The following is a 57,671-nucleotide window of genomic DNA, read 5'->3' as shown; positions in this document are numbered from 1 at the left end:
TTTGTTGATCAAATGGAATCGTGTTTTTGTTAACCGTGATGCCAACCTCATCAAGGACCTTTTCAGCAACCTTGCCAGTTAATCCAAGCGTCGTTACATCCACTAACAAGAGGTGGTTGTCCGTTCCGCCGGATACTAACTTCAAGCCTTCCTTTTGAAGACTTTCAGCTAAGCGCTGGGCATTCGTGATAATCTGACCTGCATATTCTTTGAAACTGTCCTGTAATGCTTCGCCAAACGCAACAGCTTTCGCAGCAATGACATGCATAAGTGGACCGCCCTGAATTCCAGGGAAGATCGATTTATCAATTTTCTTGCCGAATTCCTCTTTGCAAAGGATCATCCCGCCGCGTGGACCGCGTAATGTTTTATGCGTAGTTGTGGTAACAAAATCAGCGTACGGTACTGGGTTTTGATGCAATCCTGTCGCAACGAGTCCAGCGATGTGCGCCATATCCACCATGAGGTATGCACCGACTTCATCGGCAATCTCACGGAACTTTGCAAAGTCAATCGCGCGAGGGTACGCACTAGCACCAGCTACAATCATTTTCGGCTTGTGCTCGAGTGCCTTTGCACGCACATCATCATAATTGATGCGGTGCGTTTCTTGGTCCACACCATATTCAACAAAGTTATATTGAACACCACTGAAGTTAACTGGGCTGCCGTGTGTTAAGTGGCCGCCGTGGGATAAATTCATGCCAAGCACGGTGTCACCTTGCTCTAGAACTGTGAAGTAAACCGCCATATTAGCTTGTGCACCTGAGTGAGGCTGCACGTTCACGTATTCCGCTCCGAAGATTTCCTTTGCGCGGTTGCGGGCTAAATCTTCGACGATATCAACATATTCACAGCCGCCATAATAGCGTCGGCCAGGATAGCCTTCTGCATATTTGTTTGTTAAAACGGAACCTTGGGCTTCCATAACTGCTTCACTTACAAAGTTTTCTGAGGCAATTAATTCGATTTTTGAACGTTGACGACCTAATTCTTTTTGAATCGCTTGAAAAACCTGTTCATCGGCTTGTGGCAAATGCTTCATGACAAAAATCCCCCTTAATATGTAAGTCACTATAGATAATTTCGAAAATTCTTATTCATTTTAGCATGAAACACCCTCAAAATAAAAGGGAAACATTTTTCGGTTTTTAATTATTTTTTTACCTAATGTGGAATATTTTTATATATTAGAACTTCGATTTCCGAACGAAATTAATTTTTATCACAATAACATTCGTGTTTTAATGTGATACATCAAAATTTTCCAGCTAATAAAAAACTTTAATGATGGTGCCTGACACCAAAGTTTATTAAGAGCAGCTCGAGTTTTCCTGATTCCGTTCGTATACGGCTCTTGCGCCGCCGATCAGTTTCGGGCGTACTTTGGCGAGTGTTACATGGGCCTGTCCGATGCTTTTTTGCTTCACGCGGACTGGAACGGCGACATGTTTTAAGTGCATCCCGATGAGTGTGTTGCCGATGTCAATCCCGGCATCCGCTTTCACAAACTCCACTACAACCGCGTCTTCCATTGCTCCAAACGCGTAAGTGGCCATCGCCCCGCCTGCTTTACGGACAGGGACAACCGACACTTCATCGAACCGCCTTTCCTCGGCAACCACACGTTCGACGACCAAGGCCCGGTTTAAATGCTCACAGCATTGGAAGGCAAGCGTGATCCCCGTCTCCGCTTGAAGGTTTTTCAAACAGCGGTAAATCATTTCCGCCACTTCAACCGTACCAGAGGTGCCAATTCTCTCCCCAATCACCTCACTCGTACTACAGCCGACCACTAACAGCTGCCCTTGTCTTAACGCACCCTGCTCTTTGAATTCCGTTAAAATCGCTTCCAGTTCTTGTTCACACGTTTGAATCATACGCCTTGACCTCCACTAAAAAAGATTTCCAGTCCAGCCCGAGCTAAATTAGAGGTGCTTATCCTCGTATTCACCAATTTTTCCTATCCGGTTCGCATGACGGCCGCCTTCAAATTCACCCGTCAGCCAGATTTCAGCTATATCTCTGGCCAGGCCAGGGCCAATGACGCGTTCACCCATCGTTATGATGTTTGAATCATTATGAGCCCGCGTTGCTTTGGCACTAAACGTATCATGGACCAATGCACAGCGAATCCCTTTCACCTTGTTAGCAGCAATACTCATGCCAATTCCCGTTCCGCAAATCAGAATCCCGCGGTCAAACTCGCCGCTCGCTACCTTCTCAGCAACTGGCAGTGCGTAATCTGGATAATCAACCGATGTTTCACAGTCACAGCCAAAATCTTCAAATTCGATTCCCAGTTCGTTAAGTAATTGCGCGATTTCTTTGCGAAGATTCACTCCGCCATGGTCTGATGCTAATGCCACTTTCATGTTAAAAACCTCCTCAATTCTATTTATCTTTTACAGACAAACCCCAGCTCCTCGCCACTAGTGTCCGTCACGAAAAGGATCTTTGCTTTCCTGATTAATTTTGACATACCGCCACAAAAATATAAAGTTTCAATCAAAAAATAAAAGCCCTCTTCGAAAAGAGAGCATCGTTTACTTTAGTTTTCCAATCGCTTTATCAATTAATCCATTTAGTTCACGAAAGGTCTCTTCGTATATGGCGAGCGGTCCGCCGTACGGGTCGACGACATCATGATTGAAGCCTTCCCCGCTGTATTCCTTTAAGGTATATACCTTTTGACTCACATGAGGGTATTGCTGCAGAATGGCCAACTTATGTGAGGATGTCATCGTTAGGATGAGGTCGGCCCATTTGACCTCAACACTCGTTAACAAACTGGAACGGTGATTGTGCACGATCCCATTGTCCTCTAACACCCTTTTTGCATGTGTCGATGCCTCGCCGCCGTTCGCAGCATAAATGCCTGCCGACCTCACTTCGATCGCGTCGACCGCTTTATTTTTCAAAATTGCTTCTGCCATTGGACTCCTGCACGTATTTCCTGTACATACAAACAAAATGCGCTGCAATGTGTTTGCCTCCTTACAAGATCTTATGTAATTTATTTTATCATATTTAAGTTAGAGATTCGAAATGGTTGGCCGATCCGCCCGTTAAAAGAAGGGAACGAGCAGCTTTAAGCCAAAGGCAAGTAAAATAGCTCCACCTAGTGCCTCACTATATGACCCGACCCAGCCCTGCATCTTGCGGCCAAGCAGCAGTCCCGCCCATGTTTGGATGGTTGCCATAATTCCAAAACACAAAATAACCATAATCGTCTTCGCACCATAAATGCCTAAGGTAAGCCCTACGGAAAAACTATCAAGACTCACACTCAAGGCAAAGAGCAGCAAGCCGAACCCAACTGGGGAAATAACCTTTTCATCGCTCTTTTTGAGGGTGGACCACACCATTTGCACACCGAGTAAAATCAGCAGAAAACCGCCGATAAAGGTCGCAAAGGTACCAAACTTATCTGATAAAAATTTCCCAGCAATTAAGCCAAGCAGCGGCATCCATACATGGAACAAACCGATCGTGATGCCAATATTAATAATTTTCTTGAGCCGAAGTTTGTACATCCCCATGCCAAGTCCAACTGAAAATGCATCCATCCCTAGCGCAAACGCCATTAACATAAGAGTTACTATTTCGCCAACCATTTCAGACATTCGGACCCCGCCTCCTTGGACTAACTACCCTAGCATATGCACGTCCAAACTAATTTAGAAGTCTCGTTCGGGAACTGGAATATTGGCCGCTTACGTCTATTATACCGCTTCTTCCACGTTTCTAATTCCAAAATTTGTTACATAATGGTGTTTGCGACCGCAAATAATTGGTGCCTGACACCAAAAAAATTGGTGCCTGACACCGAAAAAAAAACACCAGGTCCCCTTCGCGGAGAACCTAGTGTTTATTCAGCGATCAGTTTATTTCCAGCGGCTTTCTGAAGGCGGTTCATGATTGCATTTCCGACACCTTCGTTCGGAAATACCTCACTGTAAATGACATCGACCTTTTCTAAATTAAATCTTCGTAATGTATCATAAAGCTCCGCGGCAACCGTCGTAAGTTCCGCCCGCTTCCCGCAAGCTAGCACCACATCCGCTTCATACACATCAGCCTGCTCTTCCGTAGTCAGCACCCCGACCCGCAACCCCTCAAACCGCTTTTCTTCTACTAGACTCTGGAGAAACTTCGTGGTGCCTGACACCATAAATAGAGGTGCATTCGGGGCGTAATGTTGGTATTTCATGCCCGGGGCTTTCGGCCGGGCCGCCTCGTCTGTTAATGCGGCATCAATACGTACTTCACCGAGCACGGCCTCAAGTTGCTCCTTTGTTACCCCGCCCGGTCTTAAGATAACCGGAATCGCTTCCGTGCAATCGATGACCGTTGATTCCACGCCAATTCCTGTTGCGCCGCCGTCGATTACACCAGCAATTTTCCCGTTTAAATCGTCCATGACATGTTGGGCCTTCGTTGGACTTGGTTTGCCCGAACTGTTGGCGCTCGGGGCAGCAATTGGCAGTCCACAACTTTTCAACAACGCCAGTGCGACAGGGTGGTCCGGCATCCTCACTGCAACCGTCGACAATCCCGCCGTGGCCGTTTCCGCTAGGACGCCTTCTTTCTTTTTAAAAATAATCGTCAGTGGTCCCGGCCAAAACGCATCCATCAACACTTCAGCCTTGTCGGGAACCTCAGTTACAAACGTGCTCAGCTGCTTTTTTTCAGCGATGTGGATAATTAGTGGATTATCACTCGGCCTTCCTTTAGCTGCAAAAATCTTCCCAACCGCCACATCACTTTCCGCGTTCCCTCCAAGACCATAAACCGTCTCCGTTGGCAGGGCAACCACTTCGTTATCCCGTAAAAAATTCGCTGCATCCACAACCTGTGGATTATTTTCAAGATTATCCACATACTTATCCACTTTCCAAACCTTTGTGTTCATAATTATCCACCTTTATCACGAATGAGTCTTCTAGCGAAATTTGGCGAATTTAGTCACCTAGACTCATATTTTAAGCTCAATACGTTTGAAAGTATAAAAGAAGGTGGGCATAAATACAAGTGTTATCCACAAATTGTGCACAACTTCCTTGAAATAGTGGATAACTTTGTGGATATATCCACAATTATAGTGAAAATTTCAAAAATATAGAGTTATCCACATTTAAAACGTGTCGAATATGTTCAGATTGATAAAATTCGCTGGGTATTTCTGCCCGGTCAATCCTCTGGAAGCCCAATATTTCGAAAAATGGTAAGGCTACGCTCTTATTTGTTGCCAAAAACAAACCTTTCATCCCTTTTTCTTTCGCTAATTGCACCATTTGATCAAAAAGAACGAAGATTTCCTTTTCAGCTTGTCCAGGTGTAACAACGAGGGAGCGCAAGAGCCCGAACTCCGTGAAGGCCTCCATGCCAAGCGAACCCTTTAAGATGCCATCCTCATTCTCTAGCAGCAAAAAATAGTCAATCGTATCCTCGGTTAATCCATCCGTTCCCAGATTGGCTCTGGTTAAAAACTGTCGTAAACTGCCCAAGTCTTGTTTATTTGCTCTGCGAATCAATGTCTGCATCGCTTCCACCTCTTTTTTTAAGATTCTACTCTATGAATATGGATGAGCTAGAACAAATAGAACCGCTAGAATCGGGAATCTAGTAAAATTTTATTAAAGAAACGACTACAGCCTTACCGCATTTTTCCACACAAAAAACCAGCCCCATTGCTGGAACTGGTCTAATTAAACATCTTCTCCCACATCTCTACGACGAAAAACTTCACTTCCACCGGCTTTTCATCTTCAGCAGTATACACAGGCGCATCCTTTTTAGCCAACTTTACCGGCTCATCTTCAACCTCAACCATTATCTCATTGAACACCGGCGCATCTTTTTCGATCAACCTCTCCGGCTTCTTCATTTCTTCTTCGTCCACAGTTGTGGCTTTTTCCTCTTTTTCAGGCTTGACCTCAACCTCTTTTTCTCCCTTAACCTCAACCGCTTTCGTATCCTCAACTGAGCTTGCTTCTTCCTTTACTTCTTCTTTTACCTTTTCAACCGTTGCCACCGTTTTGGCCTTTTCAACCTTTTCCTCGGACTTAGCAGTAGCAGGTCTCACTGTTTTTGCCTTCGCCTTTTTCTCTCCCTCAAAGCCATCACTCACAGCCACCCCATTTGAAAAATCAAGAAAGCATAATGGCGGGTAAAGCACGCACCACCAGTTCGCGCCTTCCCCCGAACCTAACGTAATCAAAATCGCTTGATATTCACCAGCTGGATATAAAAATTGACCATATAATTTCGTCGGAAACTGAACCTTGCCAAACTCCACTTTCACTGATTGATCGGACCCTTGATCGCGGACCACTTGTTCCGAAATCGCTTGAATCTCAGGAAGCTTCGACTTGATGACCGTTCTTGCTTTTTCCATCGACGTTAAATCCTGAACCCACAGGGTAATCTGTGCATTCACCGCGTCGCGGACTTTCCGTTTAATGGCTTGATCCTCTTCAAAATCACTATTCGCAAGAATCCTGAGCCGAATCGCTTCACCAGGAATCACAATCGATTCTTTCGCTGCGGCTTCCGTCTTCGGCATATATAAACTCAACATCGTCCCTAAAGACAAAACGATAAGATATCCCCAAACAATCACTTTACTTTTCAATTCTAGCACCGTCCCTTCGATACCTTCATTTTGGACAAAATGCCAGAATCTTAAACTATTAAATTTTGATATTTTCCAAAGAAACGATTGGATGTCTTCCACTCAAAAGGATAAAATCTAATATATGATAAAATATGTAGAAGGTCTTTCTGTAGAAAATAAATCTAAGGAAAATGGAGTGTAAAAAAATGGATCATTCAAAATCGGAATACGTGGACTTAAAAGTAATTTGCCCCGACGATTGCGGCAACGCACCCAAAAAAGCATACCTCAAAGAATTTAGCATCGCTTTTGCACACAACGACCTCGCTTTTCTATCAGAGAATATCACCGACGATTTTCACTGGAATATCATCGGCCAACATCCGTTCCAAGGAAAAGAAAAAGTGATCGAAATCCTCAAACAAAACCAAAATAATAAAGTAACCGAACTGCAGATTAACACCATTATCACCCACGGATATCACGGCTCAGTTAACGGTACCCAAATCGTAGAAAACAAAAAGAAATTTGCATTCTGTAACGTATACCAATTTGCCAGTTCCCGTAATAACTCCAAAATAAAAGAAATGACATCCTATCTAATTGAACTATAAAAAAGCTCAGAGCCATCATACTCTGAGCTTTTTTATGATTTTCATTATAGTAAATTCTCCACATGACCGGAACCTAAGCCCCGAAGCCGATCTCCGCAAACACCATCCGGTCCTTGCCATTTAAATCATTCACAATCTCTACCTTTACACTTTCAAAAGCTTTTTGAAAAAGCTCCGCTACCGCTTCGCCCTGACCGGCCCCAATTTCAAATCCAACCAGCGCGCGCTTCTCTAGTACTCGCGGTAGCTCAACCATAAAGCGGCGGTAAAAATCCAAGCCATCCGTCCCCGCAAACAAAGCCCGGTGCGGCTCATGCTCCGTCACAACCTCCGACATCGCCGTCATGTCACCGAGCGGAATATACGGTGGATTCGAGAGGATCACATCAAACCGAGCCCCGCTCTCCATAAACGGGCCAAGCAAATCCCCCTGAACAAACTCCACCTCCGCCCCAAGCCGGGCCGCATTCTCCCGCGCCACAGCCAGCGACGCCTCCGCAATATCAGTGCCTGACACTCGAAGTTCCGCTTCTTCCAGCTTCATCGTAATCGCGATGGCGCCGCTCCCGGTCCCGATATCCGCTAACCTGATAACCTGCTCTCCACTGAACAGCCGCTTGATCCGTTGAAGTGCACCGTGGACGAGTTCTTCCGTTTCTGGCCTCGGGATCAGCACCTCTTCATTGACGATAAACGGGCGCCCGTAAAACTCCTCCGTGCCGATGATATATTGGACCGGCACACCCTTCACGTGTTCACCAACCGCTTTTTCAAAGACTTCCCACACGCCCGGAGCTAGGTCATCGCGGACATTCGCAAACAACTGCGCCCGCGACATTCCGGTGAAATGGCGAAGTAACAGCTCCCCTGCATTCTCATCACGACGCGCTGAAACTAAAAAAGAAGAAGCCCATTGAAGAGCTTCATAGACTTTTTTACTCATTAGAGGCACTTTCCAGCCTGCGCGCTTGATCATCCATAATCAGCGCATCGATGACATCATCGAGCTTGCCTTCTAAAATTTGATCAAGCTTTTGAATCGTCAAGCCAATACGGTGGTCCGTCACCCGGTTTTGCGGGAAGTTATACGTACGAATCCGCTCCGAACGGTCACCCGTACCAACCGCAGATTTACGGACAGAATCATACTCCGCCTGCGCTTCCTGTTGATACTTATCATAAATCCGTGCGCGTAAAACCTTCATCGCCTTATCTTTGTTCTTGTGCTGCGATTTCTCATCCTGAATCGAAACCACAATCCCAGTTGGAATATGCGTTAACCGAACTGCTGACATCGTCGTGTTAACGGACTGTCCGCCGGCGCCACTTGACGCAAACGCATCAAAACGGATATCTTTATCATTAATTTCCACTTCTAATTCTTCCGCTTCCGGCAAACAAACAACTGTCGCCGTCGACGTATGAATCCGGCCGCTTGACTCCGTCTCCGGAACACGCTGCACACGGTGTGCGCCGTTCTCATACTTCAACTTCGAATAGGCACCCTGGCCGTTGATCATAAAACTAATTTCCTTATAACCGCCAAGACCAGTCGGGTTCGCATCAATCAATTCCGTCTTCCAGCCCTGCGCTTCCGCATAACGGCTGTACATGCGATATAAATTCCCAGCAAACAAGGCCGCTTCGTCACCTCCCGCTGCTCCGCGGATTTCAAAGATAACGTTCTTGTCATCATTCGGATCCTTTGGAATCAGCAATAGTTTCATCTTAGCTTCCAACTCAACGATTTGCGCTTCCAGCTCATTAACTTCTTCCTTCACCATTTCACGCATATCCGCATCCAGCTTCTCATCAAGCATCGCCTTAGCATCCTGAAGTTGTTCGCGCGCATCTTTATATTCACGGTAAGTTAGTACAGTTTCTTGTATATCAGATTGTTCTTTTGAATATTCACGAAGTTTCTTTGAATCATTAATAATTTGTGGGTCGCTCAAAAGTTCATTCAACTTATCATAACGATCTTCCACCGATTGAAGACGATCAAACACGGTCTATTCACCTCAATTTTTTGTCCATAACATTCTAATTATAGTATAGGTGAAAACAACCGTCAAAACCAAATTAAGGGGAAATTTTTTCGCGGGGTGATTTTTCAAGTTAAAATCCTTTTTTTAAAAAGGAACTCAAGCTACAGCCGTAGAAAAAACATGCCCTGATAATCAGAGCATGCTACCTTCGATCTTCTTTGACACGTACTTCAATTTTATACCGCGGCAAGGCCTGGATTAGTTTCCGATGGAGTCGTGCTTCGGCATTAATTTTTCCCCGCTCAGACTGCATTCCTTTTTTATAAACAGATACCCACATCCGGTCGCCGTTGATCCAGATGGAATCGGCCGTAAACTCATTGGAATCCGCGATGACTTGCTTAGCCTTTTCGATATCGTTGCCTTGATTATTCGCACCAGCTTCGCTGCCGCTTCCTGTCCTCTTCAGGTCAAGGAAGTTCGGATTTTGATTGGTGATATCATCTTCGACCATATGCTGCTTATTCTTGCCCCGATCCGACATATTCGTCGGCGTGTTGCGGTCATTGCCACGATTGGACATATAATTGGGTGCGGATTGGTCACTCCGTAGGTCATAAGCTTCTTCATTCCCATGATTCCCACCCTGATTCCCGTTACAGCCGCTTACTAAAAACAACATACTTAATGAGAGAAACAACATAAATTTTTGCATCTTACACCTCCCATTACTATCATGCCCGGTCACGGCAGCAACAGGTCGAGTGAATTCTTTCCAAGTCCGGGAGGAGGAATTTGGCGGTCCCACAAGGGAATCCGCCAAAACTGGGTAGGATTCCGCCAACTTCCAAAGTTATTCCGCCAAACTACCCAGAATTCCGCCGAACTCGAAGTTTATTCCGCCAAACTACCCAAATATTCCGCCAAACTGCAAATTCCCCCCTAATAAACAAAAAAAACTGCCTGAGAATCCCTTCTCAGACAGTTTTTCCAATGGTGTCAGGCACTAATTATGTAAACTCAACCAACCCTGACATTCATTTGTAACTTCTTGCTCTATGCATGAACGGTATAGGACGCCGTTTTTGGGACTTCGTGATGATGACGGCAGCGGGGCTCGTACGCTTCGGAGGCACCCACTAATATGACTGGGTCATGGTAAGAGGCTGGACGTCCATCAATTAGACGCTGCGTCCGGCTTGAAGGCGAACCACAAACAGAACAGACCGCCTGCAGCTTCGTCACCGATTCAGCAATCGCCATCAACGCAGGCATCTGCCCAAACGGCTCACCGCGGAAATCCATATCAAGACCCGCACAAACCACCCGATGACCGCTATCAGCCAGCTGTTGCACAACCCTGAGAATCCCCTCATCAAAAAACTGAACCTCATCAATGGCGATAATATCCATATCCGCTTCCACATGGTGAAGAATCTCAATCGAATGAGTAATTGGCTTCGCGTCAAAAGAAGATCCATTATGAGAAACGACAGATTGATCGTGATAGCGATTATCAATTTTCGGCTTAAAAACAGCTATCTTTTGTTTGGCGAACTGAGCACGTCTAACGCGGCGAATCAATTCCTCCGATTTCCCAGAAAACATACTGCCACAGATAACCTCAACCCATCCGCTTTGCTTCATTAAATACATAAAACGGCGTCTCCTTCCAAGCAAATCCTTAAATATCTATCAATTATTTGAATTTTATTTAAATAAAAAACAGGCAAGTAAATTGCTGCTTGCCTGTACTTTTTACAATTATTGTTGCTGTTGGCTCTTGATGCCGTATTTCTTGTTGAAACGGTCAACACGTCCGCCAGCTTCAGCGAATTTTTGACGACCAGTATAGAATGGATGACATTCTGAACAAGTTTCAACGCGAATTTCTTTCTTCACTGAACCAGTTTCAAAAGTGTTTCCGCATGCACAAGTCACCGTTACTGTTTTATAATTTGGATGAATTCCTGCTTTCATTCTTTTCATCTCCTTCCGCCCTGAATCTTTCGAAACAGAGTTATATAAAGCACCTGTAAAAACAAGCACTGAAATACTAAAAACACACTGCACCCATTATAACAAGCAAAGCCATCTTTGGCAAGTTGGGATTTATTGGTTTCTTTTTTTAAAAGGAACCCATCATGCCCCCTTTACCAGGGTTGTCCGATACCTAATGGACAAGGACCGCCTTAATTTGACCACTTCACCGCATCGACTACGAACGTCTAGATTTCAGCTCTTCCCCTAGTTGTGCGAAGAACTCTTCATTCGACTTAGTTTGTCTCAATTTTTTCAAGAAGCGTTCCGCAAAATCTGGTGAATCTGACATCGATTTTCTGATCGCCCATAATTTATCCAAATGATCCTTCGGAATCAAGAGCTCTTCCTTACGCGTTCCCGAACGACGGATATCAAGCGCAGGGAAAATACGACGTTCAGCCAACTGACGGTCAAGATGCAGTTCCATATTACCTGTCCCTTTAAATTCCTCATAAATCACGTCATCCATCCGTGAGCCTGTATCGACCAAAGCCGTCGCAAGAATCGTCAAACTGCCGCCCTCTTCGATATTACGGGCTGCCCCGAAGAAACGCTTCGGACGGTGGAAGGCTGCTGGGTCAATACCACCAGAAAGCGTCCTTCCGCTTGGAGGAATTACAAGGTTGTATGCACGAGCAAGACGCGTAATACTATCCATCAGGATTACAACATCGCGTTTGTGCTCGACTAAACGCATCGCGCGGTCAAGCACCAGCTCCGCTACTTTAATATGATTTTCAGGTACTTCGTCAAACGTCGAACTGACGACGTCACCGGCAACCGAACGCTCGATGTCGGTCACTTCTTCCGGACGTTCATCGATTAACAGCATGATTAATTCCACTTCCGGATGGTTCGTTGTAATGCTGTTCGCAATTTCTTTTAACAGCATTGTTTTACCCGCTTTTGGCGGAGCGACGATTAAGCCACGCTGCCCAAAACCAACCGGTGCGACAACATCCATAATTCTTGTCGATAGATGTTTTTGAGTCGTTTCTAATTTCATCTGTCTGTTTGGATATAATGGTGTGAGGCCTGGGAAGTACACCCGTTCTTTCGCTGATTCCGGATCTTCCCCGTTGACAGCCTCTACGTGCAATAGTCCATAATAACGCTCATTTTCCTTTGGAGGTCGTACCTTACCGGAAACTTTATCCCCATTACGAAGGTCGAAGCGGCGGATTTGCGAAGCAGAAATATAGATATCTTCTGAGCTTGGCGAGTAGTTAATTGGTCGTAAGAATCCAAATCCTTCTGATTGGATGATTTCCAAGACGCCTTCCATAAAAAAGTACCCCTGCTGCTCCGCACGAGATTTCAGGATGGCAAAAATTAATTCTTTTTTTGTTAATTTGCTGTAATAAGTCACTTTATATTCGCGAGCAAGCTCATAAAGCTCCTTCAGCTTCATATTTTCTAAACTTGAAATTGTTAAGTCCATTTGTGCACCACACTTTTATTTTTTTGGCTCTTTAAACTTGGTCGTTGATTTCCGCTCCAGGTGCGCAGCGCCGCGCGGGCGGTTTGGGAAGCCTCCTCGGCGCAAAGCGCCTGTGGGGTCTCCTCTGACCCGTCCTCGCGCAGGAGTCTTCGCACCTTCCGCTCCAATCAACGTAGGCTATAAATCAACAATGACCTCTAACACAGCCATTTCTTTCAATCAGATAATAATTAAGAGAGTTGAGGAATTGAAATAGAAGTAGTAAGAAATGAATAGAATTGCAGAAAAATGCATAAAACAATTACTATTTTACCCTCTATGCAAAAAATTAATCAACTAAATTTTCTATTTTCATTCATTGGGAATTTTTTCTTTGAAGGAGTTCGTTGAAAATTCCTAATCGAGTGTAATAGGAGTTTTTTAATTTAGGAGAGGTGATGCCATGAAGGGTGCCTGACACGCACTGGTGTCAGGCACCCTCCTTGCGGCATCGCCTATTTAATCACTAAATTAGGTTTTTTCTTTAAACTATGACGACCTTCGACAAAGCGGACGGTGCCTGATTTGGCACGCATAACGATTGAGTGGGTCGAACCGTAGGATCCTTTGAATTGAACACCGCGCAGCAATTCTCCGTCGGTAATCCCTGTCGCAGCAAAAATGGCGTCATCGCCTTTGACAAGGTCCTCCATCCGCAGGACGCGATTGACATCAAGTCCCATTTTGATGCAGCGCTCAAGCTCCGCATCATTTTGCGGCAATAGTTTACCGATGATTTCGCCGCCAAGACATTTTAAGGCAACAGCAGACAGAACGCCTTCAGGAGCACCGCCAGAACCAAAGAGAATATCCACACCGGTATTGTCGAATGCCGTATTAATGGCACCTGCCACGTCACCATCATTAATTAACTTGATTCTTGCCCCTGCTTCACGAAGCTGAGCAATGATATGTTCATGTCGCTCACGATTTAAGACAGTCGCCACGACATCCTCGATATCTTTATTTTTCGCTTTGGCAACGGCCTTTAAGTTGTCCAGAACAGACGCATTAATATCAATATGTCCGACTGCTTCGGGCCCAACCGCGATTTTTTCCATGTACATATCAGGAGCATGAAGAAGGTTGCCATGGTCGGCAATCGCAAGAACCGCTAAAGCATTCCAGCCGCCTGATGCTAAAATATTGGTCCCTTCGAGCGGGTCAACGGCAACATCGACGCGTGGTCCGTAGCCTGTCCCAAGTTTTTCACCAATATAAAGCATTGGTGCTTCATCCATTTCCCCTTCACCAATGACAACTGTACCCTTCATTGGCACGGTGTCAAACACATCGCGCATGGCAGAAGTAGCTGCACCATCGGCCTCATCTTTTTTCCCACGGCCCATCCAACGGGCTGAAGCTATTGCTGCTGCTTCTGTGACACGGACAAGCTCCATCGTTAAACTTCTTTCCATCGGTCTCCATCTCCCTATGTCTTATGTTTATCTCCTGAACTTTGCTTTCTGTCTAGGCTACAGCGCTCAGCGGCTAAACCGGGCGCTTCCGCTTTTCTATTGTCTAGCTCCAGCGCCCAGCGGCTAGTGTCCTTCGCGCTTTTCCCTACGATAAGTCAACATCGGAACGCTTGCGCTCTCCGTGTTTCCTTTATCTCAGTCAAAGCGCTCCAGGCCATACGCCGCTAAACCGGTCGCTTCCGCTTTTCTATGTGTTCTTCATCTGTTCTACTTCTTCTTTTGTCAACGCTTCCCGCCAAATGGTTGCACCGAGTCCGTTTAATTTTCCGACAAGGTCACTATAGCCGCGGTCGATATGTTCAAGACCGGTTACTTCAGTAATTCCTTCGGCAATCAATCCGGCAATGACAAGTGCGGCTCCTGCCCTGAGGTCGCTTGCCTTCACTTTGGCACCTTGAAGGTGAATCGGGCCATTAATAATGGCTGAGCGTCCTTCCACCTTGATATTGGCGTTCATTCTTCTTAGTTCATCGATATGCTTAAAGCGGGCACCATAAATCGTGTCTGTCACAACACTTGAGCCGGCAGCCTTTGTCAGAAGCGTTGTAAACGGTTGCTGTAAATCGGTCGGAAACCCAGGATAAACAAGCGTTTTAATGTCGACAGCCTTTAATTTTGTTGACCCGTCAACAAACACTTGATCATCGCCGGATTCGACACGAACACCCATTTCGCGCAGTTTAGCAATTAATGATTCTAAATGCTGCGGGATGACGTTATCGATTAACACTCCTTCGCCCACCGCTGCGCCTAAAATCATATACGTGCCTGCTTCAATTCGGTCAGGAATAATGGTGTGGCGGCAGCCATGGAGTGATTCCACACCATCGATACGGATCACGTCCGTTCCTGCGCCTTTAATTTTCGCACCCATACTTGTTAGCAGCGTCGCCACATCAATGATTTCCGGTTCTTTCGCCGCATTCTCAATCACCGTTCGGCCTTTGGCCCGAACAGCCGCCAACATGATATTAATCGTTGCTCCCACACTGACGACGTCAAGATAAATCCGTGCGCCGCGAAGCTCGTCCGCCCGTAAATAAATCGCCCCTTGTTCATTGGTGATTTGGGCCCCAAGTGCTTCGAAACCTTTAATATGCTGATCAATCGGTCTTGGTCCTAAATGGCAGCCGCCAGGTAAGCCAATTACCGCTTTTTTAAATCGGCCGAGCATCGCACCCATTAAGTAATAAGAAGCACGGAGCTTTTTTACTTTCCCGTTTGGCAGGGGCATGGAAATCATGGTAGATGGGTCGACCGTCATATCGTTATCAGAAAGCTGAACGTTTCCGCCGATTTCTTCAAGGAGGTCCTTCAAGATTTCAACATCTGAAATGTCCGGCAATCCCTCAATTGTCACTGGTGATTCCGCTAAAATTGTTGCAGGAATTAACGCGACGGCACTGTTTTTTGCCCCGCTGATCCGTACAGTTCCCTTTAACGGATATCCGCCCGCAATTTTAAGTTTTTCCATTTTCGACTCCCTTCTAAGCCCTTGTAAGTCAATCGGTACGCATCCGCTTATTACTGAATGAGGCTCTAGGTATATTTTTCCATCACGAAAAGTCAAAATCCGACAGTTTGTCTATCTTTTAGTTTACACCAAAATTCTATTTTCATGTATGGTAATGAAAAATTTTTTCATAAAACTGGAAATTTATGCCTCTGTACGAGCTTTCCAGTCTGTTAGGAAGCCTTCAATGCCCTTATCTGTTAATGGATGATGGAATAATCCCATTAATACTTTGTATGGAATGGTTGCAATATGAGCGCCTCTTAATGCGGCTTTTGTCACGTGAACTGGATTACGAATGGAGGCTGCTATGATTTCTGATTCAATTTTCAGTTTTCTTTCACAAACTGAAACCGCCCTTTGGTAAGGACGGTTTTCATTTTATCATATTTGGAACAAATATAAAAACGACATTGTTCCCGTTTTTCAGAATTGTCTTACGCTCTGCCTGAAGAACCGAATTCGCGAATTTTGCCAATAACAGTTGCTTTGATGGCATCACGAGCTGGTCCTAAATATTTACGTGGATCGTATTCTTCTGTTTTTACTGCTAATGTTTCACGAACAGCTTTTGCAGATGCGATTTGATTTTCTGTATTCACATTGATTTTTGCTGTTCCAAGTGAAACAGATTTTTGGATATCCTTTAATGGGATACCAGTTCCGCCGTGAAGGACTAATGGAAGACCAGTAATCTTGCCGATTTCTTCCATTTCAGCAAAACCAAGGTTTGGTTCGCCTTTGTAAGGACCGTGAACAGAACCTAATGCAGGTGCAAGGCAGTCGATACCTGTGCGTTTTACAAGTTCTTCACATTCTTTTGGATCTGCGTAAATGACGCCTTCAGCGATAACATCGTCTTCTTGGCCGCCAACAGTTCCTAATTCCGCTTCAACAGAAACACCTTTTGAATGAGCATAGTCAACTACTTTAGAAGTAATTTCGATATTTTCTTCAAATGGGTGGTGAGAAGCATCGATCATAACAGATGTGAAGCCTGCATCAATCGCTTCTTTACATTTTTCAAAGCTTGAACCGTGGTCAAGGTGAATGGCCACTGGTACTGTCACTTTCAAGTCTTCCATTAAGCCTTCAACCATTTTTACAACGGTTTTGAAGCCAGACATATAACGGGCAGCACCTTCAGATACCCCAAGGATAACTGGTGAATTTTCAGCTTGTGCAGCTTGAAGAATGGCTTGTGTAAATTCTAGGTTATTTAAGTTAAATTGCCCAACCGCATAGCCTTCTGCTTTTGCTTTGATGAGCATTTCTTTCATTGAAACTAATGGCATTTCTCTTCCTCCTTAGTTTAGGTCACTATCTTTTTCAAAAATGGGCCTTCCGTATTAAGGTTTTCCCTCAATTTTACGGATTATGTATTACTTGAAAAAGATAACCAACCAGTAAAAAGTTCATATGTATCATATCAAACCAAGGTTCGAAATGCCATTAAAAAGTCAGAGTTTTATAAACTGTCATAATGAAAGCGCGTCCATTTAACTATTCCCACAGTTCTTATGTTTTTTATAAAAAAATGACGTTAATTCATCTTTTGAGGGATGTGTTTTCGAACGGCTGCACGAATATCATCAATGTCAAACGGCTTGGCAAAATGTGTGATCGCTCCAAGGTCCTTCGCTTCTTGAATCATATCCAGCTCGCCATAAGCTGTCATGATAATGACGCGGATTTCCGGATCGATTACTTTCATTCTTTTTAAAATCTCGATACCGTCCATTCCAGGAATTTTCATATCCAATAGGACAAGGTCGGGGTCATGCTTTGTTACAATTTCAAGAGCCTGAATGCCATTGGCAGCCTGAAAGGTCTGATACCCTTCTTTTTGAAACACTTCGTTTAGTAAGATTCGAATGCCAAACTGATCATCAACGATTAAAATTTTGTCTTTCATAACTCCACCTCTTCCTTATTTTTAAATTGCTTTTTTATTATCCCTCTATCTCTCACTTGTTATATTTCTCGCTGAAAGATAAATTCTCCTGCAGAAATTTTGATATTTTTCTTTTATTTTTGCAGTGGCGAAAAAATGCTTATAATAAGAGGGTGAATAGGAGGGTTTTTATGTTAAAAATGTTTACTACTCAATTAACCGGTCTATTGAAGCGGATTGAGGAAAAAGAGGAATATTCCTTTGAAGATGGCGCCCGCTTGCTTGCGCAAGGGCCGATATATATTTTTGCCACGAAGGAAATGAAGGCGGTTGAGTTTGAAGCTTTAGAGGGTGCCGAACCATTAAAGGACGCAAATGTGTTGTCACTCGAGAGTTTTGGGGAGCTAACTGACTCTGATCGGGTGCTGCTTTTCTCGCGGTATGCAAGTGATGAAGACGCCATGGAGGTGGCCGCTCAACTTCAGGAAAAGGCGATTCCTTTTGTGGCTGTTTCCACGGCTGTTCCGGAGGGTGGAAAATTGCAAGAGTTGGCCGATCTCCATATCGATTTGCGGCTGACGAAAGGCCTCCTCCCCGATGACTTTGGAAATCGCTATGGATATCCGTCATCAATGGCAGCATTATTCGTTTATTTCGGCTTGAAATTCACCATTGAGGAGATTTTAGCGGAATATGAGGAGTAAAACGGGGTGAATAACCCTGTTTTTTTATTGCCCTTGATTATTTCCCGGGGGGTTAAGAGGTCAAAAATATAGACTTTTGGCTTTTGTGCCATTTTGGGGTGATTTTGTGCCAATTCCAGGTGGTTTTGTGCATTTTCGGCATGCTTTTGTGCTATTTTCAAAGGGTTTTGTGCCATTTTGAAGTAGTTTTGTATAATTAGACAATAAATGGAAATTACCCTAATAATGCTAATACCATTTTACAAAAATTCCCTATATATAAGTTTCCATTTTATAAAAATCGCCTTTGTATAATCTGACACAAATACCCTTTTTATAAAAACCCAAAGATAAAAAAACAGGACCAGCAACTAAACTGGTCCTGACCACAAAACTTATTTTTGAATCGTTGCTTTAATAAAGTCACGGAACAAGGGCTGCGGACGTGTTGGTCTAGAGACGAATTCCGGATGGAATTGCGACGCTACAAACCAAGGATGGTCCTTCAGTTCAACAATCTCTACTAAACGGCCGTCCGGGCTAGTCCCAGAGAACACAAAGCCGCGAGCTTCCATGTCTTGACGATAATGATTGTTAAACTCATAACGATGGCGGTGGCGCTCATAAATAACCTCTTCTTCATACGCTTCAAACGCCTTCGATCCCTCAACAATACGCGCAGGATAAAGACCTAAACGCAGCGTGCCGCCTAAATCCTCAACATCCTTCTGCTCTGGAAGCAAATCAATAATCGGATGAGCTGTATCCGCATCAAATTCTGCAGAATGCGCACCTTGAAGTCCAAGCACATTGCGGGCAAATTCAATCGTTGCCAGCTGCATCCCTAAACAAATACCAAGGAATGGCTTCTTCACTTCACGAGCATAGCGCGTCGCTTCAATTTTCCCTTCAATCCCGCGGTCACCAAAGCCGCCCGGAACAAGGACACCGTCGACATCATTCAATAACTCAGCTACATTTTCACGTGTAACCTCTTCGGCATTAATCCATTTAATTTCAACTTCGGTATCAAACGCATAACCGGCATGTTTCATCGCTTCCACGACAGAAATATAGGCATCCTGAAGCTCCACATATTTTCCGACAAGACCAATGCGCGTCTTATTCGAAAGGTTGATGACGCGGTTAACGAGTGCTTTCCACTCCGTCATATCCGCTTCGTTCGTAACTAATTTCAAATGATCGCAGACGATTTGGTCCATATTTTGATCTTGAAGCGCTAGTGGAATCGAATAAAGCGTATCGGCATCGCGACATTCGATTACAGCTTTCGCATCAATATCACAGAACAACGCAATTTTATCCTTCATATCCTGTGAAACCGGCATTTCCGTCCGCACGACAATAATGTTTGGCTGAATTCCGAGGCTGCGCAGCTCTTTCACGCTGTGCTGGGTCGGCTTGGTTTTCATTTCACCCGCTGCTTTAATATACGGAATCAGCGTACAGTGAATGTACATCACATTTTCCGAGCCAATATCGCTCTTGATTTGGCGAATCGCCTCAAGGAATGGGAGTGATTCAATATCGCCTACCGTTCCGCCAATCTCAGTAATTACTACATCCGCATTCGTTTCTTTACCGGCGCGGAAGCAGCGTTCCTTAATTTCATTGGTGATATGCGGAATAACCTGTACAGTTGCACCCAAATAATCACCGCGGCGCTCTTTCCGTAAAACCGTCGAATAAATTTTTCCGGTTGTTACGTTGCTGTACTTGTTTAAGTTGATGTCGATAAAACGCTCATAGTGACCTAAGTCCAAATCTGTTTCAGCGCCATCACCGGTAACGAATACTTCACCGTGCTGGTACGGACTCATTGTTCCAGGGTCAACGTTAATGTATGGGTCGAATTTTTGAATGGTCACATTCACGCCCCGATTTTTCAATAAGCGCCCTAAAGATGCTGCTGTAATTCCTTTTCCTAGTGATGAAACCACACCACCAGTTACAAAAATATATTTTGTCATAAATATTTCCCCCTCTTATACAGTTTGTACATTATTCAGTTTGTTTAAGGGTTTTTGTAAAAAAATATTTTCCTTACGCCCGAAAAAATTTGGAACAATAAAAAACGCTCTCCTACTCTTAGTAGGGAGCGTATTATAAGTAAATAACGTATCGTCCTTTTTTAAGGAGCCCAAAAGTGATTCTACAAGGGCACGAATAAAATGTCAAGTCGATTAGTCTTCTTCTACTTCCTCTTCTTCAAACACTTCTTCTTCCTCAAGATCATCATCGAGGTCATCTTCTTCATCGAGGTCAATCTCAAGCTCGTCCTCGATCACATCATCATCATCGTCTTCGTCAAACTCATCTACTTCGTCGATATCAAGATCATCTTCATCATCAAGTAGATCATCTTCATCATCAAAGTCATCAAAATCATCTTCAATTTCATCCACTTCATCGATTTCATCGAAATCTTCTTCGTCGACAACCTTCTTCGCCTTTTTCTTCTTAGGTTTCACAACAGTGACAACTTCTTCCTCAGCAGTATCGACTGGATACCAAACGCGAAGTCCCCAGCGGTTACTTCCTAATGAAAGGAAACGTCCATCTACATTTATGTCGGTGTAAAATTGTGCTAGTCTTGTTTGAATTTCTTGCTCAGTAATCCCAGATGCCTTCTTAATTTCTTTTAATAGATCATTAAAGGCAATCGGTTCCTTACTATTTTTCAAAAATTCAAAAGCCATTTCCATAAGGGAAAACTCTTTTAATTCCTCTTTTGAGTATTGTGCTAAACTCAATATGGGCACTTCCTTTCTCTATTTAACACTCTTAAATGAGTGATTAACGGACATAACAATAAGGTTAATTAATATAAACTTGAGAATTGTCCAGCTCCAGCTCCCAGCGACTAGTGTACTTCGCTAAATGGGCGCTTCCGCTTTTCTCTTAAAAATACATATTCTTCATTATAAACAAATTCTTCCGGTTTATGCTAGTGCTAGTCGTTGTTTCATTTGAATTTTTGCGGATGGGCCTTTTCACTATCAATTTTCTTAGTTTTCTTGGCTTGCTTCTGCTTTTTCATCTCCTTAATAGATATCACTAGAAAGAAGATTGCTAGCAGCAAGAACGAAACCGCGCCCAACTGACGTTGATAGAGATAATTTAATGGCCAGGCACAAACAATTAAAACCACCAATATATGACTTACCTTCATTTGCTCACCTGCCCAAAACCCTCGGAGTATGTACGCTAAATCGATTATATAAGATTAACGCAGATATTAATATCTCATAAAATAAGTTTTATTACAAAAATTGGTGTCAGGCACCATGTGAAATATTCACATGGTGCCTGACACCGTACTCTACATATTTCGTCGATATTGTCCGCCCACTTCGTACAGGGCTCTCGTGATTTGCCCGAGGCTGGCTACTTTAACGGTTTCCATTAATTCGGCAAAAATATTGCCATTGTTGACGGCGGCCTCTTTTAAGCGCTTCAATGCTGCCACTGAAGCATCTGCATGACTTTCCTGGAAGGCCCGTAAATTGACGATCTGCAATTCCTTCTCTTCGTAAGATGCACGCGCTAATTCCATATTGTTGACATCTTCCGCTGACGGAGGATTCGGATTCAAATACGTATTAACGCCGATAATCGGTAATTCGCCGGTATGCTTTTTCATTTCATAATACATTGATTCATCTTGAATTTTACCGCGCTGATACTGTGTTTCCATTGAACCAAGCACACCTCCGCGGTCATTCAAACGCTCAAACTCTTGTAATACCGCTTCCTCGACCAGATCGGTAAGCTCCTCAACAATAAACGAACCTTGCAACGGATTTTCATTTTTCGCTAAACCATGTTCTTTGGTAATAATCATCTGAATCGCCATCGCCCGGCGTACTGATTCTTCCGTTGGCGTCGTAATGGCCTCATCATATGCATTTGTATGGAGCGAATTACAGTTATCCTGCAGGGCCATTAACGCCTGCAGTGTCGTCCGGATATCATTAAAATCAATTTCTTGGGCATGAAGCGAACGGCCAGACGTCTGGACATGATACTTTAATTTTTGACTGCGCTCGTTGGCGCCGTATTTATTGCGCATCACAGTTGCCCAAATTCGTCGTGCGACACGGCCAATCACCGTATATTCTGGATCCAAGCCATTCGAGAAAAAGAACGACAAGTTCGGGGCAAAATCATCAATATTCATGCCGCGGCTTAAATAGTATTCCACATACGTAAACCCATTTGACAATGTAAAAGCCAGCTGCGAAATCGGATTTGCACCGGCTTCCGCAATATGATAGCCCGAAATCGACACTGAATAATAATTGCGGACTAGATGTTCGATGAAATATTGCTGAATATCACCCATCATCCTTAGAGCAAACTCGGTTGAGAAAATACATGTATTTTGACCTTGGTCTTCTTTTAAAATATCGGCCTGCACCGTACCGCGCACCGTCCGTAACGTATAGGCCCGTACCTCCGCAAACTCTTCAACCGTTAACACACGGCCAAGTTCCGCTTCCTTCCTCTGCACCTGCTGATCGATCGCTGTATTCATAAACATCGCTAAAATGATCGGTGCTGGTCCATTAATCGTCATCGAAACCGATGTCGACGGATGGCACAGGTCAAAGCCTTCATATAGCTTTTTCATATCATCTAGCGTACATACATTGACGCCGCTTTCCCCGATTTTCCCGAAAATATCCGGGCGGTAATCCGGGTCTTCACCGTAAAGCGTCACGGAGTCAAACGCGGTACTTAACCGTTTCGCCTCATCATCCTTCGATAAATAATGGAAGCGGCGATTCGTCCGCTCCGGTGTCCCTTCGCCCGCAAACTGCCGTTTCGGATCTTCCCCCTCACGCTTGAACGGGAATACACCCGCCGTATACGGGAACGAACCCGGCACATTTTCCTGGTAGACCCAGCGGAGAATTTCACCATAATCCTTATACCTCGGCAGCACCACTTTCGGAATGTCAAGCCCTGAAAGGCTTTTCGTTTTTAACACCGTGATAATCTCTTTATCACGAATCCTCGTCACAAACTTATCGCCAGAATAGGCCGCCTTTGTCTGTGCCCACGAATCAAGAATTTTACGTGATTCTGGTGTCAGACGCGCCTCGGTTTCTTGCTTCACCACTTCTAAAGCAGCAATCACCGCCGCATCGCTTACCGCTTCGATCGCCCCTTCTAACTGAAATAACTTCCGGGCAATATTCGCCTGTTCTTCAGCTTTCTTATGATAACCGCGCACCGTTTCGGATATTTCACGTAAATAATAACGACGGTCGGTTGGTATAATCACATTTTGCTTCTCCACAAGGGCATTTTTACTAAAAGAAGTCATCCAGCCGGTGCCCATTTTGTCATTAATTTTTTCAATCAAGGCCGCGAACAATGCATTCGTGCCCAGATCATTGAACTGGCTCGCAATCGTTCCATAAACCGGCATATCATCGATGTCTTTTTCAAACAGCATATGGCTCCGCTGATACTGCTTTTGAACCTGGCGCCTTGCATCCTCCGATCCCTTGCGCTCAAACTTATTAATGACAATCAGGTCAGCAAAATCAATCATATCAATCTTTTCAAGCTGGGACGGCGCTCCAAATTCACTCGTCATCACGTACAAGGAAACATCGCAAATCTCCGTGATTTCCGCATCCCCCTGGCCAATCCCGCTCGTTTCGACAATCACAAGGTCAAAGCCAGCAGCCTTCGTGACGGCAACCGCATCGCTGATCGCCAGTGATAATTCACTTTTCGAATGCCTTGTCGCCAGACTGCGCATATATACATTCGGCGAAAAAATTGCATTCATGCGGATCCGGTCCCCTAACAGCGCACCGCCTGTCTTTTGCTTGGTTGGATCCACCGATAGAATCGCCACCTTTTTATCCGGCAATTCATTAATAAAGCGGCGGATCAATTCATCGGTCAACGAACTTTTTCCGGCTCCGCCCGTACCCGTGATTCCGACGACCGGAATCCGCTTCTCCAGTGACTTTACTTGGTCAAGCACCTGCTCAACCGTTGCTGCCGCCTCGTTCCGTTTATCAACATGAAGTTCTGCCAAGGTAATCAACTTCGCCACCGCATTCACATCACCCGTCGGAAGCTTCTCCATTTGTTCAGCCACATCCAGCGGAACCGTCGCAAAATCGCACTCCTCCAGCATCCGGTCAATCATACCTTGAAGCCCTAACTTCCGGCCATCTTCCGGTGAAAAAATCCACGCAATCCCGTACTCATGAAGCTCATTTATTTCCCGCGGGATAATCACACCGCCGCCGCCGCCATAAATGCGGATGTTCGGCGCCCCTTTTTCCTTCAGTAAATCGTACATATATTTAAAGTATTCAACATGCCCGCCTTGATACGAAGAAATCGCAATCCCCTGCACATCCTCCTGAATCGCCGCGTTCACAACCTCCTCAACCGAGCGATTATGGCCAAGATGAATGACCTCGGCCCCACTTGCCTGAAGAATACGCCTCATAATATTGATGGAAGCATCATGCCCGTCAAACAAACTAGAAGCCGTGACAAAGCGAATATGATGCTTCGGCTGATAAATTCCCATCGTAGTCCTCCTTTTAGACCATCTTTATTAAAAATAAACGCATCTACTTTTAGCCCATTCAGACCATTTTATAAAAATGAACTCCATTCACTGTTCGCAACTTAATCAGCATTACGACCTTGCTTGTGTGGACGAATGAATGCCGTGAAACAATTGATCGGTTTGCAGGTCAATGTATTCATCGAGTGTATATAATTTTTGCAGCGCCCAGCGGCGGAACGCCCACATTTGGCCCTCGACAATAATGTTATGGGAAATCAATTCGATCTGCTTTTCTGATAGCTGCAGCTCGCCATTGTCGACGCACCTTGTGATCAAGCTCTCAAACATCGCCGCCATTTCCATTTCTTTTTTCAGCACATAGGGAAGGGCATCCTTCGTCAGCGATTTGGCTTCTTGATACATGACAAGAACCTCATCCTGCATCTCATCAATCACTCGGAAATAATGACGGACACCCATCTTCAGGCTCAAAAGCGTGCCTTTTTTCTGCTCGAGATCCTGCTCGAGGCGCTCGCGAACATGATCATAGATACTGTCGCAAACGAGATAAAGGACGTCTTCCTTGGAGCGGATGTACTCATAAAGTGTCCCGATGCTAAAACCGGCCGCTTTCGCGATTTCCCTTGTCGTTGTCCGATGAAATCCCTTTTCCTTAAAAAGGCTGACGGCCCCTTTGATCATTTGATCACGCCTTTTCTGAACCAGACGTTCATCCTTTACAGAAGCCAGTACTTCCCGCTTTTCCATCATGCTCTAACCGCCTTATTTCGTGATCATCCGTGAGATAACGAGGCGTTGAATTTCTTGTGTTCCCTCGTAAATTTGCGTGATTTTTGCATCGCGCATAAATCGCTCAACTGGATAATCCTTTGTATAGCCATACCCGCCAAAAACTTGTACGGCCTCGGTTGTTACCTTCATCGCTGTATCGCCAGCAAATAACTTGGACATCGCTGACTCCTTGCCGTACGGCAGACCTTGTGACTCCAGCCATGCCGCTTGATAGGTTAATAATCTCGATGCCTCAATCCCGGTTGCCATATCCGCCAGCTTAAAGCCGATTCCTTGATTGGCGACGATTGGTTTCCCAAATTGATGGCGTTCCTTTGCATAATCCACTGCAGCATCGAGCGCCCCTTGAGCAATTCCGACGGCTTGCGCAGCGATGCCATTGCGGCCGCCATCAAGCGTCTGCATGGCAATTTTAAAGCCTTCGCCTTCTGCGCCGAGTCGATTGGCAACAGGAACCTTGCAATCTTCAAAAATAATTTCCGTTGTGGGCGAGGAACGAATGCCGAGTTTCTTTTCTTTTTTCCCAACCGAGAAGCCTGGGAAGTCGCTCTCGATAATAAACGCGGTTGTTCCTCTTTGTTTACTTGTTGGATCGGTTAATGCAAATACGACATAAATGTCGGCCACACCACCGTTTGTAATAAAGATTTTCGAACCATTAAGGACATAGTGATCTCCTTCTAGGCGTGCAGTTGTTCTCATCCCGCCTGCATCCGAACCGCTGCCAGGCTCTGTTAAGCCGTACGCGCCAATTTTGGTTCCTTCTGCCATTGGGCGCAGATAGGTTTGCTTTTGCTCCTCACTGCCAAATTTGTAAATCGGCCAGCCGGCTAGAGACGTATGGGCGGAGAGCATCACGCCTGTCGATGCATCAACACGAGACAGTTCTTCGACGGCAATACAGTAAGCAAGATAATCGCTGCCAATCCCGCCGTATTCTTCCGGCCACGGAATTCCGGTTAAGCCAAGCTCCGCCATTTTGTCAAAAATCTCGCGGTCAAAGCGCTCTTCCTCATCCCGCTCTGCGGCTGTCGGTGCTACTTCATTGCGCGCAAAATCCCGTACCATTTTCCGGATCATTTCATGTTCTTCAGAAAGTTTAAAGTTCATTTCAAGTCCTCCTATTTGGATGAATATATATTAAAAGATTAAGATTTGAACTCAGATTACTGTCTAGTTTCAGCGCCTAGGGGCTCGGGGTCATAAGCTTATCTAGTTTCGGCTCCTTGGGACTCGAGTCATAAACCACCCCCTGAAGAAGGCAAAAAGCGCCTTCTTGCAGGGTGCGTCTTATGCCTTCGTCCCAGGACAGTCGCCTCCACATTTAATTCAATCTGTCCTGAAGGTTAAAAAGCAACCTCCAAGCCAGCTCGTCTTATGCCTGTCGCCCCTGGACAAGGCGCTTCCGCTTTTCTTTAGAGATGCTTACTAATCACAATCCGTTGAATTTCGCTCGTGCCTTCATAAATTTCGGTTATTTTCGCGTCACGGAAATAGCGTTCAACTGGATAATCTTCGGTATAGCCGTAGCCGCCAAATACTTGGATCGCTTCGGTTGTTACCTCGACTGCTGTTTTGGTCGCGAACAGTTTCGCTATCGACGCCTCCAAGGTACATTTCAACCCTTGATTTCTCAGGTAGGCTGCCCGATAGACTAATAGTTTTGCCGCTTCGACACTGGTCGCCATGTCGGCTAGTTTGAAACCAATCCCTTGTTGGCGGGCGATCGGCTTGCCAAATTGCTGGCGGTCTTGGGCATAGGTGGTTGCGGCTGACAGTGCGGCCTCCGCAATCCCTAGTGCTTGGGTAGCAATCCCAATACGGCCGACATCAAGGTTCGCCATCGCGATTTTAAAGCCCTCGCCTTCTGCGCCGAGTAGGTTCTCTGCTGGAACTTGCATGTCCTCGAACGTAAGCTGGACAGTTCTCGAACCATGCAAGCCCATTTTCTTCTCATCCTTACCGACGATAAAGCCCGGGGTATTTTTTTCAACGATAAACGCAGAAATTCCCTTGCTGCCCTGTTCCGGATTCGTTTTGGCAAAAACAATATAGACATCGGCCTCGCCGCCGTTCGTAATGAACACCTTTGAGCCGTTAATGACGTAATGATCACCCTTCTTCACGGCACGGGACTTTAAGCTGGCAGCATCGGAACCTGAACTTGGCTCGGTTAAGCAAAACGCGCCAAGGTACTCCCCTGAAGCAAGCTTCGGCACATACTTATTTTTCTGTTCTTCTGAGCCAAAATAGACGATCGGGTTGGTGCAGACCGAGGTATGGACTGAAAGAATCACTCCCACCGTCGCACTGACTTTGGACAGCTCATGAATCGCTAGGATATAGGAGGTGAAGTCCATCGCGGCCCCGCCGTATTTTTCAGGTACAGGAATCCCCATCAGGCCAAGTTCGCCCATTTTGCGAAGGATTTCGCGCGGGAATTCGCCTCTTTCCATATTTTCAATAAACGGTGCAATTTCGCTGTTGGCAAAATCGCGAACCATTTTACGCATCATTTCTTGTTCTTCGGTGAATGAAAGATTCATGGTGGTCTCCCCTTTGGAAGAATGTAAAATCGTGGTACTCATCATCATCACGACCCCTTTTTCGAAGAAATGCTGTGTTTATTCGTACGTATAAAAACCGCGTCCTGTTTTCTTACCGAGCCAGCCTGCTTTCACATATTTACGGAGGAGCGGGCAGGGACGGTATTTGTCGTCGCCAAAACCTTGGTGAAGCGTTTCCATAATATACAGGCATGTATCTAGGCCGATAAAATCGGCCAAGGTTAACGGCCCCATTGGGTGGTTCATGCCGAGCTTCATGACTTCGTCGATCGCTTCCTTCGTAGCCACGCCCTCGTAAAGCGTATAAATCGCTTCGTTGATCATTGGCATCAGAATGCGGTTTGAGACAAAACCAGGGAAATCATTGACTTCAACCGGTACCTTGCTTAAGGTTTTTGTCATATCTTCAATGACTTGGTACACTTCATCAGCAGTCGCGAGGCCGCGAATGATTTCGACGAGCTTCATGACCGGAACCGGGTTCATGAAGTGCATGCCGATGACTTTTTCCGGACGCTTCGTTGCTGCCGCAATTTCGGTGATTGGCAGTGATGAGGTATTGCTCGCTAGTATTGTATGTGCTGGGGTAATTTCATCGAGTTGGGCAAAGATTTTTGTTTTGATGTCCATATTTTCAACGGCAGCCTCGATGACAAGGTCGACGTCACTGGCATCATTTAGGTCGGTTGAAGTGGTGATGTTGCTGAGAACTTCCTGTTTTTGCTCTTCGGTCAGGCGCCCTTTATCAACGTTCCGTGTAAGTATTTTATTGATCCCTGCTAAGCCACGTTCCACAAATTCCGGTTTTAGATCATTTAAGATGACCGAGTATCCCGCCTGGGCACAAACTTGGGCAATCCCTGAGCCCATTTGTCCTGCACCGATCACCATTAGCTTTGAAATTTTCATTTTTTCCCCTCCGAAGCAAGGCCGGAACGAGTCCGACCTAGATTTTTTATGTTTTTTTGTCTATTTTTACATCGGTTTTGTGTTAATTTAAGAGTACTTTTGAGTCATCTCAGTGTTTTGTGTTTTTTCAAACAAGCTTTTGTACCATCTCAGGTGTTTTGTACGAGTTTCTGGGTGTTTTGTGTCATTCCGGCAAGGTTTTGTGCCATTTTCCAAGTGTTTTGTGCCATTTTTGAATGGTTTTGTGCCAAAATTCAACTGTTTTGTTCAATTAGACATTATTTGAAAAAAACCAACTCTAAAAGTTAGCTTTTAGGAACCCTCCGTTGAACACGACTCCGATTAATCAAATTAATATCTCACCCTAGAGATTAGCCCTTCGGAACCTCGATCATCACGGCATCGCCTTGGCCGCCGCCGCTGCAAATTGCAGCAATCCCAATTCCGCCGCCGCGGCGCTTTAATTCGTGCATTAACGTAAGGATAATGCGCGCCCCGCTGGCACCAATCGGATGACCTAAGGCAACCGCACCGCCATTGACATTGACCTTTTCTGGGTCAAGACCGGCAATTTTCCCGCTCACTAAGGCAACTGCAGCGAAGGCTTCATTGATTTCAAATAAATCTACTTCCTCCAACGTTTTCCCTGTTTTTCGTAACAGCTCATTAATAACAAGTCCCGGTGTTTTCGGGAAATCCTTTGCTTCCACAGCGACCGCCGTATGGCCGATAATCACCGCTTCCGCCTGCCTGCCTTCACGAAGTGCTCGCTCTTCACTCATTAACACGAGGGCCGCGGCACCGTCATTGACCCCAGGGGCATTTCCTGCTGTAATCGTACCGGTTGAATTAAATACCGGCGCTAATTTAGCCAGCCGTTCAATCGATGTGTCTTTACGAGGTGATTCATCATTCTCGACAACAAGTGGTGCACCCTTCTGTTGTGGAACCTCAACCGATACGATTTCTTCCGCAAATTTCCCGCTCTCGATTGCGGCAATCGCGCGCTTGTGGCTTCGCAATGCCCACTCGTCCTGTGCTTCCCGGCTAATTTCCATATCGGCAGCCGCTACGTTGCCGTATGTGCCCATGTGAGCGCCGGTAAAGCTGCAGGTTAACCCGTCATGAATCATTAAATCTTTGACCTGCGCGTCACCCATTCGGAAGCCCCAGCGTGCTTTTGGTAAAACATATGGTGCATTGCTCATCGATTCCATTCCGCCTGCAACAATCACTTCTTCATCGCCAGCACGAATGATTTGGTCTGCCAAGGTGACACTGCGCATCCCTGACGCACAAACCTTATTGATTGTTTCGGTTTTCACTTCCCACGGCAATCCGGCGTGATGCACCGCTTGACGCGATGGAATCTGCCCTTGTCCCCCTTGTAAAACAGTTCCAAGAATGACTTCCTGTACGTCTTCAGGCTTCACTTCGGCACGAACTAATGCCTCTTTTACGGCAATTCCCCCGAGTTGGGAGGCAGTAAAGCTGCTTAGTGTTCCCCCTAATTTTCCAAAAGGCGTTCTAACCCCGCTTAAAATGACTGTTCTTCCCATTCAAAACACTCTCCCTTTTCCTAATATTCAGTCAAACTTTTTTTTAAAAAATTGCGGCGACTGAACGCTCGCTCAGGTAGGAACCAAAAAAGAAGCGCAGGCTCCTGCTTTTTTTAATAATGTTAATGTAAGCGTTTTAATCTACATACTATATTCTACATAAAAACGAGCAGAAGTTGAAATGTTTTACACAAAATTTTTAAAATTTTATGAATATGTTAACAAATCGAACCTCTGCTCCCCCTTAAAAACTATGCGATATCCCCGCAAACCGCTTTTTCAAGCAGCTCGGCCACATCGTAAGTCGAAACCTTTTCTTCCACTTCTTTTGCCTTCGTACCATCTGACAGCATCGTTAAGCAATACGGACAGCCTGAACTGATCACCGACGGATTAACTGCCAGGGCCTGCTCGGTTCTAGCCACGTTAATGCGGTGTCCGGTTTCTTCCTCCATCCACATCAAACCGCCGCCAGCACCACAGCACATCGCCTTCTCTCTGTTCCGCTCCATTTCAATCAACTTCACGCCCGGAATAGATTTAAGAATCTCACGTGGTGCATCATAGACATCATTGTAACGGCCTAAGTAACAAGAATCATGGAAAGTGATCGTTTCATCAACCGAATGTTTCGGCACGAGCTTGCCATCGCGAACTAACTCATAAAGAACCTCAGTATGATGGAACACTTCGACATCCTTTAAGCCAAAATCAGGGTATTCATTTTTGAAAATATTATAAGCATGCGGGTCGATCGTGACGATTTTCTTGACTTCTGCTTTTTCAAATTCCTCAATATTTTTCGTTGCCAGGTCTTGGAACAAGAATTCATTGCCGAGACGGCGCGGTGTGTCACCAGAATTTTTCTCTTTGTTGCCAAGAATCGCAAACTTCACGCCTGCTTCGTTCAGCAGCTTCGCAAACGACAAAGCAATCTTTTGGCTGCGATTATCGTAAGAGCCCATGGCGCCTACCCAGAAAAGGTATTCAAATTCTTCGCCGGCTTTATTCATCTCTTTCACAGTTGGCACATGAACATCTTCGCGGGCCTCGCGCCAAGTTTCACGTTCTTTTCTGTTCAAGCCCCATGGATTGCCTTGGCGTTCAATATTCGTCATCGCACGCTGAGCATCCGCATCCAATTTCCCTTCGGTTAAAACTAAATAACGGCGCAGGTCAATTATTTTATCGACATGCTCATTCATGACTGGACATTGGTCTTCACAATTCCGGCACGTTGTACATGCCCAAATTTCTTCTTCGGTAATGACATCGCCAATTAAGCTCGGGCTATAAGCTAATGCGGCAGCGGATTCCTGTGCGCCTTGACCTGCAGACGCAAGCGCCAGTTGATTTCCCTTCGTATTCGCAAATGCAATCGTTGGCACCCACGGCTGTTTCGAGGTAACCACAGCCCCATGATTCGTTAAGTGGTCACGAAGTTTGACGATTAAGTCCATCGGTGACAGCATTTTACCTGTTCCCGTTGCTGGACACATATTCGTACAGCGGCCACATTCAACACAAGCATAAAAATCGATCATTTGGTGCTGCGTAAAGTCTTCAATTTTTCCAACCCCAAACGTTTCTTGGGATTCATCTTCAAAATCAACTTTTTTCAATTTTCCTGGTTTATCTAACCGGTTAAAATATACATTCGCTGGACCCGCAATTAAGTGGGCATGTTTGGACTGCGGTACATACACTAAGAAAGTTAACAAGAATAATAAGTGCGCCCACCAAGCGATGTAAAAAATCACAATGGAGGCGGTTTCACCAATCCCTGAAAAGATGAGCGAAATCAGCGAGGCTACCGGTTCTGTCCATGAAGCCTCTTCCCCGTGCCAGATCAGACTCATTCCGTTGCCAAGTAAAACAGAAAGCATTAAACCACCAATAAATATAAGGACAAGACCCGATTTAAAGTTCCGCTTTAGGCGGACTAATTTTTCCACATAGCGGCGATAAAAAGCCCAAATGACAGCCACTAAGATCATCAGTGTGACAAGCTCTTGGAAAAAAGTGAACCCTGCATAAAGAGGTCCAAGCGGCAAATGTGCCCCAGGTTTAATCCCTTTGATAATAAAATCAATCGCGCCAAATTGGACCAGAATAAAACCGTAGAAGAACATGACGTGCATAATCCCGCTTTTTTTATCCTTCAGCAATTTCTTTTGGCCAAACACATTGACCCAAATTTTTTGAAGCCGCTCTTTCACATTGTTATCAAACTCAACCTTTTTCCCGAGTTTAATAAATTCAATACGGGTTTTCACTACATACACAAACAGACTGACTGCGTAAGCGGTTACAACAAGAAATGCAATCAGGTTGACCCATAGTAAACCATTCATATAAATGCCCCTTTCAGATAACTTCTAGAATATAAATAATTTTCAGAATCTACGTTTATCTTTATTATATTATGAATGAGCATTCAGTCAAATGATTTTTGAAAAGTTTGATTAACTTATATAAAAGGTAGCTTTCGGAAAAACTAACTAAACTGATTGGAGGAAAGAATTCTAATGATTTTTGCACTTTTTTCGAGCTTACTCCTATTTCTCATCATTCTATGGCTTGTATTAGATTTTAATTTAGGTAAAAAGAAGCATCTTTCCATTGTCAGTCGAAGAGAAACAGCCATCATTCATGGGAATTTTGATATTTTCACCCACGGAAAGAAGTTATTCGCCGACTATTTCCATGAACTGCGAAACGCGAAAAAGCATATTCATGTGCTATTTTATATTGTTAAAGACGATGCGATTAGTCGGGAGTTTTTCTCTATTTTAAAAGAAAAGGCACGGGCCGGGGTCGAAGTTCGGCTTCTTATTGACCGGCTTGGCAGCTGGAAGGTGAGGAAGGCGGCCGTTAAGTCTTTGCAGGAGGCGGGTGTTCGATTTGCTTTTAGCAATACAATCAAGCTCCCCTTCCTTTTTTATTCTTCTCAGATTCGGAATCACCGCAAGATTACAATTATTGACGGGGAAATTGGGTATCTTGGCGGTTTTAACGTAGGGAAGGAATATATTGACGAAGAGCCTTCCTTGGGGATCTGGCGCGATTACCATTTAAAAATTACCGGCCGGAGTGTAAATTTTTTGCAAAGTGAGTTTTTGATTGATTGGCACGAGTATGCGGGAGAAGATATTATGGGGAATCCGGCCTATTTTCCGACCCTAGCTGATGGTCCTGTCCGCCATCAGTATGTTCCAACGGAAGCCAACCAATTAGAGCAAAATTATCTTCGTCTGATTCAAAAAGCAACCCATTCGATGATCATCGGCACTCCCTACTTTATACCATGTCATAAGATTCTGGCCGAGTTACTTGCAGCCATCAAACGCGGGGTTCAGCTTTCCGTCATCGTCCCGTATACCGCTGACCATCTGCTTGTCCAAGAGGCCTCGTTCCGTTATTTACGGAAGCTAATTCGGGCGGGGGCGGCCGTTTATCAATATAAAAAAGGCTTTTATCATGCCAAGACACTCGTCATTGATGACAAACTCTGCGATATCGGCACCGCCAATTTTGATAAACGAAGCATGTATTTAAACAAGGAAATCAATTGCTATATTTATGACCCAGCCTTTATCCAGCGCTTGATGGATATCCTCAAAAAGGACATCGATGACTCAAAACCCCTGACATTAGCTGAACTTAACAAACCGAACCCTGTCCGCACCATTAAAGAGGGCATCGCTGCGGCCATTTCCTATTTTTTATAAGAAAGGAGTTTGTCTATGAAGATTCGGTTTGGGTATGTGTCACATGCGATTAGCTTATGGGATGCTTCACCCGCGAAGACGCTGACATTTACTCGTTATCAGGATTTAAGCCCCGCGGAACGGGAGGAAAAATTGCTTCATGTGACGAAGCAAAATCTGGACCACACCCTCAGGATGCTGTACTACAATATTGCTCATCAACTTGAATTGTATCGCTTATCTAGTTCGATTGTCCCGCTAGCGACCCATCCCGAAGTGAACTGGGACTTTGTAACCCCCTTTCGCTTGGTGTGGCAGGAAATTGGTGACCTTGTTAAAAGGAAAGGGCTGCGAGTGAGTTTTCATCCGAATCAATTTACCTTGTTTACCTCACTGCAAACGAAAATCACCGAAAATGCCGTGGTCGATATGAGCTACCATTATCGAATGTTTGAAGCGATGGGACTTGAGCAGGAGGGACTTATTAATATCCATATTGGTGGTGCCTATGGTGATAAACAGCAAACCTTACCTCGATTCCATCAAAACCTAACCAAGCTCCCAGCACCGATTAAACAAGTAATGACGCTGGAAAATGATGATAAAACCTATAATGCCGAAGAAACCTTAGCCGCCTGTGAAAAAGAAACGATCCCGTTTGTATTCGATTATCATCACCATATCGCCAATCTGTGTGAAACTGCACTTGAGGATTTGCTCCCGCGGATTTTTCAGACGTGGAAGCATGCACGCCACATCCCGAAGGTGCATATTTCCTCCCCCAAAAACGAGAAGGAATTCCGCTCCCACGCTGATTTTGTCGACCCGGAATTTATCATGCCTTTTTTGAAAATGCTGCGCGAAATCGGTGCGGATATTGATTTCATGATCGAGGCCAAAGCAAAGGATCAAGCCGCACTGAAATTAATCGAAGATCTCAGCCAGATCCGCGGCTTTAAACGGATCAGCGGCGGTGCAATTGAGGTAAAATAGATTAGCCGCTGGGCTCTCGAGGCTAGGCACAATAGAAAAAAGTCTTCGAACGACTTCGAAGACTTTTTTCTATTCCTCAATTAAGTTTAAAACAGGAACCTCCCGCTCATTGTCCGGGTCCGTTCTTGAGTATATTCGTGCCACTTGTGTGGCTTCATCGACATGTTGAATAATCACAGGCGTCCCCTCATAGGTCACATTAAACATGTCGGCAGATTCGACGATTTCCTTCGCTCTTCCCACATTCATCCGCTTCATCCACTCCTCGCTCAAAGTTCCCTACTAGTATTTGCCTTTTATTAGGTAATATTCATAAATAGGGACAAGTTTACCTAGATAAAGTCTGTATGCTTTTCAGGTTACTGTCGGGTTTTGATCCTTTACTGTCCGCCTTACTTAGTTTACTGTCCAGGTCTCCGATTTACTGTCGACTTTAATCAACTTACTGTCCACTTTTTCCAGTTTACTGTCCACTCCATGTAATTCTGAATATTCACATAACAATTACAACAACCACAATAAAAAAAGCCCCCTTAACCAAGTAAGGGAGCTGAGAAATTACATTTTTTCAGGAGCTGAAACCCCAATTAACGCCAGCGCATTGCGGAGTGTAATCTGCACCGCTCGCACCAACGCGAGGCGTGCCTTAGTGCGCTCTACATTATCAAGGTCGAGCACTTTTTCCGCATTATAAAAACTGTGGAACGTCGACGCTAAATCAAAGATATAGTTCGTAATCCGGTGCGGGACGCGCTTCTGTGCGGCCTCGCCAACAGCCAACGGGAACTCACCAAGCTTCTTCAATAAATCCATTTCCTTTTCCGATGCCACTAATGAAAAATCCGCATCTGCATCAACGCGAACACCCTGCTCTTCACCCGAACGGAGAATACTAGAAATCCGTGCATGGGCATAATGCGCATAATAAACTGGATTTTCATTCGACTCCGACACCGCTAAATCCAAATCAAAGTCCATATGCGTATCCGAGCTGCGCATCGCAAAGAAATAACGCGTCGCATCAAGGCCGACCTCATCGACCAAATCACGCATCGTGACCGCTTTCCCGGTCCGCTTACTCATCTTCATCTTCTCGCCATTTTTATAAAGGTGAACCAGTTGAATGATCTCCACCTCAAGCGCCTCGCGGCTAAACCCGAGCGCCTGAATCGCCGCCTTCATCCGTGGGATATAGCCATGGTGATCCGCGCCCCAAATATTAATCAACTTCTCAAAGCCGCGGCCCAGTTTGTCCTTATGATAAGCAATATCCGGCGTCAAATACGTATACGATCCATCCTGCTTAATTAACACACGGTCCTTGTCATCGCCAAAATCCGTCGAGCGCAGCCAAGTCGCACCGTCTTCCTCATACACATAACCGCTCGCCCGCAATGCGGCCAACGCCTCATCAATTTTTCCATTTTTATAAAGAGACGTTTCCGAGTACCAGACATCAAAGCCAACGCGGAAATCCTCAAGGTCCTGCTTCAACTTCGCCATTTCATATTTCAGACCGTACTCACGGAAAAATTCCTGGCGCACTTCAACGGAAACATGCACATACTTGTCGCCAAATTCTTCAGCCAAAGTTTTCCCAATGCCAATAATATCGGCACCATGGTAACCGCCCTCCGGCATATCTTTTTCCAAACCAAGTGCCTGGAAATACCGTGCTTCCACCGACAATGCCAAATTATTAATCTGGTTCCCAGCGTCATTAATATAGTACTCACGCGAAACATCATATCCCGCTTTGTCCAAAATATTACACAACGAATCGCCGACCGCTGCTCCGCGGGCATGACCAAGGTGCAGATCACCCGTTGGATTGGCCGACACAAACTCCACCATAATTTTCTCGTTGCCGCCAACCGTGGTCTCACCGTACCGCTCGCCTGCATTTAGCACCGTCGGAATCAGCTCCGTTAAATAACTATTATTCATATAAAAATTGATAAACCCCGGCCCCGCCAGTTCAATTTTTTCAATCGAAGCCTTCGAGCGGTCCATATTCTCAATCAATGCCTCCGCAATCACTCTTGGCGCCTTCTTCGCAACACGAGTCAGCTGCATCGCCATATTGGTCGAATAATCACCGTGCGCCTTCTCCTTCGGCGTTTCAAGAACCACAGCAGGAATCTGCTCCTCCGTTGCCAGACCCGCCTTCAGCACCGCCGCGCGAATCTCTTCTTTTAACTTGCTTTGTACTTGTTCAACTATGTTCATGTTTATCCTCCTGAAAGGTAATTTCCAAATGGTATGTACCGGCATGCGAGCCCTGCATCGTAAAATCATAAAGGATATCAATCAAGCCATCCGAATGCTCAATCCGCTTTGCCAGCGTCATCGTCTCAAAGGTACCAAACGGCATTTCATAACTGCCGCGCAGCTTCTTGTGCAAGCGAAACGGCAAACGCATCTTCACCGCACCACCGCGCAATATCAGAGCCTCATCCCCAGCCACCTTCACAATCGTCCGCACATTGCCCTCATCCTGCACCTCTTCATACTTAAGAAACGAGGCCCCATCTTTTTGCAGATACTGGCCAAACACCGCCAGCTCATAGACTTCCTTGCCCCCATGCTGATGAATCGTCGTTTTTACATTAATTTTCATAGGAATTTCCGTACTAGACAAACGAAATCGCACTTCCTTTTTTCTTTTTTAAAAAGGAACTCAGTAACACTCTTTGGAATGGTTCTAGTCCTAGTAATTGACTTAACTGCGCTATTGCATACTTTTTCTATTATAAACATTGATGGGGAACAAATCAAAAAATGCCCGCCCCCATAAAGGGCCGGGCAACTTAAATTTGAAAACTGTCTAGCTCCAGCGCCTAGGCGCTTCCGCTTTTCTGTTTATTTCACCCAGCCAAGCAGCATTTCACGAATTAATTTGCTCGCTGTATTGGCCGTTTGCTCGGAAGGATCATAGATTGGCGCAACCTCAACCAGGTCCCCGCCGACAACATTCACTTCAGAACGGGCAATCGCATGAATCGAGGCAAGCAGCTCTTTTGAGGTGATCCCGCCGCAATCAACCGTACCTGTGCCAGGTGCATGCGCCGGATCAAGGACATCGATATCAATCGTGACATAAACCGGACGTCCGGCAAGTGTCGGCAGGATTTCTTTTAATGGCTCAAGCACTTCAAACTTCGAAATATGCATCCCGTTTTGCTTCGCCCACTCAAATTCTTCCTTCATCCCTGAACGGATCCCGAAGGAATAAACGTTGTTCGGCCCGATATGTTCCGCAATCTTGCGGATCGGGGTCGAGTGCGATAACGGTTCGCCTTCATATTGCTCACGTAAATCGGTGTGGGCATCAAAATGGATAATTGCTAAATCTGGATACTTTTTATACATAGCTTTCATGACCGGCCAAGAGACCAGATGCTCGCCGCCCATACCAAGCGGAAACTTGCCGGCAGCAAGGACTTGGTCGACAAAATCTTCAATGATATCAATGCTCTTTTGTGGATTTCCGAATGGAAGCGGAATATCGCCAGCATCGTAATATTTTACATCCTCAAGTTCACGGTCAAGATAGGCGCTGTACTCTTCTAAACCGATCGACACCTCGCGGATGCGGGCAGGACCAAAACGTGACCCCGGACGATAACTTACCGTCCAATCCATCGGCATCCCGTAAAGAACAACCTGACTCTCCTCAAAATTCGGATGACTCTTAATAAACACATTCCCTGAATACGCCTCATCAAAACGCATCTATGTATCCCTCGCTCTCTATTCTATAAGGGTGTCAGGCACCATCGGTGGACAAAATACTCACTTTGTCCGTACGGAGTGGATACTTATGATTTTGTACCACTTTCTTTGTGGTGCCTGACACCACTTCATTATATCTATTTGAATTACTTCAATAAATCCCCAACAAACTTAGGCAATACGAATGCTGCTTTGTGAAGCTCTTTTGTGTAGTATTTTGTTTCGATTTCGTGGAAGCGGTCTTCGCTTACTTCTAATGGATCGTATTTCTTTGAACCGATTGTGAATGCCCATAAGCCGCTTGGGTACGTAGGGATATTCGCTACATACAAACGGGTAATTGGGAAGATTTCACGAACATCGCGTTGTACGTTACGGATTAAATCCGCTTTAAACCACGGATTGTCAGATTGAGCCACAAAGATTCCGTCTTCTTTCAATGCCTTCGAGATTCCTGCATAGAAACCTTTTGTAAATAGGTTAACCGCTGGTCCGACTGGCTCAGTTGAATCAACCATAATGACGTCATACTCATTTTCGCTGTTGGCAATGTGCATGAATCCGTCGTCGACTTGGACATCCACCCGTGGGTCATCAAGCATCCCTGCAATCTCCGGAAGGAATTTCTTCGAGTACTCAATTACTTTGCCATCAATATCAACAAGCGTTGCTTTCTTCACACTTGGGTGCTTTAACACTTCACGAATCACACCGCCATCGCCGCCGCCGACAACAAGAACATTCTCAGGGTTTGGGTGTGTAAATAAAGGAACGTGTGCCACCATTTCATGGTAAACAAACTCATCGCGGACAGAAGTCATCACCATGTCGTCTAATAACAGCATGTTGCCCCACTCTTCTGTTTCAATCATATCGAGCTTTTGAAATTCCGTTTGTTCTGTATGTAAGGTTTTATTTACTTTCATGGTGATTCCAAAGTTTTCGGTTTGTTTTTCTGTAAACCAAATTGACATGTTCATCTTCCCTTCACTTCATTCTATTTATACCTCTAGTTAATTACAAAGTAATCACTTCAATTTTATAGTACCCAAACTATTGAATTACAATCACACCAAAAAGTCTAGCAAAATTTAAATAAATCCTACATTAAATGTTTAAAATGACTCTATTTTTTCAATACTATTACTATCTAATTTTTTAAAATCTGGAAATACGGTGGTGAGATATAGTGGAAATCATGACTGATCAAGGGTTTCGGAAGACGATTAAATATTTGCGGGCAGCTATTATCATCAGTTTGATAGGCATGATTTGTATGCTTATTCTCTTCCTTGGGATTCTAGCCTATGCAAAAATCCTCGGCGCGCCGCCGCTCGCCGTGCCGCAATCGACCCTTTTCTTTGCCGATGACGGGACGTTGATTGGCGAAAGTAATAGTGGCCAAAAACGGTATTGGGCCCGGTTAGAGGATATTTCACCGGATATTGTCGCGGCAACGATCTCGATTGAGGATAAAAATTTTTACGAGCACCATGGCTTCGATTTTAAGCGAATTGGGGGTGCCGTCCTAGCTGATATTCAAGCTTTCGCAAAGGTACAGGGGGCAAGCACAATAACCCAGCAATATGCTCGAAATCTATTTCTCGAACACGATAAAACGTGGACACGGAAGCTGCACGAGGCTTTTTATACGATCCGCATCGAGATGAATTATTCAAAAAAGGAAATTCTCGAAGGCTATTTAAATACGATTTACTATGGCAACGGGGCCTATGGTGTACAGGCGGCCAGCCAATATTATTTTGGAAAAGATGCAGCTGACTTAAACCTTGCGGAAGCGAGCATGCTCGCCGGAATTCCAAAGGGGCCGGGAATCTACTCTCCGCTTGCCTCGATGGAACATGCGAAAAAGCGTCAGACGATTATTTTAAAAAGCATGGTGACGAATCATTACATTAAGAAAAAAGAAGCAATAGATGCTGCCATGCAGCCGCTGACTATCGTCGGCGCTCATAACACACAAAAAGTGAAGGTAGCTCCTTATTTTCAGGATGCTGTCAGAAATGCCTTAAAAAATCAATTACATTTAGATGACCGCACGATTGCCCTCGGCGGATTAAAAGTCTATACCACGCTTAATCGTAAACAGCAGGAGGCAGCTGAAAGCCAGGTTCATAAATATGTCGCGAATCTATCGGAAATTCAAGTGGGTTTAGTGGCAATGGATCCAAAAAATGGCTATGTGAAAGCGATGGTCGGCGGCAGGGATTATGAAAAGAGCCCGTTTAACCGCGCCGTTCAGGCGATCAGGCAGCCAGGCTCCACGATCAAGCCGCTGCTGTATTACGCAGCCCTTGAGCAGGGGTTCACGCCATCCTCGACGATGCGCAGTGAGTTTACGACCTTCCATTTTGACGATGGCCAGGCTGATTATACCCCGCATAACTTTAACAATAAGTATGCCGACGGAGAAATCACACTTGCCCAAGCGCTCGCTGTTTCTGATAATATTTTTGCCGTCAAAACGCATTTATTTTTAGGAGAAGAGACATTAATTGAAACGGCTAGGAAATTTGGCCTTTCTTCTAAAATGGCTCGTGTTCCGTCACTCGCGTTGGGGACTTCAGGCGTACGAGTCATTGAAATGGCAAATGCATATAGTCTGTTTGCAAACGGTGGGAAAAAGGTGAATCCAACCTTAATTACCAGAGTGGAAGACTACAATGGCAATGTTATTTTTGAAAAGGAAAATGAGACGAAAAAAGTGTTGGACCCAGCAAAGGCCTTTGTAATGACGCAAATGTTGACGGGGATTTTTGATCCGAAGTTAAATGGCTATGCCAAGGTAACTGGCAGCACGGTCATTAAGGATATTTCGCGCCCTTATGCAGGTAAATCAGGCTCTACGGAAACGGATAGCTGGATGATTGGCTACTCGCCGCAGCTGGTTACCGCCGTTTGGGCTGGCTACGATATGGGAAAACCGATTGAGCTGGTCGCGGAAAAAACATACGCCAAGAATATCTGGGCTAATTTTATGGAAGAAGCCTTAAAAGGAAAGCCCGTGAAGGCGTTTAAAGCACCGAAAGAAGGTGTCAAAGGGGTGTATGTCAATCCTGAGAATGGTAAACTGGCGACAAAGGATTGTCCAGTGCGCCGCTTTACCTATTTTGTCGCTGGAACGGAGCCAACCGAATACTGCACAGAGCATCTCAACCGTCATCAATCCGTGCCTGCAAATCATAAAGATACCAACAAGAAAGTGCCGTGGTACAAAAAGATTATGCCATGGTAAGAAAAGCGGAGGCGCCCGTTTAGCGAGTGCTTGACTTATCGTAGGGAAAAGAGCGAAGTCCACTAGCCGTTGGACGCTGCAGCTAGACAGTTTTCTATGTTAAATTGTTTTATTGAAATAGAAAAGCTCCGGAAAAATTTCCGGAGCTTTTCTTGTCCTAGTTTTAAAGCGTTTTTACACTGCTTATAATACTATATCTTTTGAAAAAACTACAAGCATTTATTTTTTATTCAGCCAATAAACCACGTTTTAGCTCATCCGTCGAGTTGTTCCACAAGACCTCATTATGATTGCGCAAGAAATCGGCTAACACCTTTTTCGAATTCGCATCCATATCGTCCACAATGATATGGCGCTTCAAAGACTTATCCATGCGGTTCACGTGTTCAGGCAAGGATTTGTAGCCGCGTCGAATTTCGCGGTCAACCGTCATAAAGCAAGCCGTAACACCGGCGTAATAAGGACCTTCTTGCTTGCGGTCAATCGTTACCCACACAAGCCAATACGGTTTCCCGTTCGGAACCTCTTCTTGTGTTTTCAAAAATTTAATTCCCTTTTCCACGACGCTGCGGGCATGCATCGCACCGACATCAATCTCAGCTTCGCCTGCATCGACATCAATGATGACCGGCGACACATTATCAAGGCTCAATGCCCCTTTTCCGTAGCCTTTGTGACCATCCGTCGGGTCACTTTTTATAATATTAAAACCAAGCTTCTTCTTATTTTCATCCATTAAAATGCAAACCTCCTAAAAAAACAACATACTAAAGAAATTACTTAACCCATCCCACACCCAAGGAATGACCACCCCAAATATAGGCTCAATCGTAAATTTATCAAGTGGTGTAAAAACTAAGATTAAGAAGATCAACGCACCATACTGTTCATACTGGGTCATTTTTGCCCGCACATGGGCGGGGGCTAAATCCTCAACAATCCGGTAACCATCGAGCGGTGGAAAGGGTAACAGGTTAAAAATAAATAGAACAATATTAAGCCTGATAAATATTTCGAGAAAATCATAGAAACTATCTGGTGCGATGACGCCGGAACGGTTTAATCCAAACGCGACAATGAAGCCTAACGAAGCTAAAATAAGATTGCTGAGCGGCCCTGCAATGGAAACGAGAATTCCTGCCAGGCGAGGCTTTTTAAAGAAAAAGCGATTAACCGGAACCGGTCGGGCCCAGCCAAAGCCGGCAATGAAAATTAAAATCGTTCCAATCGGATCCAGATGCTTGAGTGGATTCAGCGTCAAGCGTCCTTGGTTCTTTGCCGTCATGTCCCCGAATTTATAGGCAACAAACGCGTGAGCAAATTCGTGAAACGTAAAGGCAATCATCAGGGTTATTGCCAAATAGGGAATCATGCTAAGTGGATAGGCAAGAAAATTTTCCAACGCATATCTCCTTCCATCTCTAACGGATGGCACGCTTTGTATGGTGCACAAGCTCCGTTTTTCTATCTATACTATATTCCTTTAAGTATACATGAAACCGTTTATAAAAAGAAAATCAAAAGTGTCTTCTGTTATTGCACTTTTCGTCGATTTGTGGAAAACTTAAAATGAAAAGTGGAAGAGTTATAAAGGAGGAAAAAAAACATGCCATATGTTACCGTAAAAATGCTTGAAGGACGTACCGATGAACAGAAACGTGAACTTGTTTCAAGAGTAACCGAAGCAGTCAGCGAAACAACAGGAGCTCCCAAAGAAGCGATCCACGTAATGATCGATGAAATGAGCAAAAGCAATCTTGGAATTGCCGGCGTCAGAAAAAGCGACCAATAATTAGAAAAGCGGAAGCGCCTGCTTAGCGGCGTATGGACTGGAGCTCTTTGACTAAGATAAAGGAAACACGGAGAGCGTTAGCGCATTCGTGCTTGACTTATCGTAGGGAAAAGGGCGAAGTACACTAGCCGCTTGGCCGCTTGCGCTAGACAGTAATCTAAGTAGAGGTGTCAGGCACCATTGTGAAATTTTCACATGGTGCCTGACACCTTTTTTGTGCACTTTTTGATGTTACAAAAACTTCATCTCGTCTTTTGGACTTCCAATTTTCATTTTTTCCAGCTCAAGCTTCATTTTTTCGGTTTCAGCGAGATAATTTATATGTTTTAGTTTTTCGAGTTCGAGCTCATCCTTCAGCATATCGGCCTTTATCTTCGACTGCTTCTGAAAATGACTGGTAATGATGGCAGTGATCGGAATCCCAAATACCATAATGACCGCAATTGTCCCTGTCATAGCGCAAAGTCCCCCCCAAAATATCATTTTTTCCCTCTTTATACAAATCATAACAAATCCACAACTAAAAAAGTATTGATTTAACTGAAAATTGCGTGCGATTGTACGGATTCCGATAGACAGAATTCCACAAGGGAACAGGAGAAATGTCTTCAGTACCAGTTCCGATGGACAAAAACTCACTAGGAACAAGTGAAATGTCTTTCGGACGGGCTCCGATGGTCTCAAAAAACACCACCCAGACTCCGCAGCAGTCCAAATGGTGTTCATAAACTTATTGAATTTTACCTTTTAAGGATTCGATATATTGATATGCCTCATCGATTTCCGCTTCCGTATAGCGCTGGCTGGCTTTTAATGAAAACACCTTGTTCATGACCTCTTCTTTTGGAAGATTATCAAAATATAAAACCGTGGAAACCAACTCCAAGAATCTAGCATTCTGCTCATTCATATCCACCAGGCAATCCTGCAAAAATGGCATCTCAACCTCATTCACACTTAAAAATTCTTTTCCCGGCTCCGTCAATGTGTAGCGATACTGAAAATAACCGCCCTTTTTCTCCTTCACCTCATTGAGAAATCCCATATTACAAAGCTCTTCGACTCGTAACGTCAATTCCTCTGAGTAGGGGCCATAAAAGTGAAACTGGAACCGCTCATGAAAAGGGAAAGCCACCTTTTTGGCAATATATATCATCTTTTGCAGCTTTTTTCGTCCGATAATTTCACCGGAAACCATAACCGCCTGCATCAGCTTCGCGTGATCATTTAACAACGTTCGTCATCTCCTACTCCATCTCAACAGATCAATATTGGGTGTCAGGCACCAATCGTTCTATAGCTCTAAAAGGGCACGGATTTGCTTTTTGACATTCTTTTTGGAGGAGTCATCCTCTAGGAAATCAGCCGGGTAATAGAGCTTGTGATCCGTTCTTCTTTTCCCCGAGATCGCATCAACGATCTCTGACTCTCTAGAAAGCTCCTTCAATTCCCCATTATGCATCAACAAATGAATCGGCAGCCGTTCCTCTTCCTCTCCAGGACGGTAGAAATCATACGGCAAATCCGACGAGGAATCGACAACTAAATAGTATTCAGGATCAATCCCTGCCTTTTTGAATAAGGAACCTAATTCGGCGAGCTTTTTGTATTCTTTCGCAGGATCAAATTCGGCATACTTAAATAGATTGCGATTCACAAACCGCCGGCAGAGGTCGCTTATAATCGGGTCAGTTTCCTCCTGCCAAATTTGAAAATAATATAAAATCACGGATTCATCTAATTTTAAATAGTCTTCTAAGGTTACTTTTTCATTGAAGATCGAAGTAAAGTGGATCGGTTCATATTTAAAAGAATAGTTTTCCTCAAATAATTGCTTGGCGCGGTGGAGAATTTTTGTCAAAATGACCTCCGCACTGCGCGACACCGGATGAAAATAGACCTGCCAATACATCTGGTAGCGGCTCATTATATAATCTTCCACCGCATGCATCCCGCTTTTTTTGATCACCACTTGATCCTCGCGCGGCCTCATCACCCGCAGGATCCGTTCCATATCAAACTGGCCATAGCTAACACCCGTAAAATAGGCATCTCGCTGCAAATAATCCATCCGGTCGGCATCAATTTGACTGGAAATAAGACTGACAACTAGCTTTTTCTCTGAAGTTTTCGCGATCACTTCGGCTACCTTTTCAGGAAAATTTTTACCAACCTTCAACAGGACCTTATTCACTTCGGTGTTCCCTAAAATAATCTTCCGTGTAAACTCCTCATGGTCAAAATCGAATACTTTTTCAAAGGAATGAGAAAACGGTCCGTGGCCGAGGTCATGGAGCAGGGCCGCGCATAGGGTCAACAGGCGTTCGTCATCGTTCCATTCCGGCCTTCCCGCAAACACATCATCAATGATGCGGCGGACAATTTCATAGACACCTAGTGAATGGTTGAAACGGCTGTGTTCTGCGCCGTGAAAGGTTAAAAAAGTAGTTCCGAGCTGTTTGATGCGCCGCAAGCGCTGAAACTCTTTTGTGCCAATTAAATCCCAGATGGCCAGGTCACGTACGTGGACGTAGCGGTGGACGGGGTCTTTAAATACTTTTTCTTCACTAAGCTTTTCCGCCGAATATGCCATAGACTTCCCTCTTCCTCGTATACTAGTTCCTGGCGCGTAGGGCTTCCAGAGCCCTACGCTTATATATTTCCTATTATATCCCAAAAACCGCCCAGTTTTCAGCAAATTTCTACAGGATTTTTCGACATTGATGGGAAAAAAAATCACCTAAGTTTATTGGACCGAGGCGACTATTTTATCTTTTTATTCACTTTTTCCATTAATTCCTCTTCCGTTAATGCGGCAACCGGGCGATTATTAACGAAGGCAAAGGTCTTTTTCCGGCCTGGTCCGCAATAGGATTGGCAGCCAATTTTTACTTCTGCATCCGGATCCAGTTCTTTCAACCGAGGGATTAATGTCTTCAAATTCACGGCCTGACAATCATCACAAACGCGAAATTCATTGGACATTTGTTACAACCCTTTCTTTTGTCACTCTCTATCTATATTTATCCAGTTTGGATTACTTAAAACAACCGATTAACTCCTATGGTATTTTACATTTTCTTGTTTTCGATTGCAAGTTGCAATCTTTACTAAACTCGTGAAAAAAATCTACTATCCTTGCAACCATTTTGGTATAAAGGCTCATAAACTTGTCCATCCTAAGACTAGAACTTTTAAAAACTCGTCAAGATACATTGGCGGGTTCATCAAAAAAATTATAATAGGGAGTTGAAAATATGAAAGTTCGTCAAGATGCATGGACAGATGAGAATGATTTGCTTTTAGCCGAGACGGTCCTTAGGCATGTAAGAGAAGGAAGTACCCAGCTGAACGCTTTTGAAGAAGTAGGCGACAAGCTTAATCGTACTTCTGCCGCGTGTGGGTTCAGATGGAATGCCGTCGTTCGCCACCGCTATGAAAAGGCACTACAGCTAGCTAAAAAGCAACGGAAACAAAGACAAAGAGTTTTAGGAAAAGAGCAGGGCGGCAAGAAGAAGCTGCTGTATAGTCCACCGCTCACGGGATCACCGGAGTTTGAAGCGATGCCAATGGAAGTTGAAATGCCGCTCGAAACTTCGTTTGAACTGCCAGATATGACGGCAGAAATGGCAGAAGAAAATTATGTAAAGCCTGCTGCTTCCGTCCAAACACAAGCGCCAGTTCAAGTACAGGCACCCGTTCAACCATCCGTCCAAACGTACCGCCAGGCAAATACCGCAGGGCTTTCGCTTGATTCGGTCATTACTTATTTGCAAAACTTCCATCATGCCAATCTGCAAAATGAAGCATTAAAAAGTGAGAATGAAAGATTGAAAAGAGAGCTGGCTGAGGTAAGGCGTCACAATGAAGAAATGTCAGCAAAAATCGCGGGGCTTGAGCAGAATACCGAAACCATTCAGGAAGATTACGAGACCTTAATGAAGATTATGAACCGCGCCCGCAAGCTTGTTTTATTTGAAGAAGAAGAAAGACCAGCGACTAAATTCAAAATGGACCGTAACGGGAATCTTGAAAAAGTAGCAGAATAAAGAAAAGCGGAAGAGCCCGTTTAGCGCACGACAGGACTGGAGCACTCCAACTGAGATAAAAGGAAAATAGAAAAGCGGAAGCGCCTTGTCCAGGGACGACAGGCATAAGACGAGCCGGCTTGAAGGTTGCTTTTTAACCTTCAGGACGGATTGGCTTATGACCCCGAGCCCCTAGGCGCTGAAGCTAGACAACACGGAGAGCGTTAGCGCATTCGTGCTTGACTTATCGTAGGGCGGAGGGCGAAGTACACTAGCCGTTGGGCTCTATAGCTAGACAGAAAACAGAGTTAATAGAATAGGGAGAAGAGCAAACGCACAACATCTCTTTGAATAAAAGCCGCAATTCCACTCGGGTGGGATTTGCGGCTTTTTACATGGCGGCGATTTTTTCATTACGATCAATGACCCTTTGATAATAACCGGGAAATAACCCCAGCTCATAGTCATTCAATGGCCCAGCATATAAAAATTCACTATTTTCCTTTAACTGGTTTAATAGACGGAGCATTACATCGCCGATAGTCAAATCGGTCCCAAGCAATTCCGCAAGTGATGCCATGACAGCAGGGACAATTTCCGGATAGGCAAATTTTGTTTCTTCCTCTTGTTTTGCTAGTTTGTAAAATTGCCTGACCAACTCGGCCCGTTTTTGACCGCTGCCATTCACACAAAGATAAATTTGGACAGCAACCCCTTTTTTAAGACGGCGCTGAGAGATACCGGCAAACTTTTTCCCATCGATACTCAGGTCGTAACTTCCTGGGCAATAAGAGCCGATAATTTCCCTGGCCTCAATCTGGTGCGGGAAGTCCGCAAACATGTTTTGAATGAGCTGCCACATCGTTTCATAGCCGCGATTAATATCAATTCCTTTTTCCGCTTCTGGAAAAATTAACGAAACGTTCAGGACGCCTTCATCCAGGACGACAGCGAGGCCGCCGGAATTTCTAACAATCGACTGATAGCCTTGCTCCTGAAGAAATTGAATGCCTGCTTGTAAAAATGGCAATTTGGTATCCTGGATGCCGAGGACGATGGTATTGTGGTGGACCCATGTCCGTGCGGTTGCCGGTGCCTGCCCCGATCCGACCGATGCACACAGGGTATCATCCGTTCCAAATGATTGTAATGCTTGAAAATGAATGCCAACAGCTGATTGATCGATGATTCGCCATTGCGGTTGATGTAGTAACCCTTCCATTTGAGTAACTCCTTACTGATTTGATAGGCTTATTTTAACAAAAAGAAGGAAAATAAAACAGATTGGACCTCGTTCGGTCACTGAAGCGGCTTTTCATTTACCGTTGGAGCCACTTTTCTTGACTGCATTCGGTAAATGTAACCCTCTTTCATTTACCGCTGACGCTCATTTTTCCTCTCTTCGGTAAATGTAACCCTCTTTCATTTACCGCCGATGCTCTTTTTTTCTCTCTTCGGTAAATGTAACCCTCTTTCATTTACCGCCGATGCTCTTTTTTCTCTCTTCGGTAAATGTAACCCTTTTTCATTTACCGCCGCGGCTCTTTTTTTCTCTCTTCGGTAAATGTAACCCTTTTTCATTTACCGCCGCGGCTCTTTTCGGTAAATACAGCGCTCTTCTTTTATCAATAAAATATTTACAATCACTAAAAAAGCCAGCCCACCACCCGTGGACCAGCCATTCTCAAACCTCTTATAATCCTTGCGCCGCCGTAATTAACGCCAGTTTGTAGACGTCTTCTTCATTACAACCGCGTGATAGATCGTTTACTGGTGCATTTAAGCCCTGTAAAATCGGTCCGACCGCTTCAAAGCCGCCTAAGCGCTGTGCAATTTTATAGCCGATATTTCCTGCTTCAAGGCTAGGAAAGATGAACACATTTGCATCCCCTTGCAGCGGTGAATTCGGTGCCTTACTTTTTGCAACAGACGGAACAAACGCTGCATCAAACTGAAACTCTCCGTCCAAGACAAGTGATGGGTCACGACGCTTGGCTTCTTCGACTGCCGCAGCCACTCGTTCCGTTTCCGGTGATTTTGCTGAACCCTTCGTCGAAAAACTGAGCATCGCAATGCGCGGTTCGATATCAAACATATTGGCTGTCTTCGCGCTTTCAATCGCAATTTCAGCTAAATCATTGCTGTCTGGTGAAATATTAATCGCACAATCGGCGAACACATACTTTTCATCCTCACGAACCATGATGAACACACCCGACGTTTTCTTGACGCCTTCTTTTGTCTTGATAATCTGTAACGCAGGGCGCACCGTATCCGCTGTGGAGTGGGCCGCACCGCTGACAAGGCCGTGTGCTTTATTTAAATAAACAAGCATCGTGCCGAAATAGTTTCCATCGAGCAAAATTTTCCGGGCATTCTCTTCGGTTACTTTCCCTTTGCGGCGGTCCACAAACGCAGCCACAAGTTCGTCCATGCCTGCAAAGCTCGCAGGGTCATAAATTTCCGCATCGTCGAGCGATACGCCAACCTCTGCCGCTTTGGCTTGAACCTGTTCGATGTTGCCAATCAAGATCGGTGTCATTAATTTTTCTGAAGCCAAACGACCTGCAGCTCTGACAATCCGTTCGTCTAATCCTTCTGGAAAAACGATTCTCAAATCACGTCCAGAAACTTTTTGCTTTAATCCCTCAAATAAATCACTCACGACTAAAATCCTCCCTTAATAAACCTACCTAATTAGCATACTTTACCTTTTTTAAATTTCAAGGTTATCACTCACACCAGCTAAAAGTTTATCTTTTCAAAAAATTACACTCTAGGTTTTAGAATTTACTTTTTCCCATAAAAATATCCATTTGCCTATTTAGAAAGGTTTATTCGCGCGCCACTGGGTCAAACTATGATATAGTAAGAATGTAAATAAGAAGAATGATTATTTAGGAGTGATTATAATGAGTGAAGCAGCAGTAACGCTTGATGGCTGGTATTGCCTCCATGATTTCCGTACCGTTGATTGGACAACTTGGAAAATGCTCCCTAGTGACGAGAGACAAGCAGCGATCCACGAGTTTTTAAGTCTAGTTGAGAAGTGGAATGCTACACAGGAACGTAAAGAAGGCAGCCATGCTTTATATACAATCGTTGGTCAAAAGGCAGATTTTATGATGATGATTCTGCGTCCAACAATGGAAGAACTAAACCAAATTGAAACCGAATTCAATAAAACAAGATTGGCTGAATTTACGATGCCTGCCCATTCGTATGTTTCAGTGGTCGAGTTAAGTAACTATTTACCTGCAGGTGAGGATCCATACCAAAATCCGCAAATTTTAGCCCGTCTGTACCCGACGCTGCCTAAAACCAAATATGTCTGCTTCTATCCAATGGATAAGAAACGCGAGGGCAACGATAACTGGTACATGCTGCCGATGGACGAGCGCAAAAGCTTGATGCGCAGTCACGGAATGATTGGTCGTACATACGCTGGTAAAGTAAAGCAAATTATCACGGGCTCCGTTGGTTTTGATGATTATGAATGGGGCGTTACTTTGTTTGCGGAGGATGTCCTTCAATTTAAAAAGCTTGTCTATGAAATGCGTTTTGATGAAGTAAGTGCTCGATACGGAGAATTCGGCTCATTCTTTGTTGGTAACCTGCTAGAAGAAGAACGCGTGGCTAATTTCTTACATGTTTAATTTATAAAAAGTTCTCAGCTTCGGCTGGGGACTTTTTTGCTGTTTCTCCCCCATTAGCTAGTCATATTCCGCTCCATGTGCTCATACTATTTAAACAGCGAGTCTAAGAAAGAACGCCACTAATCTCAAGTGGGAAAAGTTTATTTTTCTCCGTTGGAACATATTTGGGATTGAGGGAGTATTAATAGGATGTTGGGCCACTCGTTTAATTCACTTTTTAGGAGGGAAAAAGATGAATCAATACTACAATCCACAGGGATTTCAGCCTTATACTGGAGCGGCAGAGCAACAACAGAGAGTTCAAGGGATGCCGGGGGGCGGGCAAAGCTTTTATCCCGCACCTGGTGCACAAGGATTCCCACAATTTCCACCAGCCGGGGCAGGACCAGGGGCACCTTCAGGGCAAACACCAGGCCAGCTGCCAATTGAGCAGTCATACATCGAAAATATTTTACGCTTAAATAAAGGAAAATTGTGCACTGTGTTTGCCACCTTTGAGGGCAATAATAAATGGAATGCGAAAGAATTTACAGGGATTATTGAAGCGGCAGGAAGAGACCATGTGATCTTAAGCGACCCACAATCCGGGACACGTTGGCTTATCCCAATGGTTGCTGTCGATTATATTCAATTTCCAGAAGAAATCGAGTATGAATATCCATATGGCAGTTCCCCGCCAGCTACTTACCCGCCAAGATAAACGATTTTCTTGCGAACACCAATTGACCATCAATTGGTGTTTTATTTTTTCGAGGTAAAAAAAGGCATTGGGAGCGCCGCCACCCAATGCCTTACTTTCAATTACAGATGTTTAACCGCTCCAACCACCATAAGGATCCAGGCTGCTAAGAAGCATACCCCGCCGATTGGTGTAATCGCCCCTAAGATGCCAATCTTCGTCAAGCTCAATACATACAAACTGCCGCTAAAAAAGATAATACCGGCCAGCATTAACCATCCTGACCAGGTGAATTGCGGGCTGGCGGCGGCTACTTTACCAATCAGCAGCCCGATCATTAATATACCTATCGCGTGGAACATTTGATAGGTGACCCCTGTTTTCCAAATATCTAAATAATGTGCATCCAGTTTGTCTTTTAACCCATGTGCACCAAAGGCACCAAGTGCGACTGCTATAAAGGCATTGATGGCCCCTACAATAATAAATGCTTTCATCTATAAATCTCCCCCTCTGTTAAAAATCAAATAATGAATCCCCATTTGCTTCGTCTTCCATGTCGAGTTTCTTAGGCTGCTGTAATGTTGGTGCTTGTTGAACGATTGGTTGGTTCATTACAGGCTGTTGGTAAGCCTGGAACGAGATGGCAGGTTGAACTGCAGGCATTGGGGCCGCTGGAACCTCGCTTGTCAGTGACGGTTTTTCGTCTAGCAGCAACTCGCATAATATTTTAATAGAGTAAACTTTTTCCCGCAAGCTTTCTTCCTTCGTGCTGGTTTTAGCAAGCTTCAATTCTGCTTCTATTTTCGTTAATAGTTTTTGGACGGATATATTCACTTATCAAGCACCTCAAATTTCAGTCTCGTTTCTATTCTACATGAGTATGACCTTTTTTTCGAAAAATTAGCCCGAGAGATTGGCAGACACTTCGACATAATCTCCATTGTTTCACGTGAAACACCTCGAATGTTGACAAAGAAAAACCCGTACCACTAAAGGTACAGGTCATAGCTTACCCTAAGATCCGCTGGTAAATCGATTTGGCATGGGTCAAATCCTTTGTCCCGTGAATAAGGGCACGGCCATCTTGAAAAATAACGATCCGTTCTTCGCCCATTTCAACCGACACTAAATACGGGTTGCCCTTCACCACATATCCAAGTGTACTAAGTTGTCCAGCAAGACGTTCCAACGATATCTCCCCTTGGGTTGAAGGGCGGATTTGGACCGTGTCGCGGCCGCACAGGACCGTTGTTTTCGTCATATTTTCATGATCAAGATATGGATACGTCCGTTCCTCGCCGCACGACAAGCAGCCGGCAAACTTTGCCTTCGACATCTTTAAGCTTGTATATTGATTTCTCCATAAATCAAAGCTGACAAACGAAGTCCGCACCGCGTCCCAATCCTCGACTAACATCTTCATCGCTTCCGCTGTCTGATGGGCGATTACCATTTGCACGGCAGGAGAGATAATTCCGCCCGTATCACAGGTCATGCCCTGAAGCGGAATCGAGCGCAACAGGCAATTTAAACAGGGAGTTTTCCCTGGAATCATCGAAAACGTCATTCCAAAGCTGCCAACGCAGGCCCCATAGATCCACGGGACCTGGTATTTTTGTGAGACATCATTCATCGCCATCCGTGTTTCGAAATTATCCGTCGCATCTATCATCACATCGACACCAAGGATAAGTTCCTCGAGCAATTCAGGGGTGGCATCACCGATAATTGAAATCACTTCCACATCGGAGTTAATCGCACGCAAGCGTTTTTCTGCCGCCGCAGCCTTTGGAAGTTTCTCGGCGACATCTTCTTCGGTATAGAGCTGCTGGCGCTGCAGATTGCTGGCCTCAACATAATCTCGGTCAATTATCGTAATCTTGCCAACGCCGGCCCGGGTCAACACCTCCGCACTGCCTGACCCTAACGCCCCCGCGCCGATAATCAGTACATGCTTAGTGCTAATCTTAGCTTGTCCCTCCTTGCCAATCCCAGGAAAGAGGACCTGCCGTGAATACCGTTCGTTCATGATGATCAGCCCCCGCTTACAGGCGGAATAAAGGCAATTTCATCACCATCTCGAATGATTTCGTCGTTCGAGGCAAATTCTTCATTGACTGCAGTCATCACGGTGTCCATTTTCGGCAGGTTATATTTTGCCGATAACTCCGCTTTTAATTCTGCCACCGTTTTTCCACTGGCATCGACGGAAAGAAACTCTTCGCCGACCGCGTCACGTAAATGGGCAAAAAATAGCACCTTATTCATTTAAGTCACTCTCCTCGGGCTTGCCGCTTGGGTAGGCGACGGTTTCCAGCTGATTGCCCATCCATGCTTCGCCTTCCTCCCAATGCTCTTTCTTCCAGATCGGGACGATTTCTTTGATCCGTTCAATCGCATAGCGGTTGGCTTCATAGGCATCGGCACGGTGCGGCGTCGAGACAGCAATGACCACCGCTACATCCGTTATATCTAAACGGCCGACTCGGTGGGTGATCGCAACGCATGAACCTTCCCAGCGCTGTTCAATTTCCTGGCCAATTTGCTCAAGCTTCTTCACAGCCATCGCTTCGTATGCTTCATAGATTAAGAACAACGTTTTTTTACCCTTCGTTAATTCCCGTACGGTACCGATAAACGTCGTAATCGCACCGGCTTCGCGCTGGACCACCTTATCAATTACTGCTTGAATATCGATTGGTTCCTTTGATATTTGATACATCATCCTGATTACACCTCTACACCCAAGCACTTAGGCTCTGCATTTTCGACCACTTGGTAACCGCCAATTTTTTCGACTTGTTCTTTAAACTGTGCCGATTGGATTATTGCCATTAGCAGCTTGCCGCTTTCGCTCTCATAAAAGCCTCTCGTCATCAGCAAATCATATTCTTCATCAGCAACAGGCACAAAATCTAGGTCCATCGCCTTTGCGGCAGGATAAATCCCGAGACCTGCCCCGTGCGCATCACCGTTCACTTCCGCTGCTACCGCTAAATGAGAAAACATTTCCCGGTCATAACCGGTAATATCTTCTGGTGTCAGGCACCCTTCTTCGAGTAAAAGATCAAAGAGGATTCGGGTTCCCGCTCCTTTTTGACGGTTAACGTAATTCGCGTTCACACTGGCTAAGTCAGCCGCTGATTCAATGCCAAGCGGATTGCCCTTTGGAAGGATCCAGCCTTGCTTTCTTTTTAAAAATGGATACAGAACGACGTCTTGACCGGCTAATAGTTTGTTTATATAGGAGATATTATATTCTTTTGTACTTGGGTCAAGCAAATGAATACCCGCTACATGAGCCTCTCCTTTTCGAATCGCCATGATGCCTGCCATACTGCCGACATGCGAGGAGACAATTTTCATGTCGGTCCGCACCTGTTTTAATCGAGATGACAACAGGTCAATCGTCAAATCGTGGCTGCCGCAAAACACAATCGCCTGTTTGATTTCCTCAAGCGGGCGGAGCAGTTCTACTTCGGCTAGCTCCCCTTGTTCGTAACCAATAATGTTAGCTGGGACGATTAACAGGCCATCTGCCCTGACATATGACATCGTCACTCCTGCCGCTCTTGTCAGCGGATTGGCAACGAACTGTCCATTCACATAACCGATATTCATTCGTACGAAGTCCTCCGCACCCATGGACGAAACGATGCGGCGCCCTAGCTTGACGGTCACGGTCTGCCTTTTGGGTTCAGGGATTTGCAGATACTTGCAGATAAGCGGTCTGACAAACCACTCGAGCGCCAAATAAGCCGAGACTGGATAGCCCGGAACTCCGACAACAATCTTCCCATTTATTTTTCCTAAAATGACAGGTTTGCCTGGCCGTGCGGCGACCCCATGGGTAAAGACTTCGCCGATTTCGCCAATAATGTGGACCGTGTAGTCCTTCGAGCCTGCTGATGAACCCGCATTAATGACGATGATATCAGAGGTCTCAGCTGCTTCTAAAAGTACTTCTTTTATTTTTTCAGGCTCGTCCTTCACAATCGGAAGGAGGTTCGGTTCTCCGCCCCAATCCTTAATGAAGCCAGCAAATACAGAGCCATTAAATTCAATGATCTGTCCAGGTGCTAACTCAGCATTGGCTTCAACTAGTTCATTCCCGGTCGGAATAATCGTCACGACAGGCTTTTTTGAAACAGGAATGACGGTTTGCTGTCCTGCTAATAGGACACCTAAATCAGCTGGCCGGATGATATGCCCTTGTGGAAAAAGCATTTCCTCTTGAACCACGTCTTCGCCAATCGGACGAATATGCTGCCAAGGGGTTGCTGGCTCGATAATTTCAATCGTTTCCTCATCAGGACAATCGACATGCTCAATCATAATGACGGCGTTAAACGGTGAAGGGATCGCGTTCCCCGTATCAACATAACAAAATTCTTCGCCCCGTTTCAGACGAAGTGGATTTTGCTCATGGGCTGTATAGGTATTTTCAGCAATGACCGCAATTCCATCCATTGCGCTGGCATGGTAATGCGGCATTGAGACCCTTGCAAAAATGGGTTCAGCTGTCACACGGCCCAAGGAGGTAATCGTTGAGATTTCTTCCTTTTCAGGGGTCAGCCTAAAAGCCGCAAGAATTTCTTCTCTAGCTTGTGCTCGGGGTTTATCTTCTAAATATATTTTTCGTTTAAAGTTCTTATAATTCACTGCTTAGCCCCCCTTATCGTGATGCCATCACAGGTACGTATTCTCCCTGTGAAATTCCCTCTTTTTCTGAACTAATCTCAACAATTCCATCGCTTTTGACCAAGGTTGTAATTAAACCGGACTTGCCAATAATCGGCTCAGCCCACCATTCCCCTTCTTTTTCAAATAAACGGACCCGAATATAATCAGACCGTCCTGGTGAGGAAGGAATATTTTTTGTGATTCTAGCAAAAATACGCTCCGGTTTCCGCCGCGAGTCCTCGCCCTTTAATTTTCGTAAAATTTGCTCGCCAAACAGCTTAAAGATAATCATCGCGGAGGCTGGATGACCTGGCAGTCCTATCACTGGTTTCCCATTAGCCATTGCCAAAATCGTCGGTTTCCCCGGCTTAATCGAAATACCGTGGACAAATACTCCCGGGGCGC

57 protein-coding genes and 1 pseudogene (2 of these 58 cut by a window edge) are annotated in these 57,671 nt (G+C 44.9%); 9 read left to right on the top strand and 49 right to left on the bottom strand.

Features of this window, described 5'->3' with window-relative positions; genetic code table 11:
• The 8 genes from glyA to spoIIR all read right to left on the bottom strand — a co-directional run.
• Positions 1-1,045, bottom strand: the 5' portion of a protein-coding gene (gene glyA, locus COE25_RS09130; protein ID WP_098932381.1) for a serine hydroxymethyltransferase. 197 nt of this gene lie to the left of the window's left edge; the window shows 1,045 of its 1,242 coding nt (coding positions 1-1,045); the start codon lies at positions 1,043-1,045; the stop codon falls past the left edge of the window.
• Between the two features lie 268 nt (positions 1,046-1,313).
• The gene (locus COE25_RS09125; protein WP_098932380.1) at positions 1,314-1,880 is read right to left on the bottom strand and encodes a TIGR01440 family protein; all 567 of its coding nucleotides are present in this window, start codon (positions 1,878-1,880) and stop codon (positions 1,314-1,316) included.
• 48 nt (positions 1,881-1,928) lie between these two features.
• The gene (gene rpiB / locus COE25_RS09120; RefSeq protein ID WP_088090213.1) at positions 1,929-2,375 is read right to left on the bottom strand and encodes a ribose 5-phosphate isomerase B; all 447 of its coding nucleotides are present in this window, start codon (positions 2,373-2,375) and stop codon (positions 1,929-1,931) included.
• 171 nt (positions 2,376-2,546) lie between these two features.
• Positions 2,547-2,984, bottom strand: coding sequence for a low molecular weight protein arginine phosphatase (locus COE25_RS09115; RefSeq protein WP_098932379.1), 438 nt, complete (start codon positions 2,982-2,984; stop codon positions 2,547-2,549).
• An 84-nt stretch (positions 2,985-3,068) separates the two neighbouring features.
• Complete coding sequence (locus tag COE25_RS09110; protein WP_088090215.1) at positions 3,069-3,626, bottom strand: manganese efflux pump MntP; 558 nt, start codon at positions 3,624-3,626, stop codon at positions 3,069-3,071.
• Between the two features lie 245 nt (positions 3,627-3,871).
• A complete protein-coding gene (locus tag COE25_RS09105) occupies positions 3,872-4,915 on the bottom strand; it encodes an L-threonylcarbamoyladenylate synthase (protein ID WP_098932378.1) in 1,044 nt (347 codons plus the stop codon).
• A 184-nt stretch (positions 4,916-5,099) separates the two neighbouring features.
• Positions 5,100-5,546: a GNAT family N-acetyltransferase gene (locus COE25_RS09100; RefSeq protein WP_098932377.1), complete on the bottom strand. Its 447-nt coding sequence runs from the start codon at positions 5,544-5,546 to the stop codon at positions 5,100-5,102.
• 161 nt (positions 5,547-5,707) lie between these two features.
• Positions 5,708-6,637, bottom strand: coding sequence for a stage II sporulation protein R (gene spoIIR / locus COE25_RS09095; protein ID WP_180247465.1), 930 nt, complete (start codon positions 6,635-6,637; stop codon positions 5,708-5,710).
• A 188-nt stretch (positions 6,638-6,825) separates the two neighbouring features.
• Here spoIIR and COE25_RS09090 point away from each other — a divergent pair, with 188 nt between their 5' ends.
• Positions 6,826-7,233: a nuclear transport factor 2 family protein gene (locus COE25_RS09090; protein ID WP_088090218.1), complete on the top strand. Its 408-nt coding sequence runs from the start codon at positions 6,826-6,828 to the stop codon at positions 7,231-7,233.
• A gap of 73 nt (positions 7,234-7,306) precedes the next feature.
• On the opposite strand, the gene prmC is transcribed toward COE25_RS09090, so the two are convergent.
• The 11 genes and pseudogenes from prmC to COE25_RS09035 all read right to left on the bottom strand — a co-directional run bounded on the left by prmC (position 7,307) and on the right by COE25_RS09035 (position 17,650).
• Complete coding sequence (gene prmC, locus COE25_RS09085; RefSeq protein WP_098932376.1) at positions 7,307-8,176, bottom strand: peptide chain release factor N(5)-glutamine methyltransferase; 870 nt, start codon at positions 8,174-8,176, stop codon at positions 7,307-7,309.
• Entirely contained in the window at positions 8,169-9,242 is a 1,074-nt protein-coding gene (prfA, locus tag COE25_RS09080; protein ID WP_088090220.1) for a peptide chain release factor 1, read from the bottom strand. The genes prmC and prfA overlap by 8 nt, the downstream gene beginning before the upstream one ends.
• A 181-nt stretch (positions 9,243-9,423) precedes the next feature.
• Positions 9,424-9,936: a hypothetical protein gene (locus COE25_RS09075; protein ID WP_098932375.1), complete on the bottom strand. Its 513-nt coding sequence runs from the start codon at positions 9,934-9,936 to the stop codon at positions 9,424-9,426.
• A gap of 341 nt (positions 9,937-10,277) precedes the next feature.
• Entirely contained in the window at positions 10,278-10,877 is a 600-nt protein-coding gene (locus tag COE25_RS09070; protein WP_088090222.1) for a thymidine kinase, read from the bottom strand.
• Positions 10,878-10,985: 108 nt separating this feature from the next.
• A complete protein-coding gene (gene rpmE / locus COE25_RS09065) occupies positions 10,986-11,201 on the bottom strand; it encodes a 50S ribosomal protein L31 (protein ID WP_098932374.1) in 216 nt (71 codons plus the stop codon).
• 238 nt (positions 11,202-11,439) lie between these two features.
• On the bottom strand, positions 11,440-12,705 hold the full coding sequence (gene rho / locus COE25_RS09060; RefSeq protein ID WP_088090224.1) for a transcription termination factor Rho: 1,266 nt from the start codon (positions 12,703-12,705) through the stop codon (positions 11,440-11,442).
• Positions 12,706-13,199: 494 nt separating this feature from the next.
• Positions 13,200-14,162, bottom strand: coding sequence for a class II fructose-bisphosphatase (gene glpX / locus COE25_RS09055; RefSeq protein WP_098932373.1), 963 nt, complete (start codon positions 14,160-14,162; stop codon positions 13,200-13,202).
• Positions 14,163-14,409: 247 nt separating this feature from the next.
• On the bottom strand, positions 14,410-15,696 hold the full coding sequence (locus tag COE25_RS09050; RefSeq protein ID WP_088090226.1) for a UDP-N-acetylglucosamine 1-carboxyvinyltransferase: 1,287 nt from the start codon (positions 15,694-15,696) through the stop codon (positions 14,410-14,412).
• 183 nt (positions 15,697-15,879) lie between these two features.
• Positions 15,880-16,083, bottom strand: a pseudogene (locus tag COE25_RS09045) (transaldolase family protein); the annotation flags it as partial.
• A gap of 89 nt (positions 16,084-16,172) precedes the next feature.
• Positions 16,173-17,030 carry a class II fructose-bisphosphate aldolase gene (locus COE25_RS09040; RefSeq protein ID WP_098932372.1) on the bottom strand — a complete coding sequence of 286 codons (858 nt, stop codon included), beginning with the start codon at positions 17,028-17,030 and terminating at the stop codon, positions 16,173-16,175.
• Positions 17,031-17,278: 248 nt separating this feature from the next.
• Positions 17,279-17,650 (bottom strand): response regulator, encoded by a 372-nt coding sequence (locus COE25_RS09035; RefSeq protein WP_088090228.1) that lies wholly within the window; start codon positions 17,648-17,650, stop codon positions 17,279-17,281.
• Positions 17,651-17,820: 170 nt separating this feature from the next.
• On the opposite strand from COE25_RS09035, the gene COE25_RS09030 reads away from it, so the two are divergent.
• Positions 17,821-18,333, top strand: coding sequence for a DUF2529 domain-containing protein (locus COE25_RS09030; protein ID WP_098932371.1), 513 nt, complete (start codon positions 17,821-17,823; stop codon positions 18,331-18,333).
• A gap of 374 nt (positions 18,334-18,707) precedes the next feature.
• Here COE25_RS09030 and COE25_RS09025 read toward each other — a convergent pair whose 3' ends face one another.
• The 10 genes from COE25_RS09025 to COE25_RS08980 all read right to left on the bottom strand — a co-directional run bounded on the left by COE25_RS09025 (position 18,708) and on the right by COE25_RS08980 (position 33,085).
• Entirely contained in the window at positions 18,708-20,303 is a 1,596-nt protein-coding gene (locus COE25_RS09025; RefSeq protein WP_088084763.1) for a CTP synthase, read from the bottom strand.
• 213 nt (positions 20,304-20,516) lie between these two features.
• Complete coding sequence (gene rpoE / locus COE25_RS09020) at positions 20,517-21,086, bottom strand: DNA-directed RNA polymerase subunit delta (RefSeq protein ID WP_088084764.1); 570 nt, start codon at positions 21,084-21,086, stop codon at positions 20,517-20,519.
• A 212-nt stretch (positions 21,087-21,298) separates the two neighbouring features.
• Positions 21,299-21,505, bottom strand: coding sequence for a hypothetical protein (locus COE25_RS09015; protein WP_098932370.1), 207 nt, complete (start codon positions 21,503-21,505; stop codon positions 21,299-21,301).
• Positions 21,506-21,655: 150 nt separating this feature from the next.
• Positions 21,656-24,901, bottom strand: a complete 3,246-nt coding sequence (icmF, locus tag COE25_RS09010) for a fused isobutyryl-CoA mutase/GTPase IcmF (RefSeq protein ID WP_098932369.1) — start codon at positions 24,899-24,901, stop codon at positions 21,656-21,658.
• Positions 24,902-25,012: 111 nt separating this feature from the next.
• Positions 25,013-25,651, bottom strand: coding sequence for a TetR/AcrR family transcriptional regulator (locus tag COE25_RS09005; protein ID WP_098932523.1), 639 nt, complete (start codon positions 25,649-25,651; stop codon positions 25,013-25,015).
• Positions 25,652-25,666: 15 nt separating this feature from the next.
• Positions 25,667-26,806 carry an acyl-CoA dehydrogenase gene (locus COE25_RS09000; protein ID WP_098932368.1) on the bottom strand — a complete coding sequence of 380 codons (1,140 nt, stop codon included), beginning with the start codon at positions 26,804-26,806 and terminating at the stop codon, positions 25,667-25,669.
• Positions 26,807-27,111: 305 nt separating this feature from the next.
• Entirely contained in the window at positions 27,112-28,242 is a 1,131-nt protein-coding gene (locus tag COE25_RS08995; protein WP_098932522.1) for an acyl-CoA dehydrogenase, read from the bottom strand.
• Between the two features lie 78 nt (positions 28,243-28,320).
• Complete coding sequence (locus tag COE25_RS08990) at positions 28,321-29,172, bottom strand: 3-hydroxybutyryl-CoA dehydrogenase (RefSeq protein ID WP_098932367.1); 852 nt, start codon at positions 29,170-29,172, stop codon at positions 28,321-28,323.
• A 371-nt stretch (positions 29,173-29,543) separates the two neighbouring features.
• Positions 29,544-30,731: an acetyl-CoA C-acetyltransferase gene (locus tag COE25_RS08985; RefSeq protein ID WP_098932366.1), complete on the bottom strand. Its 1,188-nt coding sequence runs from the start codon at positions 30,729-30,731 to the stop codon at positions 29,544-29,546.
• Between the two features lie 251 nt (positions 30,732-30,982).
• On the bottom strand, positions 30,983-33,085 hold the full coding sequence (locus COE25_RS08980; protein WP_098932365.1) for a 4Fe-4S dicluster domain-containing protein: 2,103 nt from the start codon (positions 33,083-33,085) through the stop codon (positions 30,983-30,985).
• 174 nt (positions 33,086-33,259) lie between these two features.
• Between COE25_RS08980 and cls the strand changes: the two genes are divergently transcribed.
• Together cls and uvsE are read left to right on the top strand one after the other, a co-directional pair.
• Positions 33,260-34,462 carry a cardiolipin synthase gene (cls, locus tag COE25_RS08975; protein ID WP_098932364.1) on the top strand — a complete coding sequence of 401 codons (1,203 nt, stop codon included), beginning with the start codon at positions 33,260-33,262 and terminating at the stop codon, positions 34,460-34,462.
• A gap of 15 nt (positions 34,463-34,477) precedes the next feature.
• Positions 34,478-35,434 carry a UV DNA damage repair endonuclease UvsE gene (gene uvsE / locus COE25_RS08970; RefSeq protein ID WP_098932363.1) on the top strand — a complete coding sequence of 319 codons (957 nt, stop codon included), beginning with the start codon at positions 34,478-34,480 and terminating at the stop codon, positions 35,432-35,434.
• A gap of 69 nt (positions 35,435-35,503) precedes the next feature.
• Here uvsE and COE25_RS08965 read toward each other — a convergent pair whose 3' ends face one another.
• From COE25_RS08965 to speE, 5 genes are all read right to left on the bottom strand, one after another.
• Positions 35,504-35,683: an H-type small acid-soluble spore protein gene (locus tag COE25_RS08965; RefSeq protein WP_088084773.1), complete on the bottom strand. Its 180-nt coding sequence runs from the start codon at positions 35,681-35,683 to the stop codon at positions 35,504-35,506.
• A gap of 309 nt (positions 35,684-35,992) precedes the next feature.
• Complete coding sequence (gene argS / locus COE25_RS08960; RefSeq protein ID WP_098932362.1) at positions 35,993-37,663, bottom strand: arginine--tRNA ligase; 1,671 nt, start codon at positions 37,661-37,663, stop codon at positions 35,993-35,995.
• Complete coding sequence (locus COE25_RS08955; protein ID WP_257208749.1) at positions 37,650-38,075, bottom strand: YwiB family protein; 426 nt, start codon at positions 38,073-38,075, stop codon at positions 37,650-37,652. Before COE25_RS08955 ends, argS begins: the two co-directional genes overlap by 14 nt.
• A gap of 221 nt (positions 38,076-38,296) precedes the next feature.
• On the bottom strand, positions 38,297-39,169 hold the full coding sequence (gene speB / locus COE25_RS08950; protein WP_088084775.1) for an agmatinase: 873 nt from the start codon (positions 39,167-39,169) through the stop codon (positions 38,297-38,299).
• Between the two features lie 146 nt (positions 39,170-39,315).
• Positions 39,316-40,143 (bottom strand): spermidine synthase, encoded by an 828-nt coding sequence (gene speE, locus COE25_RS08945; RefSeq protein WP_098260207.1) that lies wholly within the window; start codon positions 40,141-40,143, stop codon positions 39,316-39,318.
• Positions 40,144-40,358: 215 nt separating this feature from the next.
• Between speE and COE25_RS08940 the strand changes: the two genes are divergently transcribed.
• Positions 40,359-42,425 carry a transglycosylase domain-containing protein gene (locus COE25_RS08940; RefSeq protein WP_098932361.1) on the top strand — a complete coding sequence of 689 codons (2,067 nt, stop codon included), beginning with the start codon at positions 40,359-40,361 and terminating at the stop codon, positions 42,423-42,425.
• A 226-nt stretch (positions 42,426-42,651) separates the two neighbouring features.
• Here COE25_RS08940 and COE25_RS08935 read toward each other — a convergent pair whose 3' ends face one another.
• Together COE25_RS08935 and COE25_RS08930 are read right to left on the bottom strand one after the other, a co-directional pair.
• Positions 42,652-43,161 carry a YwhD family protein gene (locus COE25_RS08935; RefSeq protein WP_088084778.1) on the bottom strand — a complete coding sequence of 170 codons (510 nt, stop codon included), beginning with the start codon at positions 43,159-43,161 and terminating at the stop codon, positions 42,652-42,654.
• A gap of 15 nt (positions 43,162-43,176) precedes the next feature.
• The gene (locus COE25_RS08930) at positions 43,177-43,827 is read right to left on the bottom strand and encodes a site-2 protease family protein (protein ID WP_098932360.1); all 651 of its coding nucleotides are present in this window, start codon (positions 43,825-43,827) and stop codon (positions 43,177-43,179) included.
• 204 nt (positions 43,828-44,031) lie between these two features.
• Here COE25_RS08930 and COE25_RS08925 point away from each other — a divergent pair, with 204 nt between their 5' ends.
• A complete protein-coding gene (locus tag COE25_RS08925; RefSeq protein WP_088084780.1) occupies positions 44,032-44,217 on the top strand; it encodes a 2-hydroxymuconate tautomerase in 186 nt (61 codons plus the stop codon).
• Positions 44,218-44,448: 231 nt separating this feature from the next.
• On the opposite strand, the gene COE25_RS08920 is transcribed toward COE25_RS08925, so the two are convergent.
• From COE25_RS08920 to COE25_RS08905, 4 genes are all read right to left on the bottom strand, one after another.
• Complete coding sequence (locus COE25_RS08920; RefSeq protein ID WP_088084781.1) at positions 44,449-44,673, bottom strand: hypothetical protein; 225 nt, start codon at positions 44,671-44,673, stop codon at positions 44,449-44,451.
• A 274-nt stretch (positions 44,674-44,947) separates the two neighbouring features.
• Positions 44,948-45,451 (bottom strand): YwgA family protein, encoded by a 504-nt coding sequence (locus COE25_RS08915; protein WP_098932359.1) that lies wholly within the window; start codon positions 45,449-45,451, stop codon positions 44,948-44,950.
• 60 nt (positions 45,452-45,511) lie between these two features.
• On the bottom strand, positions 45,512-46,810 hold the full coding sequence (locus tag COE25_RS08910) for an HD domain-containing protein (protein WP_098932358.1): 1,299 nt from the start codon (positions 46,808-46,810) through the stop codon (positions 45,512-45,514).
• 170 nt (positions 46,811-46,980) lie between these two features.
• Positions 46,981-47,202: a YuzB family protein gene (locus COE25_RS08905; RefSeq protein WP_066248771.1), complete on the bottom strand. Its 222-nt coding sequence runs from the start codon at positions 47,200-47,202 to the stop codon at positions 46,981-46,983.
• A gap of 272 nt (positions 47,203-47,474) precedes the next feature.
• On the opposite strand from COE25_RS08905, the gene COE25_RS08900 reads away from it, so the two are divergent.
• On the top strand, positions 47,475-48,266 hold the full coding sequence (locus COE25_RS08900) for an RsfA family transcriptional regulator (RefSeq protein ID WP_088084784.1): 792 nt from the start codon (positions 47,475-47,477) through the stop codon (positions 48,264-48,266).
• A gap of 370 nt (positions 48,267-48,636) precedes the next feature.
• On the opposite strand, the gene lipL is transcribed toward COE25_RS08900, so the two are convergent.
• Together lipL and pta are read right to left on the bottom strand one after the other, a co-directional pair.
• Positions 48,637-49,467 carry an octanoyl-[GcvH]:protein N-octanoyltransferase gene (gene lipL / locus COE25_RS08895; protein ID WP_098932357.1) on the bottom strand — a complete coding sequence of 277 codons (831 nt, stop codon included), beginning with the start codon at positions 49,465-49,467 and terminating at the stop codon, positions 48,637-48,639.
• 471 nt (positions 49,468-49,938) lie between these two features.
• Complete coding sequence (gene pta, locus COE25_RS08890; protein ID WP_098932356.1) at positions 49,939-50,910, bottom strand: phosphate acetyltransferase; 972 nt, start codon at positions 50,908-50,910, stop codon at positions 49,939-49,941.
• Between the two features lie 247 nt (positions 50,911-51,157).
• Between pta and hemQ the strand changes: the two genes are divergently transcribed.
• A complete protein-coding gene (gene hemQ, locus COE25_RS08885; RefSeq protein WP_098932355.1) occupies positions 51,158-51,901 on the top strand; it encodes a hydrogen peroxide-dependent heme synthase in 744 nt (247 codons plus the stop codon).
• A gap of 232 nt (positions 51,902-52,133) precedes the next feature.
• Positions 52,134-52,601 carry a spore coat protein GerQ gene (gene gerQ / locus COE25_RS08880; protein ID WP_179195678.1) on the top strand — a complete coding sequence of 156 codons (468 nt, stop codon included), beginning with the start codon at positions 52,134-52,136 and terminating at the stop codon, positions 52,599-52,601.
• 101 nt (positions 52,602-52,702) lie between these two features.
• Here gerQ and COE25_RS08875 read toward each other — a convergent pair whose 3' ends face one another.
• The 7 genes from COE25_RS08875 to COE25_RS08845 form a co-directional block, all read right to left on the bottom strand.
• On the bottom strand, positions 52,703-53,077 hold the full coding sequence (locus COE25_RS08875) for a DUF423 domain-containing protein (protein ID WP_088084788.1): 375 nt from the start codon (positions 53,075-53,077) through the stop codon (positions 52,703-52,705).
• A gap of 19 nt (positions 53,078-53,096) precedes the next feature.
• A complete protein-coding gene (locus COE25_RS08870) occupies positions 53,097-53,417 on the bottom strand; it encodes a YwdI family protein (protein ID WP_088084789.1) in 321 nt (106 codons plus the stop codon).
• 175 nt (positions 53,418-53,592) lie between these two features.
• Positions 53,593-54,612, bottom strand: coding sequence for a thiazole biosynthesis adenylyltransferase ThiF (locus COE25_RS08865; RefSeq protein WP_088084790.1), 1,020 nt, complete (start codon positions 54,610-54,612; stop codon positions 53,593-53,595).
• 5 nt (positions 54,613-54,617) lie between these two features.
• The gene (moaD, locus tag COE25_RS08860) at positions 54,618-54,851 is read right to left on the bottom strand and encodes a molybdopterin converting factor subunit 1 (protein ID WP_088084791.1); all 234 of its coding nucleotides are present in this window, start codon (positions 54,849-54,851) and stop codon (positions 54,618-54,620) included.
• Entirely contained in the window at positions 54,844-55,308 is a 465-nt protein-coding gene (locus COE25_RS08855; protein WP_088084792.1) for a molybdenum cofactor biosynthesis protein MoaE, read from the bottom strand. Before COE25_RS08855 ends, moaD begins: the two co-directional genes overlap by 8 nt.
• 5 nt (positions 55,309-55,313) lie before the next feature.
• Entirely contained in the window at positions 55,314-57,245 is a 1,932-nt protein-coding gene (locus COE25_RS08850; RefSeq protein ID WP_098932354.1) for a molybdopterin biosynthesis protein, read from the bottom strand.
• A 13-nt stretch (positions 57,246-57,258) separates the two neighbouring features.
• Positions 57,259-57,671: the 3' end of a molybdopterin molybdotransferase MoeA gene (locus tag COE25_RS08845; protein WP_088084794.1), read on the bottom strand. Its footprint extends 820 nt past the window's final position; only the last 413 of its 1,233 coding nucleotides appear in the window; the start codon falls outside the window, past its right edge; the stop codon is at positions 57,259-57,261.

The organism is Bacillus sp. AFS031507, from assembly GCF_002584635.1.
Taxonomy (GTDB): Bacteria; Bacillota; Bacilli; order Bacillales; family Cytobacillaceae; genus Neobacillus.
The sequence above is the reverse complement of the archived record's forward strand: the minus strand, read 5'-3'. Positions and strand labels throughout refer to the sequence as shown.

What these genes read in the sequence shown, in the direction of transcription:
- COE25_RS09025 (WP_088084763.1), bottom strand. Translation starts at nt 20,303, where the DNA reads ATGACAAAATATATTTTTGTAACTGGTGGTGTGGTTTCATCACTAGGA.
- COE25_RS09125 (WP_098932380.1), bottom strand. Translation starts at nt 1,880, where the DNA reads ATGATTCAAACGTGTGAACAAGAACTGGAAGCGATTTTAACGGAATTC.
- speB (WP_088084775.1), bottom strand. Translation starts at nt 39,169, where the DNA reads ATGCGTTTTGATGAGGCGTATTCAGGGAATGTGTTTATTAAGAGTCAT.
- COE25_RS08910 (WP_098932358.1), bottom strand. Translation starts at nt 46,810, where the DNA reads ATGGCATATTCGGCGGAAAAGCTTAGTGAAGAAAAAGTATTTAAAGAC.
- COE25_RS09105 (WP_098932378.1), bottom strand. Translation starts at nt 4,915, where the DNA reads ATGAACACAAAGGTTTGGAAAGTGGATAAGTATGTGGATAATCTTGAA.
- COE25_RS09070 (WP_088090222.1), bottom strand. Translation starts at nt 10,877, where the DNA reads ATGTATTTAATGAAGCAAAGCGGATGGGTTGAGGTTATCTGTGGCAGT.
- COE25_RS09090 (WP_088090218.1), top strand. Translation starts at nt 6,826, where the DNA reads ATGGATCATTCAAAATCGGAATACGTGGACTTAAAAGTAATTTGCCCC.
- COE25_RS08990 (WP_098932367.1), bottom strand. Translation starts at nt 29,172, where the DNA reads ATGAAAATTTCAAAGCTAATGGTGATCGGTGCAGGACAAATGGGCTCA.
- rho (WP_088090224.1), bottom strand. Translation starts at nt 12,705, where the DNA reads ATGGACTTAACAATTTCAAGTTTAGAAAATATGAAGCTGAAGGAGCTT.
- COE25_RS09035 (WP_088090228.1), bottom strand. Translation starts at nt 17,650, where the DNA reads ATGAAAGACAAAATTTTAATCGTTGATGATCAGTTTGGCATTCGAATC.
- glpX (WP_098932373.1), bottom strand. Translation starts at nt 14,162, where the DNA reads ATGGAAAGAAGTTTAACGATGGAGCTTGTCCGTGTCACAGAAGCAGCA.
- COE25_RS09005 (WP_098932523.1), bottom strand. Translation starts at nt 25,651, where the DNA reads ATGGAAAAGCGGGAAGTACTGGCTTCTGTAAAGGATGAACGTCTGGTT.
- prmC (WP_098932376.1), bottom strand. Translation starts at nt 8,176, where the DNA reads ATGAGTAAAAAAGTCTATGAAGCTCTTCAATGGGCTTCTTCTTTTTTA.
- moaD (WP_088084791.1), bottom strand. Translation starts at nt 54,851, where the DNA reads ATGAATAAGGTGCTATTTTTTGCCCATTTACGTGACGCGGTCGGCGAA.
- rpiB (WP_088090213.1), bottom strand. Translation starts at nt 2,375, where the DNA reads ATGAAAGTGGCATTAGCATCAGACCATGGCGGAGTGAATCTTCGCAAA.
- COE25_RS09000 (WP_098932368.1), bottom strand. Translation starts at nt 26,806, where the DNA reads ATGAACTTTAAACTTTCTGAAGAACATGAAATGATCCGGAAAATGGTA.
- COE25_RS08980 (WP_098932365.1), bottom strand. Translation starts at nt 33,085, where the DNA reads ATGAATGGTTTACTATGGGTCAACCTGATTGCATTTCTTGTTGTAACC.
- COE25_RS09015 (WP_098932370.1), bottom strand. Translation starts at nt 21,505, where the DNA reads ATGAAGGTAAGTCATATATTGGTGGTTTTAATTGTTTGTGCCTGGCCA.
- COE25_RS09110 (WP_088090215.1), bottom strand. Translation starts at nt 3,626, where the DNA reads ATGTCTGAAATGGTTGGCGAAATAGTAACTCTTATGTTAATGGCGTTT.
- COE25_RS09100 (WP_098932377.1), bottom strand. Translation starts at nt 5,546, where the DNA reads ATGCAGACATTGATTCGCAGAGCAAATAAACAAGACTTGGGCAGTTTA.
- COE25_RS09040 (WP_098932372.1), bottom strand. Translation starts at nt 17,030, where the DNA reads ATGCCATTAGTTTCAATGAAAGAAATGCTCATCAAAGCAAAAGCAGAA.
- COE25_RS08900 (WP_088084784.1), top strand. Translation starts at nt 47,475, where the DNA reads ATGAAAGTTCGTCAAGATGCATGGACAGATGAGAATGATTTGCTTTTA.
- COE25_RS08905 (WP_066248771.1), bottom strand. Translation starts at nt 47,202, where the DNA reads ATGTCCAATGAATTTCGCGTTTGTGATGATTGTCAGGCCGTGAATTTG.
- lipL (WP_098932357.1), bottom strand. Translation starts at nt 49,467, where the DNA reads ATGGAAGGGTTACTACATCAACCGCAATGGCGAATCATCGATCAATCA.
- rpmE (WP_098932374.1), bottom strand. Translation starts at nt 11,201, where the DNA reads ATGAAAGCAGGAATTCATCCAAATTATAAAACAGTAACGGTGACTTGT.
- cls (WP_098932364.1), top strand. Translation starts at nt 33,260, where the DNA reads ATGATTTTTGCACTTTTTTCGAGCTTACTCCTATTTCTCATCATTCTA.
- COE25_RS08855 (WP_088084792.1), bottom strand. Translation starts at nt 55,308, where the DNA reads ATGATGTATCAAATATCAAAGGAACCAATCGATATTCAAGCAGTAATT.
- uvsE (WP_098932363.1), top strand. Translation starts at nt 34,478, where the DNA reads ATGAAGATTCGGTTTGGGTATGTGTCACATGCGATTAGCTTATGGGAT.
- COE25_RS08920 (WP_088084781.1), bottom strand. Translation starts at nt 44,673, where the DNA reads ATGACAGGGACAATTGCGGTCATTATGGTATTTGGGATTCCGATCACT.
- COE25_RS08985 (WP_098932366.1), bottom strand. Translation starts at nt 30,731, where the DNA reads ATGGGAAGAACAGTCATTTTAAGCGGGGTTAGAACGCCTTTTGGAAAA.
- speE (WP_098260207.1), bottom strand. Translation starts at nt 40,143, where the DNA reads ATGTCAATTTGGTTTACAGAAAAACAAACCGAAAACTTTGGAATCACC.
- COE25_RS08875 (WP_088084788.1), bottom strand. Translation starts at nt 53,077, where the DNA reads ATGAAAGCATTTATTATTGTAGGGGCCATCAATGCCTTTATAGCAGTC.
- COE25_RS09075 (WP_098932375.1), bottom strand. Translation starts at nt 9,936, where the DNA reads ATGCAAAAATTTATGTTGTTTCTCTCATTAAGTATGTTGTTTTTAGTA.
- COE25_RS09050 (WP_088090226.1), bottom strand. Translation starts at nt 15,696, where the DNA reads ATGGAAAAACTTAAAATTGCGGGCGGATATCCGTTAAAGGGAACTGTA.
- COE25_RS08995 (WP_098932522.1), bottom strand. Translation starts at nt 28,242, where the DNA reads ATGAATCTTTCATTCACCGAAGAACAAGAAATGATGCGTAAAATGGTT.
- COE25_RS08965 (WP_088084773.1), bottom strand. Translation starts at nt 35,683, where the DNA reads ATGAATGTGGGAAGAGCGAAGGAAATCGTCGAATCTGCCGACATGTTT.
- COE25_RS08935 (WP_088084778.1), bottom strand. Translation starts at nt 43,161, where the DNA reads ATGGATGAAAATAAGAAGAAGCTTGGTTTTAATATTATAAAAAGTGAC.
- COE25_RS09030 (WP_098932371.1), top strand. Translation starts at nt 17,821, where the DNA reads ATGTTAAAAATGTTTACTACTCAATTAACCGGTCTATTGAAGCGGATT.
- hemQ (WP_098932355.1), top strand. Translation starts at nt 51,158, where the DNA reads ATGAGTGAAGCAGCAGTAACGCTTGATGGCTGGTATTGCCTCCATGAT.
- argS (WP_098932362.1), bottom strand. Translation starts at nt 37,663, where the DNA reads ATGAACATAGTTGAACAAGTACAAAGCAAGTTAAAAGAAGAGATTCGC.
- icmF (WP_098932369.1), bottom strand. Translation starts at nt 24,901, where the DNA reads ATGGGAATTTATCAGCCGAAGCATCATATTCGCTTTGTCACGGCTTCT.
- COE25_RS08865 (WP_088084790.1), bottom strand. Translation starts at nt 54,612, where the DNA reads ATGAACGAACGGTATTCACGGCAGGTCCTCTTTCCTGGGATTGGCAAG.
- gerQ (WP_179195678.1), top strand. Translation starts at nt 52,134, where the DNA reads ATGAATCAATACTACAATCCACAGGGATTTCAGCCTTATACTGGAGCG.
- COE25_RS08925 (WP_088084780.1), top strand. Translation starts at nt 44,032, where the DNA reads ATGCCATATGTTACCGTAAAAATGCTTGAAGGACGTACCGATGAACAG.